The organism is Roseibacillus ishigakijimensis, from assembly GCF_016595415.1.
Taxonomy (GTDB): Bacteria; Verrucomicrobiota; Verrucomicrobiia; order Verrucomicrobiales; family Akkermansiaceae; genus Roseibacillus; species Roseibacillus ishigakijimensis.
The window spans coordinates 57,672-115,342 of record NZ_JAENIO010000007.1; the positions used below are offsets into that span (position 1 = coordinate 57,672).

A 57,671-nucleotide genomic window follows, 5' to 3' on the forward strand; every position below is an offset into this window, starting at 1 on the left:
TGTCGAGCACGTCATTTTGCCAGCCTTGGAAGCGGGAAAGGTGGTCCTGTTGGATCGGTATTATTTTTCGACCATGGCCTACCAAGGGGCACGGGGCTTTGATCCGCAGGAAATCCGGCGGCAGAATGAAGACTTCGCTCCGGTGCCGGATGCGGTTTTGCTGCTGGAGTTGCCCGTCGAGGCGGCTTTGCAGCGGATTGGAATCCGGGATGGAGAGGGCAATGCTTTTGAGAAGAGCGAAACCCTTTCGGCCTGCGCCCGTATTTTTTCGGATTTGCAGGAGGATTGGGTTCATCGCTTTGATGCCTCCCAATCTCCTTCCGAGCTCCATCAGTCCGTGCTGCAGGCGGTGCTGACCTTGCTTCCCGATTCTTGATCATGACCTCGCTCGATCGCTTTCTCACTGCTGTTCTGCGGCTGGCTGCCGGGCGCACTTTGCTGGCCCGCTACCGCTTGGGACTGGGTTTGCTCTATCGTAAATACACTCACATTCGTCGGCGTATCCGCAGTCGCCATCTGCCGACGACGGGATTTCGTGATGACCTTTGGAAAAACGGGCAGGAGGGTGAGATGTATCGCCATCTTTATTTCCACATGGGTTGCTATCTTCTCGGCCCTCCGGGCTGGCTGGTCTCCTGGTTCATTGGATTGACGGACATCAGGCAGGCGGCCTCCGGGCGCAAGGAGTCCGAGACCGAGGTGCGGGACAACATCGCTGGCCGGGAGTGCGGGCGAATTCTCGTGGCCTACATGGGCCGGCGCATTGAGGAAAAAACCGCGCGTGACCGGCTGCGGCGGGTGCTCAGCTGAAGTCGATTTTGCGCTTGGTGACGGTGAAGCGGTTGCCAGCCCCACGATGGAGAGTGAAGGTCTCGCGGGTGGCGAGCTTGCGCTTGCTGGAGCCATATTCGACCTTGGCGCTCACGCTCATGCCATTGTTGCGGAGCTCAAGAAGGCGGAAAACCGGTTCGCGCCGGAGGCGGAAAAAGCAGTGGAAGGGGACATCACGATGGTCGGCATTCCAGAGAAGGAGGGCGGGGGGAAAGTCGGGCAATTCGGCAAGGGCGACGAAGACCTCGCGGGCGAGCCCTTCGCCATGATCGCGCCGGACCTTGGCCGCTTCGCGCTTGATAAAGAGTTCCTCCAAGTAGGCGGCGAGGGGATTGCGGCGCATGTCTTCGATTTCGGCAATCATTTCGCGCTGATGGAGGGCACAGCTTTCCTGGAGCTCGGCGCGGGAGATTTCGCCCGCCTCGAATTGGCGGAAAAGGACCTGGGGAGGGGGCGGGACATTGACTTTCATCGCCGTCTACTCTGCCTCACCTGCCGGGGGGCTCCAGTAGTTTATGAAGATTTGTAGCAGAGGCAGGGCGCACTCGCTTCGGGCACTCGGATTGGAACGACCAAGAAAGTGAGTAGTTGAGCACTCTTCCAGCGGGCATCAGGAGGCCTTTGTGCTCTCCCCCTCATGCGCCATTACACGGGCACGAAACAATCCTGCAAGGTTGCGGGAGGCCACCAAACCGTCCTGCAGGGAATCGCGAAGCCCTCAGTATTCTCAAAAAACAAAAGCAATTCAGCCTGAGAGAAAGCCAACAGATTACCGACTAAGAAAGAACTGCGCGCCTTCATTTTTGCGGCTTCTGAGCCTCTTTGCGGCCGAAACGATCCTTCCTCCACGCCTGTCTTCAGGTTCTTTGCCTCTCACGTGCGATTCATCTCCCGGATGATGGCGAGGAATTGCTCGCCGTATTGCTGGGCTTTGCTCGGGCCGATGCCCGGGATTTGCAGGGCTTCTTCGATGGTCTGGGGCAGGACGCGGGCAAAGCCTTCGAGGGCCCGGTTGCTGAAGATCATGTAGGGCGGGCATCCCTCCTCCTTGCTCAAGCGGGTGCGGAGGTCGGCGAGGCGGGAGTAGATCCGGGAGTCGAAGGGGCCTTCCTCCCTTTCTGCCGCGGCCTTGCGTTCCGGCCAGACCAAGCGGGTTTTGCGCTTGCCCATCATCACTTGGTGGCCCCGATCAGTCAGAATGAGGAGGGGGTAGTCGCCTTTGCGGATGGTCTGCACCAGACCGGCGTCGGCGAGGGCGGGGAAAAGTTCATTGAGAAAGGCGGCTCCTTCTTCTTTGAGGAGGCCATAGGTGGAGAGCCGGTTGAGACCGGCATTCATGATTTCCTGGCTTTGGCTGCCGGTGAGCATGAGGATAATTTTTCCGCGCCCAAAGCGGGGTTGCCAGGTGCGGCCAAGGCGCTCACTCATCCGGGCGACGCCACTGAGGGCCTTGCGCACGATGAGCAGTTCGGCCTCGTTGAGGTCGCGCCTTTTCCCGCTTTGTCCACTGCGGCAGACATCGCAAGTGCCGCATTCCTGCCCTTCTTCCCCAAAGTAGTCGAGGATCCACTCTTGGCGGCAGCCTGCGGATTCGCAAAGTGTGATCATGGCCTCCAGCTTTTGCCGGTCGCGACGCTCCTTCTCGAGCATGGCGCCCTCGTCCAGCTCCAGCGGGCTTCCGGGTTTCAGCAGGCGGGTGCCGCGCAGGCGCTGCCCGGGCACCTCGAAGCGCTGCACGTAGCCGGCCTTGACCAATAGGGAGAGGGCGCTACCCACCGCCATGCCATTGGAGACCCCGATCTCGTCGCGCATCTCGTCGAGGCTGCGGTGGACTTCCTGGTTGCCATCCGCAGTGGAACAGAGCCATTGATAGAGGTCGCGCACCACCCCGGGGCCGGGGTTGACTCCTTCGAGGAAAAACTCCTGGGTGCGGGTGTCGGCAAAGTTCCACAGCAGCTCGCACCAGGCGGCTTCGCCATCGCGTCCGGCCCGGCCTGCCTCCTGGTAAAAAGCTTCCACACTGCCGGGAACCTCAAAGTGGGCCACGAAGCGGACATCGCTGCGGTCGATGCCCATGCCGAAGGCGTTTGTGGCAACCGCGATGTCTTTTTTGCGGGAGATGAAGCTGTTTTGCACCCGGTCCCGTTCCTGATCAGTCATCCCCCCGTGGTAAGCGGCCACTTTCACTCCCCAACTGGCCAAGGTTTCGCTCACTTCGTCCACCTTTTTGCGCGTTGCGCAGTAGACGATACCGGTTTTGTATTCCGCGATGATCTCTTGCAGGCGTTTGTATTTTTCCGCCTTCTTGGAAACTGGGGTGATGTTGAAGCTGAGGTTGGGGCGGGCAAATCCGGTGATGGTCTCGAAAGGCTCCTGGAGAGCGAGGACCTGCAGGATATCCTTGCGCACCACTGGCGTGGCGGTGGCAGTGAAGGCCACGCACTGGGGATTGCCCAGATCGCGGCGGGCCTGCCCCAAGCGGAGGTAGTCGGGGCGGAAATCGTGACCCCACTGGCTCAGGCAGTGCGCTTCGTCAATGGCGAGGAGGGCAATCCCGGTTTGCGAAATCGCGGAAGTGAAGCTGCCCGCGCGGAAGCGTTCGGGCGCGACGTAGAGAAGCTTGATTTCTCCGGCGCGCACCTGGTCCAAAATTTGCCGCTGCTCGTCCCAGCTTTGGGTGGAGTTGATGACCGCCGCCGCCACCCCCCGCGCTTGCAGGGCATCGACCTGATCTTTCATCAGGGCGATGAGGGGCGAGACCACCAGGGTGACGCCCTCTTTGACCAGCCCGGGCAGCTGGTAGCAGAGGCTCTTGCCGCCGCCCGTGGGCATGACGGCGAGGCCGTCGCGCCCGGAGAGGATGTGTTTCACGATAGCCTCTTGGCCGCTGAGGAATTCCTCAAAGCCAAAGACATCGCGGAGAACTTCGCGGGCGCGGGTGATCACGGCGCTATCTGAAGGGAGGATGGCGGCTAAGGCAATACTGAACTGTTCAGAAAGACGCTGCCAGTTCCTAGGAATTGGCCGCGAGTTGTTGCACCGCCAGCAAGCCTGCATCCTCTTCGGCGGCTCCTTCTTCAAATTCGAGCCGGAGGTGCAGTCCATTGTGGCTGGGGACCAGGCTGAGATGGCCTCCTGCGGAAGCGACTTGCAGGCAGGCACCGAGCAGGCTAGCGAGCACGGGAGTGCCTTCGGGATCGGAAGCGAGAAGAAGTTGACCATCCTTCAAGGGCACACCGGAGAAGCGGAAGTCAACAATATCCCCGTCCGGGATGACGTCGCAGGCTCCATCCGGAAGGCGGGCAATCAGTTGCGAGAAAGCGAGCATGAGAGGACGCAGGGTCTCGGCCAGCTGGGGCGCGGGGCCGGGCCAATTGCCCTTCCGGTCACCAGTTTCCACGCTCAGTCCCGTGCACCCTACCGCCGCCGCTTCGATCGCGGCCGTGGGGGGAGTGGGGCGGGACCAATCGAGTTCGCTGCGGCCGGCGAGATTCTCGCTGGTCTCCCGGTAGACGGCTTGGAAGAAGTCCTTCATGGCCAGATAACGGCCGGTCCAGTCGACGGGCTCGCCATCGCCGAGGCCTTGCCAGCCCAGCATGCCGAGGAAGACGGTCGTGCCACTGGAGTAGGCAGGCGGCACGCTCTCCGCATTCGCGGCCTGATTGAATGCCAATCCGGTGACCCGCTGGTTGAAGATCAGTTGATCGATGTCCAGAGTGCCGGAAGTCCGCTGCACGGCTTGTTCTTTGCGCAGCAGGAAGAGCTCCATGGCCCGACGGAGGGTGATTTCCAGCTCGGGGACGTCCCAGGGCTTGGTGACGTAGCGGTAAATGCCGCCTTCGTTCACTCCTGCCACGGCGGCATCCAGCTCCGCGTAAGCGGTCGAAAGAATGCGCACGACATCATTGTTCATTTCGGCCACTTTGGCCAGAAACTGCACCCCGGTCTGCCGGGGCATTTTCTGATCGGTGACGATCACTCCGATCTCATCCTGACGTTCCTTGAAGATTTCGAACCCTTCGGCTCCATCTCCGGCCAGAAGAATTTTGAACTCGCCACCGAAAAGGCGCGAGAAAGCTCGTTGGGTCTTCTCCTCGTCATCCACGAAAAGGACGTAGTAGTCTTTCAACGAAGAGGTGGCATTGGTTTCACTCATGATTTTTCCGAATCAATTTTTACTTTTTGGACTGTGTTTGCTGGCTGGTCGGCTTCGTCGTCTTCCGGAATGACTGGAAATTTTAACGTGAACCGGGTCCCCTTGTTCACTTCGCTCTCAATTTCGATAGTCACTCCGTGTTGTTCGAGAATGCGGTAACAGATGCTTAACCCAAGACCCATTCCTTGGCCAATATCTTTACTGCTATAAAAGGGATCAAAGATTTGCTTCTGATTCTCCGGAGAAATTCCACAGCCGTTGTCTTCAAAGTGAAGGGAGTGAGAATCAGCGAGTTCGGTGAATGAGACGCGGATGCGGCCGTCCTGATTTTCCCGATTTATTTCCCGGAGAGCATCGAGAGAATTTTGCAGGAAATTGATGAAAACCTGGCAAAGTTGGTTGGAGTTCCCGTTAACGTGGATGTGATCAGGCACTTGGGCGGAGAAGTCGATTTGGGTGAGCCGATTGCCGAGGAGCCGCGAGCTGGCCGCGACCACTTCGGCCAGATTGATGTCTGAGAATTGCATCTTATCCTTCACCGCGAAGCTTCTCAAGTCTTTCACAATCTGCACGACACGCTCGAGTCCCTCCTCGACGTCACTGGTAATTTCATTGAAATCCTCGCGCTCCTCCTCGGGGAGCATTTTGGCGAAACTGCGCAGAGCGTAGAGGTTCGTTTTGGCGTAGTTCAGGGGGTTGTTGATTTCGTGGATGATGCCCGCGCTCATCTGGCCGAGGGAAGAAAGCTTCTCCGCCTGCACCAACATGGATTCCGATTCCTTCAGTTCGGCGAGGGCTGCCCCCAATTCCTGTGACTTCTGCACCACTTCTCGCTCGTAGCGGCCCGCGTTTAGGAGGTGGCCGATGCGTAGTTTCAACTCGGTGGGGGCAAAGGGCTTGGTCAAGAAGTCGTTCGCTCCCGCTCCGAGAGCTTCAATCTTGGAGCGTTCATCAATGCGCGCGGTGAGCATGATGACGGGAACGCGTTCGAGCCCGGGGGTCTGCCGCACTTGCCGACAGACCTCGAGGCCATCCTTCTCCGGCATCATCCAATCGAGGAGGATCAGCTCGGGCTGATGGTGGGTGGCCATTTGAATGGCCTGCTCGCCGTCGGAAGCTACCAGAATCTGGTAGTCCGGGAGCTGGGAGATGATGAGCTGCCGCACATCAGGTTCGTCTTCCGCGATAAGGATAACGGGGGCGGACTCGCTGTCAGGCTTGGTCTCCGGGAGGGCGGGCAGGAGCCCCGGGACCATCCGCTCTTCGACATAATAGGTAGCGGCGAATTCGGCTTTCCGATCAATTTTTTCGAGGGGGCTTAAATCCTTGAGATTGCGGACGGGCTCCTCTTTCCCCAATGCGGGCCCGAGTGGGAGGCGGACACGAACGGTGGTGCCCTTACCCAAAGCACTTTCCACGACGATGCTGCCTCCCAGGAAATCCACGATACTTTTGACCAAAGCGAGGCCGAGTCCTGTTCCCCGGTGGCGCCGTTTTGAACTGGCGTCCGCTTGCCAAAAGCGGCGAAAAACATTCTCCTGTTCCTCATCCGACATCCCCACTCCCGTGTCGGATACGGTAAATTCCACTTCTTCCTCGCCGAGGGTGCGGGCCTTGAGAGCGACTTTTCCACCTGCCGGGGTGAATTTGAGGGCGTTGGTCGCGAGGTTCAGCACCACTTTTTCGAGCTTCATGCGATCGACGAGGTAGTTTCCCCGCGGCACGTCATCCAAGTCCAGGCTTAGCTTGAGGCCCATCTTTTCGGCGGTGGGCAAAATGGAGTAGTAGATCGACTCCATGACCTCGTCGATGGGCGTGTTTTCTGGATGAATACTGTGTTCGCCTCCGTCAAAGCGGATGATGTCCAAGAGTTCATTGACGAGGCGCAGGAGGCGTAAACCGTTTTCCTCCATGGAGTGGACCAAGACCTTGAGCTGGGGATTGTTATTGATGGGGCCATATCCGGTTAATTGTTCAATGGGCCCCAGAATGAGGGTGAGAGGGGTGTGCAGCTCATGGCTGACATTGGCAAAGAAATTGGTCTTGTTCTGGTCCAGGTCCTTGAGCTTGGCATGAGAGCGTTCAAGTCGCTTTCGTTCTTCTCGTAATTCCTCTCTTAGTCGGAATTCATTCATTCTTAGCTCGTAAAGGAAGTGGGTGCCAGCTCCGGCGATGATGCCGGTGGAGTAAAGAAAGTAGAGAGAGGTGGCGGCAAAACGGTCATGATTCTCGGGGTCGGAATCCGGGACCACATTGATAAGGAACGTGTAGCTGCCACAGGTAAGGAGGACGTTGGCGATGCCATGACGTAGCGACCAGCGTAAAAGGATGCTTACACCGACCATAACGAGACAAAGTCCTGCGTAGTAGGGGGAGGAGGCCCCGCCCGTAAAGGCAATCATAGCCAGAATGAAAGCGATGAGGAGCCATTCCATCAAATGACCAAGGGCGAGGTGGTGTTTCTCTCCCCAAGGCGTTCCCAAAATAGCGTAAATAGCCAGCAAAAGAAAGGATGAGACTGTGCGGAGCAAGACGAGAAATTCCCAAAGATCCGGGTAGGCGAAACGGTCCATGAGGGAACCGGCAGCCATCAAGATGGCCCCTAATCCGCTGGCTACCCGATAGTTGGGGATTCGAGTGGTGGCGTCTTCGGCCTCAAAGCGGGCGAGAAAGGCGGCGCGTTCAGCTCGGGTTTCCTGCGGGTCTCTCTTAGTCATCCCATTTTAGAATAAGCGTTGAAACTGGCCTGTGCTCGGAAGTTGCAGTCGCGCGGGGGAGTCGACAAAGTTGTCCGTCGCTGCTCCCTCGTGAATTTTCCCGTGGGGGTCCCTTTTTCTGGCAACAGGCAAAATGCACGCTTGAGATCAGCAAGTTTCCGGAAAGATGCCGAGATCTATTTTGTAGAATTTGTGGATGTGGTAGTGCAAAACGCCATTTGGAAGCCCAGTAAAGGTCTATCCATCCCTTTACAAGAAGCTCTAGACTTCCGGGGAGAAGTTTCCAGTAGTTCCAGAGGGAGATGGGGTTGTTGACGGAAATGATCCTTGTCAATGCAAATTGTGCATCGACAGATGGAGGGAAAGAGACTAACTTTCCCCTCGCATGGCTAGGAAATCGAAAAAGAAAGGACCGCTCAAGTTGGTCCGCAACAGTCACCAGCTGTTGACGGAAGATGGGCGGGACATCATGACTTTGGCGGAGCAGAATCAATTCAAGGTCGCTGGCGTGGCTGGTGCCTTGGACGTTCCGGTGCAGGAGTTGGAGAATGCGATCAAGAAGGCGACGGGGTCTGGTCCCAAGGAATACTTCCGCCGCCATCGCATTATTTTGGCTCAGCGTTACTTGCGCATGGGCTACAAGGCCGACCAGATTGTTACCTTGCTTGGCTTTTCCCACTATACCCATTTGGCTCGTGAGGTGAAGCTCTTCTACGGCATGACGATCACGGCCTGGACCAAGACCGAGCAGGCCCGCTGTCTCGATCCCGACTACGCTTTCGGTTAACTGGAGCCAAGTCGCACGCGAAAATCTGATGACCCCGCCGCCTTTGCCGAAGCCGATCCGGCATCGCATCTTCTACGGACGCTCGCAGGGCGGCCTTCGGCTCATTGGCGGCAAGGTGGTGACCGAGCGGATCCAAGATGCTCATCGGCAGGCCGAGGAGTGGCTCAATGAGCACCCCTCTCTGGAGCTGGTGTCGATTTCGAGCGCATTTGGGAATCAGAGTGATATCTCGGCTGCTTTCGTGACGGTTTGGTATCGCGGGGGTTGAGCATTCTCTCTTTTCTTTTTCCTCCTTCCCCGTCATCCTCTCCGCCTTATGTGGAAAGGCCGCTTCGCTCAACAAACCGCTGATCTTGTCCAACAATTCGGAGAATCCATCTCCTTCGATTGGCGCCTCTACAAGCATGATATCCGGGGCTCAATCGCCCATGCCCGGGCTCAGGTGAAGGCGGGCATCCTTACCGAAGAGGAATTCTCTGCCATAGAGAAAGGCCTGCTGGCCATTGGCGAGCGGATCGAGAAGGGAGATTTCGAGTTTTCGACCGCTCTGGAGGACATCCATCTCAACATCGAATCCGCGCTGACTGCTGACATCGGCCCGACCGGAGCCAAGCTCCACACGGCCCGGTCGCGCAATGACCAGGTAGCCACCGATACCCGTCTCTATTGCCGGGAGCAGATTGATGAAATCACCCGTCTAGTAGTGGAGCTGCAGCGGGCCCTTCTTTCGCAAGCCCATCAGCATGCGGTCGATCCCATCCCGGGCTACACCCATCTGCAGCGCGGCCAGCCCGTCACGATCGGTCATCACCTCCTCGCCTATGTGGAAATGCTGGCTCGCGACCTCAGTCGCCTTGCCGATACCCGGAAAAGGCTCAATGTCTGTCCTTTGGGCTCCGGTGCGCTGGCGGGCTCGACCATCAATCTTGATCGCGAGGCCATCGCTGCGGAACTTGGCTTCGATGCCGTGACCACCAACTCGATGGATGCCATTTCCGACCGCGATTATCTCGCCGAGTTGCTCTTTGACCTCGCTCTCATCGGGGCCCACCTTTCGCGCCTTTCCGAGGACCTCATCTTGTGGTCGTCCGCAGAATTTCATTTCGTGACCCTCTCCGACGCCCACACCACCGGGTCCTCGCTGATGCCGCAGAAGAAGAATCCCGATGTGTCCGAAATCACGCGGGGCAAGACTGGACGCCTCTTCGGCAATTTGGTGGCCCTCTTGACAGCGGTGAAGGGGCTTCCGTTGACCTATAACCGGGATTTGCAGGAGGACAAAGAGCCTCTTTTCGACTCCATTGATACCATTGTGCTGACTCTGAAGGTGAATGCCGAGATGGTGGCGGCGATGACCATGCATCCGGATTCCTGTGCCACTGCGGCGGCCGATCCCATGCTGCTGGCGACCGATTTGGCCGATTGGCTGGTGCGGGAAGGGGTGCCCTTCCGGCAGGCCCACGAGTTGGTGGGCAAGGCGGTGGCGGAGTCCATTGCCAGCCAAACTCCCCTCGATGAGCTGGATTTGACCCAAGTGGATTCAGCCTTCAAGCCCGAGGCCAACCAGGTTTTCGACTTGGCCAAGGCCTTGCGGGCACGCACCAATCCCGGGGCGCCCTCGCCAGAGAATGTGCGCGCCGAGATCGAACGCTGGCAGGCGGCGATTGGTTGAGTTGATCAACCGCCGGGTTACAACGGTCGCAGAGGGAGCGCGGAGACTATTTATTTCCAACTCCCTCTCAGCGCTTCCTTGCGCGGACTCCGCGCCAGTGCGGTTCAGTTTTCGTTAGCCTACTGACCCTGGCGGCGCTGGCGCACGGCTTGGGCGAGGGTGGCCAGTACTTCCCCGGTGGTTTCCCAACCGATGCAGGCGTCGGTTACCGATTGTCCATAGGTGAGTTTTTCCAAATCGCCCTCTCCCAAGCTTTGCTTGTCTTCCACCAGGTTGGATTCGATCATGACGGAGGAGATGGCGGTGGAGCCGCCCGCGATTTGTTCGGCCAGGCTGGCGACGACTTTGGGCTGGTTGCGATAGTCTTTGTTGCTGTTCCCGTGGGAGCAGTCGACCATCAGGTGGGGCGGGAGGCCTTCTTTTTGCAAGCAGGCCACCGTTTCGGCGATGCTGTCGGCATCATAGTTGGGGCCGTTGGAGCCGCCACGCAGGATGATGTGGCAGGCATCGTTGCCTGTGGTGCAGACGATGGCCGAGACACCTTGCTTGGTCACGGAGAGGAAGTGGTGGGATTTGGAGGAGGCGCCGATGGCATCGAGGGCCAGTTGCACCGAGCCTCCGGTGCCGTTTTTGAAGCCCACTGGCATGGAAAGTCCCGAAGCCAGTTCGCGGTGGATCTGGCTCTCGGTGGTGCGGGCACCAATGGCGCCCCAGGCGATGAGGTCGGCGATGTATTGCGGGGAAATGGTGTCGAGAAATTCCGTCCCTGCAGGGATGCCTTTTTCCGCCAGCTCCAAGAGCAGTCCACGGGCCACGCGTAGGCCGCGATTGATGTCGAAGGATCCGTCGAGATGGGGATCATTGATGAGGCCCTTCCAACCCACGGTGGTGCGGGGTTTCTCGAAGTAGACGCGCATCACGATCTGCAGATCGTCGGCATATTGGTCGATGAGGGGTTTGAGCTTTTCGCCATACTCCACTGCGGCTTTGGGGTCGTGGATGGAGCAGGGACCGATGACCACGAGAAGGCGGTCGTCTTTGCCATGCAGGATATTGGTGGCCTGCTGGCGCGCGTCTGCCACCAGGCGGGCAGCCGCCGGGGTGATGGGCAGGTAGTAGTTTAGGACGGCGGGCGAGACGAGGGGATTGATCGCCTGGATGCGCAGGTCGTCGGTTTGCGGGGTGCTCATGAGTCAAAGGGCCGGAGCTCCGCCAGGGGGCTTCCGGTCCGTTCAGTAGGTTTTTTGGGAAAGGCTTCGGTAGGCGGGACGATCAGAAGGGTGGTTCGTCCTCATTGCGATCGAGCGGGTCGGGCTCGTTGTCAAAGGCTGCTTCGAGCGAAGAGAGGGCTCGGTTGGTGGCTGGATCCGGGTCTCCACCATCGCCTTTCAGGATTTTCCAGGCATGCAAATTCACGTAGTGACGGCCCTTGTGTTCGGAGCCGCGAATGTTGAAGTGCACGATCACTTCGTCGCCTTTGGAGAGATTGTCGAGCATGCTGGCTTTGTCCTTGATGCAGTCGAATTTGATTTCCTGCGGATACTTGCCGTCCATTGCTTCGAGCACGAATTCGCGTTTGGAGAATCCGCTGGGGAAAGTCTGGGTGTCGCTGATGGAGATGATTTTGCCTTGGAGTTCGAAAGCGGCCATGGCGGGAAGAGTTAGGATGAACGCCGAAAGAGTCAAGATCGCTTGGCATCTATCAGTCGGGATTCAGCTTTTGAGCAAGCGCACATCTCCTTCCCGGCGGGTGAGCCCCTGGGCGTCGAAGTGTTCCAGCAGGGGCATGGCGATTCGTCGCGAGGTGTCGAGCACCTGGCGCAACTCGGAGGCGGTGGCGGGCTCTTTGTCCTGCAAATGGCTGCGCACGGTCTCGGCCGCCCGGGTCACCGCTTCGGCCGCGAGCACGGTTTTCTCATCCAGGGAAATGACCTTGCCCACGCGGATGAGAAAGGCCAGGGCACGTTCGGCGGCCGGGGTGGGGGCGAGTTCTTTCCGGTTGGGGGCCTGCAATTGCTCTTGGGCCAGAGTTTGCATGATGGCCTCGGCTTCGTCGGCGAGTTCGGGGGGGATGTCAGTGCGGTGGGAGAGGGCTTTGAGGCAGTCGCCCTCGTTGGTGATTTCCCGTTCTGCCAGTGACTCCAGCAAATGGGGAAAGAGGTCGAGGCGGGCGAACTCGCGGGCAAAGTGGCGGCGCACGGTTTGCAAGGGGAGCCCGGGGAGGTCGGGGTTTTCCTCGTGATAGGCGGTCACGAGGGATTGCGCTTGGGCAAGGAGGCTCTCCCACCACTGGCTGGCCACGTGGCCGTTCCCCAGCCGGGCGACTTCCTTGCTTTTCTGCAAGGCCCGCAGGGCGTCCTTGAAGGAGCGGTTGGAGTAGGGAAAGTCCTGGGGCGCGGGCTTGCCGGGCAGAAAGTGCCGTTTGTGGAGGAGATAGCGTAGGAAGGCAGCGGGGGAATTTTCTGCGGCCAGAGTTCTCAGTGCAGTCTGGTGCTCCTCTTTGCCGAGATGCCGTCGGGAGCCGTGGGCATCGAGCACCCGGGCCCCGGCCAAGGTGGCTTCGCCGGACCAGTCGCGGATCACGATGTGGTCATTGGAAAAGGTGAAGAGTGGTTCTTCGAGGCGCAGCTGGGCCAGCCCGCTCTGGCCCGGGGCCAGTTCGCCTTCCAGCAGGCTCACCCGGGCATTCACCCGCCCGGAGCCGTGGTGGAGACGCACTTTCTGATTGTTCTTCATGACCCGTTCGCTGCCGGGCTGGGCCGGAATGGGGCGGGCCAGGCGGGTGAGGGCGACGTCGAGGGTGTCACTGGGATGACCGGCCTCTGGCTGGGTCAGGATTTGTCCGCGCTTGACGCCGCGCTCTTTGCGTGAGTCCACCGCGACGTCGGGAATGTTCACTGCGGTGCGCATGCCGGGCCGCGCTTGCTCCAAGCTGGTGTTGTGATTCTGGATTCCCCGCACGTTGACTGGCAGGCCCTGGGGTTGCAGGAGGAGGCGGTCGCCAGTGCTCAGTGCTCCCCGGGAGAGGGTGCCGGTGATGATGGTGCCAATTCCTTTGACCGAAAAGGCGCGGTCCACGGGTAGCAGGGGCACTCCAAGATCTTCCGGTGTGGGACTGGTGGCCAGGGTGCGGGCAATGGTTTCGCGTAGCTGCGCGATCCCCTCCCCGGTGTGCGCCGAGACAGGCACGATGGGGCTTTCGGCAAAGGCGCTTCCTTGCAGGGCGTCGCGCACGAATTCTACGGCGAATTCAGCATCTTCCGCGAGGTCGACTTTGCTCAAGGCGATGACGGCCCGGGTCACTCCCAGATAAGAAAGGATGTGGAGGTGCTCCTCTGATTGGGGCATCCAGCCATCGTCGGCGGCCACCACGATGAGGGCCAAATCCAGTGCTCCCACTCCGGCGACCATGTTGTTGACGAAGTCGGCGTGGCCCGGGACATCGACGACCCCGACCTGCAGGTCCTCCCCATCAGGCCCCGTCAAGGCCAGGTGGGCAAAGCCGAGCTCGATGGTGACTCCGCGCTTTTGCTCCTCGGGCAAGCGGTCGGGATTGGTTCCCGTAAGGGCTTGCACCAGCGAGGATTTTCCATGGTCGATATGACCCGCTGTCCCGAGGATAAAGTTCATTCTCTCCGACGGTCTGCCAATCGCGATTCCATTGCAAGGGAAGACCTTTTCATGGCGGCGTGAGTGGTGAAATCGTCTTTGCTCTCAGCCCAGGGGAGCGAGCAATTGGCTGAGGGTTTCTTCGTCGGGGACTCCTTGGCTGGCGGCATCGAGAATGGAATTGGCAAGGACGGCCTTCTGCTGCTGAAGGCGGTGGATGCGGTCTTCCACGGTGTTGTTGCAGAGAAGTTTGTGGACGAAGACGGGCTTGGTTTGGCCGATGCGGTAGGCCCGGTCGGTGGCCTGGGCTTCTGCCGCCGGATTCCACCAGGGATCGTAGTGGATGACGGTATCGGCAGCGGTCAGATTGAGGCCCGTGCCCCCGGCCTTGAGCGAGATGAGGAAAATGGGGATGGAGCCGCTCTGAAATTTCTCCACCAGCTTCCCGCGCTCTGAGGAGGCACCGGTGAGCTTGAGGTAGGGCACTTTGCGCTTGGTCAGCTCCTCTTCGATGAGGCCCAACATGGTGGTGAATTGGGAGAAGAGTAGGATGCGGCGATTTTCCGCGAACAGGATGTCCAGCAGCTCGAAGAGATAGGTGAGTTTAGCGGAGCGGGCCGCTTTTTCTTTAGCGGCCTTCACTGTGGAAAGTTTTTCGCCAGCTGGTCCCGTCCATTCTCCGCTCACCAGGTCGGGGTGGCAGCAAATCTGGCGGAGCTTGAGCAGGGCATCGAGGATGGTGATTTGCGATTGGGAAAGGCCGCGCGCGGCAATGGCATCGCGCACTCGCTTGTCCATGGTCACGCGGACGGATTCGTAGAGGTCCTTTTGCGCGGTGGTTAGCTCGATGGGGTGGACGAGGATGGTCTTGGGAGGCAGATCGGTGGCCACTTCGTCCTTGGTGCGGCGGAGGATGAGGGGGGCCAGGCGGGTGCGCAGGGCCTCGCGGCGCTCGAGGTCGTCGTCCTTCTCGATGGGGGTTTGGTAGCGGCTGCGGAAGGCCTGTAGATCGCCGAGAAAGCCAGGGATGAGAAAGTGAAAGAGGGACCAGAGTTCACTGAGATTGTTCTCCACCGGGGTGCCGCTCAGGCAGAGCCGGTGTTCGGCTTTCAGCTGGCGGGCAGCCACCGAGACCTTGGCCTGTGGGTTCTTGATGTGCTGGGCTTCGTCGAGGATGGCGAAGCGAAAGGCGTGCTTTTTGAGTTTTTCGATATCGCGCTGGAGAAGAGCGAAGGAGGTCAGCACGAGATCGGCATGAGGGATGGCCGGGTAGGCTTTGGCCCGCTTGGGGCCGGAGAGGGTGAGCACGCGCAGGCTGGGAGCAAACTTTTTGGCCTCGGCGGCCCAATTGGGCACGACGGAGGTGGGTGCAATGACGAGACTGGGGCTGGGCTCGGGCCCCTTGCGAGAAAGAAGGAGGGCCAGGGTCTGCATGGTTTTCCCCAAGCCCATATCGTCGGCGAGGATGCCGTGTAAATCGTTGTCGGCGAGTGCGCTCATCCATTCGTAGCCCGTTTGCTGGTAGGCCCGGAGCTGTGCCTGCAGGCCCGGGGGAGGCTCTTGGGGAATGCGCTCTTTTTTCTCGGCAAGGTTTTGCCGTAGCTTTTGCAAGCTCGGGGCGGTGGTCTTGATGTCGAACTCCTCGGCCAGCGCAGCGGCATCAAGAGGATGGAGCGGGAAGTCGGGATCGAGAACGACGGAGAGATGGTTGAGGACCTGCTGGAGGCGGGCCACCGGAAGGTGCAGCGCGGATCCATTAGGAAGATAGACGAGGTGGCGATCGTCGGGAGCCTTGGTGGCCAGCTGATCGAGGGTATCGCCTTCCAAGAGCTTCAGCAGGATGGGCAGGAGATCGAAGGACTCGCCATCGACCTCGAAGCCGACGCTGAGGGTGAACCAGCCGCCGGGGGTTTCGTCGAGGCGAGCCTCTAGGTCGCTACTGGAAACTTCGTAGATGTGGTGGCCGAAGTCGGGCTCGACCGTGACCTCCCAGCCCGCCTGTTTCAGCTTGGGAATGGCGGTGGCGCGGAACCAGGGCCAATAGAGGTCGGGGGTGGTTTGGTAGGGTTCGGGAAAAAAGGCGGAGGCCTCCGGGGCCAGGGAGCCTTGTTTCTCTTTGGCTGCCAGCCCGAGGAGAAAGCGAAAGGAGGGCTGCCCCGCGATGGAGGTCAAGCCGATGGTGGCCAGCTGCTCCAGAGCCCGGCGCTCGCGGGCCGCATCGCGGGGAAAGGGCGACTCCTGGGGTAGAGAGGAGAGGGGGATACGGTGAGGGCCGTAGCTCACGGTGGGGCGGGCCACCAGCCACATCTCGCGGTCCTGCTGGCGCAGGGCTTGTAGTAAAAGGCGGGTGACCTTGGAAGCGACCGGCTCGGGGGTGAGGTGGAGGTGAAATTGCGGAACTTCCGGCTCGCCACTGGGCTCGGGCGGGAGGTTTTTCTCTGGCGCGGCCGGCGAGGCGGCGGGCGCTCCTCCGCCTCCCCGTTGCAAGCGGGAGAAGGTGTTTGCCTTGCTGGTGAGAAAGAGAACGGCCGCTGCGTGGGCACACTGGTAGGCGTGATCGCAGGAGCAAAAGGTGTCGAAATCCCACTCCCCGCCGTCTTCGGGCCAGAGATTGACTTCGACCTCGGCGCCTTCACAAGTGGCAGTCAGTTGCACTCCGCCATCCTCGCTCTCGACCAGCGCGAGGTCGGGCAGGAGGGGCTTTTTGGCGAGCTTTTTCCCCTGCACGAGGATGTGGTCGTCAAAGCGCGCCAACCAGCTTTGCGCAGCGAGATAGGGGTGAAGGGACGCGCTCACAGTCATAGTCTGCCTCGGAAAAGTGGTGGAGCCCAAGCTTCGATTGGGCCGGCAGTGTCAGAGTGCAGTAAAAAGGACCGCTCGCCCCCAAGGCCAGCCCCCCAATTTCCCGGTAGGGGGGGCCTGTTGTCGACTTTTCACCGCAGTGGGGAGGGTCTTGTTTGATAGGGTTCCGCGCTTTCGGGACTTTTTTGCGCACCTCATCGTGATAGTCTTCATCCGCTGAGCAGCTCTTTGGCTTCTCAGTTCTCCTCGACTCGACCGTGAAGCCGTTTCTCTTTGCCGCCCTCTCGCTCATCGCTTGCTGCCTATTGCTCAATTCTTGCGCTTCGCGGGGGCCGAGCTCCGCCCCATCGGCTGCGGGAGTCTCCCTCACTCGGGACGAGTGGGGCCATCGGGAAGGACCGCGAGGCTTCCGCACGGTGATCATCGATGCGGGGCACGGCGGTCATGACAGCGGAGCCGTCTCGCGAACCACTGGCCAAAAGGAAAAAGATCTCGCGCTGGATACCGCTCAGAGGCTCAAAAAGAAGCTGAGCCGTGACTTCGAGGTCATCATGCTGCGTGAGAGCGACCGCTTCATCGATCTCGACGAAAGAGTTCGGCTGGCAAGTCAACGCGATGGTGCCATTCTCCTGAGCCTACATTACAATTCTACCGGCAGTGGTGGGGGCTCAACTCGCGGACCGGAGACTTACTATTGGCGAGTGGACTCCCATGGCTTGGCCTCACGCATCCAAGAGGGTTTGGAAGCCGTTGTCCCGTCCGCGCAGGGGAATGCCGGTCTCAAACGCCGCCGACTTCGCCTCACTCGCAATCCCGATGTGCCCTGTGTTCTCCTGGAGTTCGGCTATCTCTCCAACTCCACCGAGGCCAGGCTCTGCGCCAACCCCTCCTACCGCGAGCGGCTCGCTGACTCCGTTGCCAGAGCGGTCAGCGTGCAGGCCCGTTTAGGCGACCAAGGAACTGGGGCGCGGCCACAGCCTCTTTGGCAGCCTCCTTCCCGTCCGACGGACCCACCCGGTTCTTGAACGGTCCGGAGCGGTATCGTTCTGACTTCTGGTTCCCATAGGATCCCTTAGCTTTACAGGGTCGTTGTTGACTCTGCGGTGAGGGAAAAAGAAAAAGATTTTTGTCACCGCCCGGGGAGTGGTTTGCTCTTGGTAGATGATGGCAAAGAGTGTGACTGGTGAGCAGGAGTTGGCTTTGGTGCGAAGGGCCCGGCGGGGAGATGAGCGCGCTTTTGTGGAGTTGGTGGGACTCTACCAAAATCTGGTGACTTCGGTGACCCTTTCTGTCCTTGGGGAGCGAACTTTGAGCGAAGATGCGGCGCAAGAGGCTTTTGTGCGAGCTTGGAAGGGCTTAGGGCAGTTGAAAGCCGAGGAGAAGTTTCGGTCGTGGTTGGTGTCCATTGCGAGACGCAGTGCGCTTCGGCTGCTGTCTGAGAAGAAGACGACGAAAGAGAGTCAGTTCGAGGGTGCCGACTCGCGTTTGAGGCCGGATGAATTTGTGGTGAAAAGCGATGACTTTGACTTGGTCATGAGCAGTTTGTCGGAGCTACCGGAGAAATATCGTCTGCCGATGATCTTGTTTTATCGCGAGGGGGAGTCGGTAGCGGCGGTTGCCGAGAAGTTGAGCATGCGTCCCGATGCGGTGAAGCAGCGCTTGAAGAGAGGGCGGGATATCCTGAGAGAGAAGGTCGAGCAGCGTTTGGCGCGGGCATTACGGATGTCTGCTCCGGGAGCGGCATTTACGGCGGGGGTAGCAGGGGTTGTTTCGCAGGCGGGAGGAGTCGGGACGGCGGCGGCGGCCGGTTTGGCAAAATTTTCTGTCACCTCGGGCTCGTCCTTGGGCTCTTCATCGATAGCCACTGGGGCAAGCGCAATGAATTCAAAAATGACAACCTTATTGGCGGTCGGGGTGACCCTGGCAGCAGTGCCGGTCGGGTATGGAGTCCGGGAGTTGACTGCCCGTGAAGAGCGAGGAGGGGCGGTCGCGCAAACCGCGATTGTGGGGAGAGAGACGAAGTTGGAGGATGAGCTGCGGCAGCGGCCTCTGCCTCCGAGTCAGGTGGTTGATGAGTGGCGTCGGCTCGTTGAAAAACACGGTCGGACGAGTGAGGGAATGGTGAAGATTTATGAAGAAGTGGACCAAAGAGAAAAAGGATTTGTGCGGGCGTCTTTGGAGACAGTCTTGATGGCGAATTGGGTGAGAGTGGATGCCTTGGGTGGATTTGAGAAGGTTTACCAGGGGCGGAGTTGGTCGAACCGGTATCTCTTTTTGGATGAGTGGATGAAGGCAAACCCGAGGGCAGCCATGGAGCGAACTCTCGCTTGGTTGGCAGAGGATGAAAAGAGGCAGTTTCCTGAATCCGCCGCTCTCATCTTGGCGGAGCAATCCCCGGATATGTTTCTCGAGTTTCTGGAAGAATTACCCTTTCGATTGGGGGTGTCGAGTGCGTTGACGGAGGGCTTGGCCTTGGTTGCCGAGAGTCGGCCCCTTGAGCTTCGGGATCGGGCTTTGATGATAGAGGGCGACAGCCAGCGGGTGATTTTGACGGCGGCGTTAAAAGCTTGGGGGAAACTCAATCCCAGGGCGGCTTTGGCTTGGATCAAGGAGCATCCGGGGGAGCTTGACCAAGTTCACACTGAGCGCTTCTTTGCCGTTGCCGAAGGGTGGGCGGAGGCGCAACCGGGTGAGATGCTCACCCAATTGGATGAGGTGTGTGGTGATTTGCCGAAGGGTTGGGATCGCCAGGTTCTGTATTCGCGTCTGGCGACTCTGGCATTGACTCAGGTGGTGGACGAGGATTTGGAAGGAGCGTTCCGGTGGTGGGGCAAGAATTTGAGGAAAATTCCGGCTCGGACGATGCACCATAAAATGGGTCAAGTGATTCGGCAGGAGTTGACTCGTAATCCCGCGCGAATGATTTCGATTCTAGCGCAGCATGGCTTGTTGGCGGAGATGGATAACCAGTTTCGGGATTCGGGCAACGGCTCGGATCTCACGGCCAAGTGGCGGGAGCTTGCCGAGGCCGTTAAGGAGATTCCTGCTAGTCCAGGAAGGGAAGAGTTGGTTCGGTCGGTGGCGTGGCAGCTGTTGCAGACTTCCGATTGGGATGCCGTGGAGTTTGTCGATCTCGCGGACGGAGAGCGGGCAGAGTCAGCTGCGCGTAAGAATGTGGTGAACGGGTTGCTGGGGCGGGAGGTGAATCTACCGAAGTTGCAGAAATTGGTGGCTGATTTTCCTCACTGGGCACGGGAATTTGAGGGGGAGGCTTTACAAAAGTTGCCTCATTCGGCTTCTGAGGAAGCGATCGATCACGAGGCTTGGATTCCGATTTTCGAGCGGTTGATGGATGCGGGCACCTATCAGAGCTTCAATGATTTTCAGCCCTTGATTTTGTCTTTGGGTGGGTCCTATCTCGCGGAGGACCCGGAGTCGGCGTATCAATGGATGAATGAGGTCATGAAGGGGCACGCGGATGAGAGTATTGTGGAAAATTTTGTGGGGCAGGGGGTTGGGGCTTGGATCCAGTCTGATGCGGAGGAGGCGATGGCTTGGGTTGCTCAAAAGGGATTTGGCAGTTTTTCCCAAGAGCAGTTGCAGGGCATGGTTTGGGGGACGTGCCGCATTCCAGATGGCTTGCCCTACTTTTGGCAGATTTTCGCGGCTCTTGGGCCAGACAGCCAACGAGCAGGAATGGTGCATTCCGCCATGGATTACCATGGCGTGGAGAAGGTGAGGCAGGGGCTGGAGGAGGCGGAGTTGACTGCGCAAGAACGAGCGTTGCTGGAGAGTTTTTTGAAATGAAGAAGAGATTGTTTTATCTGTTGGTTCCCATTTTTGCTCTCTCGATAGGATATTTTTCGAGCTGGTCCAGTCGGGAGTCAAAGGAAGAGCTTGTGGCTAATCGTGCTCCGACCAAATCGCAAACTAGGTGGAAAAACCAGCAGCGGGTAGCCGTCGTGCGAGGTCTCACGAACTGGCAGCGAAGGGAGGGAGGCGAGGAAGCTTGGTTGCGTTGGGTTGCGGAGCTGGAAAATGCGACGGTGGAGGAAATGCCTCGCTTTTTGGAGGCCTTGCCGAAGCGGAGCGGGGTGGCCATGGACCTGATTGTCGAACGCTGGTTAGACTTGGGGCCGGAGCATGCCTGGCAGCACTATCAGGAGCGCTTCGCGCGAGGGGTCATGAACTCCGGCTATTCTAGTCGCGAGGTGAGTTTGATGAGAGCGCTCGTGAGACGTTGGGCCGAGGAGGATCTGGAAGGAGTGCTCGCCGCCATGGAGGAAGGGAAAGCCTTGCCTTATCTGCAAGAGTTCCATCGCGAGTTGGCTCCGCGGTTGGCAAAAGTCGATCCTGAGCGGGGCTTGCGTTACGCGCTCAAGAACGGAATGCACCGGAGCGGGTATTCCTTTTTCCTCAGTGGGGAACCTCTTCAGCGGTTGATTGACGGCGATCCCCGGGTGGCGGCGGAACTCATTTTTGAGTGGGATGAAAGTAGGACCCGGGACGCCCGCAAGCAGTTGATTGAGAGGTGGGGATTGCAAAATCCCCAGAAGGCGATTCGCCTGGGATTGGACCGTGATGATGGCATGGGAGAGTTGTTTGCCGATGAGGCCTTCGTGGCCTGGGCGGAGGAGGACTATGCCGCGGCTTCTGCTTGGGTTGAAGGGGAGGCGAGTGTTCAGGAAGCGAGCTTGTTCATTGCTCCTTTGGTGGATGTGTGGTCACGGGAAGATCCGTTTGCGGCTTTGCAATGGGCGGAGGAGCAGTTGCCGGGGTCAGAGCTCACCGCGACCGTGAAGAGGTTGATTTTGGGGGCGATTGATAGGGAGGGAGTGGATGCCGGCGAGTTGTTGCGTCGGGTGCGTTCACCGGACGGGCAGCAGGAGGCGGCGGTTGCTTTGGCGGAAGCTCTCTGGGGAAGTGGAAGCAGCGGGGAGACTTCAAATGGGGGAGAGACGGACCGAGAGCGCTTGGCTTGGTTCGACCATATCACGGATGAAGAGACTATCAACCAGTTGCTTCTCAGCTTTACCCGCGTGAAGACGGAAGAGGGTCGGCAGTGGTTGCAGGAGTTTGCCCGCAGCGAAAGAATGGCGCTTTTGGAAAGGCATCGGGCAACTCTCTTGATTCAGCAGCTGCAGGACCCAAACAATGTGGGGGAGAGCTTCAAGCTGGTTGAGTTTGTGGATGAGAGATGGCGGGAGCAATGCCGGGCTGACCTTTTTGAGAGGTGGTATGTCCATGATCCTGATTCTTCGGCGTCTTGGCTGGAGGAAAACCCGGGAACACCACAGCTGCGAGCCCTCTTGTCGCAATCGATGGTGGAGCGCTTTTTTTCATCGATCGGAGAGCAGGATTGGCAGACGATGCGCCAGTTTAAGGCGAATACTCCCGCCCCCGTGGTCCGGCTCGTTCGGGAGGGACTCTTGCAAAATGTCGCCAGGGCACGGCTCGAGGGGCATTCCAACGAGGAGATCGAGCGGCATCTTGGAAAAATACTGCAAGTGTTAGATGAGTGAGGGAGTCACCTCCAAGAAGCGAGAGGCTCACTCGAGCGGGAAGCTTGGAATTATTCTGAGCCCAGCCAGAGGCTGGCTTTTCACCGTGGTGCTGGGCGAGTTAGACCAACTCAAGTCTTCATCTGGTGAAATGAAGGGACCTTTTTGCTAAGAAAATGCGCTGCGCGGTCGGACTCATCATTTCGGGTTCAGGATTCCAATTTGCGCGTTGTCAATCGGTTGTGATGCCCGCATCACGCTCTCTTTCCGCCTTGAACTTGAGCACCCGAACCTCGATCCTTTTCCTAGTTGAATCCTTTTCTTGGTATTAAGCTCTAGGAGCGAGCTGTTATTAATTCGGCGACCTTTTTCTCCAGAGCCTCAATGCGCTGTTCCATCTCTTGCCGCCAATCTTGGCTTTCGCGGTCATTGCTGGGGAATGAGCTGTCCGGGAGGGAATCTTCGGCCAGGAGATGGCGGAAGGTCTCTACCCGGCGACCGGCTCCGGAGGGAATGCGCTCCACGAGGGGACCGTGCGGGTAATCGATGAAACCGCTGAGAATTTCTTCCACTTCATCAAGGCTGGAGAAGTTATGCATCCGTTCGCTGCGTTGCTTCAGCTCGCCGGTGGTCTGGGTGCCGCGCAGGAGGAGGACGGTGAGGACGGCCCGCTCGCCGTCACTGAGGTCGAGGACATCGGGGAGGTTGTGCTCGTATTTGGGAGCCCGTCCGCCGAGAACCTTGGTGACAAGATAGTCTTCGGAGAGCTGCCGGAGACCTTCGCTCACTTCGTCCGCGCTGTAATTGCTGACCGGATGCCGGGAGGAACTCTGATTGCAGGCGGTGACGAGGCTGTTGAGAGTGAGAGGATAGAGGTCGGGGGTGGTGACCTCTTTTTCCAAGAGACAGCCCAGGATGCGGGCGGTGACGGCGGTGAGCTGGAGTTCGGGAAAGTGTTTCATGGGGCGGAGAGGCTACCAACGGCAGAGGGATTCGATATACTGGGCCGAGCCGTCGCGCAACCAGCCATCCAGCTGGGCAGGGTCCTTGAGCTGTTGCCCACGCAGGCGGGGCACGACGAAGTAGCCCACCTTGGCTTCGGGTAGGGTGGAGAGGTCGCCCCAGAGTTTTTCGAATTGAGCCACGGGAAAGACGTCTTCCTGACCATGGCCCCAGCGCTTTTTGACCTCCTTGAGAGTGATGTAGGTGGGTAGACGGCGGGCGAGTTGGCGCAGGGCGTTTTGAATTTTCCCCTTTTTGTCCTGTAAAATGTCCTCCCGGGTCAAGTCGATGAGCTGGAGGAGCTCGTCAAGTTCAATCCAGGTGGTGAGGGTGTTGTAGTAGGTGAGGTCGAATTCGGCCTCGTCATTGGGCATGGCTAGCCCCTCCACCAGGCGGGGGAGGCCATTGACGCGGGCCAGCCCTCCTCCCCGATCTTCGAGACGGCGGTTGATGACCTCGAAGGTGAAGCCTTGGCCCGATTGCCGGTGGCGGCCGAGGAGCTCTGGGTCGACCTGTGCTCCGAGGGTGTCGATGTTGTGCAGCATGAGGGTGCGCAACTGGGGGCGCTCTTGCAAGAGGCGGCGCAAGGTGCCGTTGAGAATGAGATTGGGGACCTCGAAGAAATGCCCCACCGGGTGGAGGCACTGGAGGGGTAGGTTGTCGGTGTAGTCACTGGCCTCTCCGGCGGTGCGGGCCCAGTTGATGAGGGCGCTGCGGGCGGATTCGCGCACTTTTTCCTGTTGCTCGTCGAGCCGCTGTTGGGCGGTTTCTTCCCAAGCGAAACGCAGATCGCGCTCGGTGGGGATCATGCGCAAGCCCACTGATTGGCCGCGCGACAGCAGAAGGGGGCCGGGGTAGCGGTAGTTGTCGACAGCTTTCAGAAAGGCGGCGGTCGGCTCGTGGGTGAGGTAGGAGGTGGTGAACAGGTGGGGCAGGGGGGTGCCCGCTTCCTCGCCCACCTTGCGCGATTTGGCGAGGTGCACTTCGAGGAAGGTGCGGAAGCTGCCTTTGAGGGGGGCAAAGGGATTGAGGGCCTTGCAAGTGCCGGCTCCCCCGGTCCAGCGCGAACCGGCTCCGGCGGCCAGGGTGACGACCGCGACTTCGCCCTGGCGGAGGGCTTCTTCGCCCAAACGGCGGGATTCCTCGGCGAGTCCGGCGGTGGTGTCGATGACGTCGTCGGCAGTGACATCCCTCAGGTCGGTGCTGGCCGGGAGGCGGTTTTGGGCCAAGCCGAGGCGACCGCGCTGGAGATCTTCGCGAATGGCTTCGTGCAGTTTACTGTCGAAGCCGTTTTCTTTCAAAAGGTGGTCCAAGCTGTCCGGGCCCTGGGCCGAGCCGCTGGCATTCTTGGGCAGAACGCTATCAAAGAGCTGGTGAATGGAGCCCTCGAAACGGGGATTTTGCAGGGAGGCATCGCGGTAGGCCAGCAGGTCCTGCCGCTGCAGGGGGGTGAGCTTGCTCTGCTCCCGGGCCAAGAGCTGGGGAACGTGAACCTGGTAGTAGTTGGGCGGAAAGAGGCGCTCGCCGGGGGCGCTTAATAGTTGCGCCACCGTGCCGTGGGGGTTGATGGCGAAATCGTAAACCACCGGGTCCATGGCGAAGGGGAGGGCTTTTTCCAGCCGCTGCTTCTCGGCGAGCATGATTTCGGCCATTTTTTCCTGAGCCTCCTTCTTGCGATGGGGGGCGAAGATGAAGCCCATGCCGCCGCCGGACATCCCGCCCAGCATCCAGAATCCCCAGAAGTCGTCGCCGAAGTGCTGGAAGGCCCGGGCGATGAGGGTGTCGGTGAAGAGGTTGGTGGCCCAGGGGATGATGGTTTGCAAAGGGCCGTAGAAATTGCGGGTGGTGGCCTTGCCGAGGGCCTGGATGTCCCCGGCTTTGAGGGCGTTGATGAGCTCGTCCAAGAGGGTGAGGGCCTCCTGGCGGGCCTGCCATTCCTTGCTCGAACGGAGGAGATACTTTTCGCTCACCATTTCCAGAATGGGGCCCACGTTCTGCGCCATCCCTCCATGCACGAGGACGAGGGAGTCCTGCAGAGCCTGTCGGGCACTGGCGGGGATTTCCTCTTCGTCAAAGACGTGGTGCTTGGGCATCAGGCGGCCGCGGGAGATGCCGTGTTCGGGGTCGGTGGGGCCGGCTTCTTCGCCCGAGATGAGCTTGATGCCGGGCCAGACCCCGCCAGAGTCCTGCCAGCCCCCGCCGGAACCGCCAATCCACTCGCCGAGAATGGCGCGGGCGAGGATGAGGCGGCGCTCGTTTTCCTGCAGGGGTCCGGTGAGGGACTCGGTTTGTCCGGTGGCTCGCATGAGGACCCCGATGAGGGCGGCAAGAAGGTTGGTGGAGACGGCGAGGCGGGAGCCTTTGGGGATGTTATTGACGGACGAAACCAGCTCCAGCCCCTTGCCGGGCCCGAGGAGTTTTTCCAAAAGGTGGGAGAGCTTTTGTCCCGAACCCTCGATGCCGGGAGGGACGATGCCGGCCGCGATGACTGCCGCCTTGAGGAGGCCGAGGTGGTCTTTGGCGAAATCGAAGATTTCTCCCAGGTTGTCGATGCGGGCGGTGGCCTTGAGGTCGATGGAGGTGAGGCGGATGACGGGCTCGTCGATGACGCGGAGATAGGCTTCCACCGGGGGCGCGGTCTCGGCATCGCGACCGTGGACCCCGAGGTCGATGGAGACGTTGATGACCTTGGCCCCTTCGGGAAAGTCCATACCGAGGAAGAAAATGTCGGACCAGGCGCTGTGGGTCAGGTCCATGCGCACCGGGGTGCGCTCCAGGAGGAGGGGGAAGCTGCCCGCAGAGTCGTCGAGGAGTTCGCGCTTGAGACGCAGGGGATGGTCGGCGGGATGCCCCATGCGGAACATCCACTGGTTGCCCCGCACGGTGCGGACGGATTTGCGGACTTGGTCGGCGAGGGTTTGGAAGGCGAGTTGATGGTAGGCGCTGGCCAAAGCCGAGGAGAGAGCGTCACCGGGCCCCGCGCGCTCCTGGGCGGCGAGAAAGGTGTCGATGGCTTCCTGAAAGCGGCGGTCGAGGAGGTGCTCGTGCCCGGCGAAGGGGATGCGTCCCACTGCCCGGCCCGTCATCTTGGGCGGGAGGTGAAAGCGGTGCAGGGCATAGAGAAAGAAGAGAGCCCGCACGCGCTGATAGAGATTGTCCTCGTGACGGCGAAAGTGGTCCAGCTCGCGGGCTTCGGCGAGCAGCTCTTCGAGGGAGAGCGCTTGGCAAGCCTCCGCGAGGGCCTGATCGCGGGTGGAGGCATCAGCACTGGTGATGAGGTCGGTAAGCATGGCAGGGAGCGTGGTGGGGCGGGTTTCAGACTCTTCCGGTGGATCAGGCCAGCAGTTCGATGATGGTGGCCATCACTTCGTCGCGATGGGGTCCGGCCAGGGAGAGGGCCAGTTGGGCGCGGAGGAGGCCGTAGCGTTCGCCGAGGTTGAAGCGTTGGCCATCAATGCGCAGGGCGAGGTATTCTCCGCTCTCAGCCAAGAGGTTGAGGGTGGCGGTGAGCCCCGTTTTTTCGCCCGCGGAGGCTTGTTGCACCTGCTCTTGGAGAAGGGTGAGCGCGCGGGCGGGCAGGATGTGCATGCCGAAGAAGCAGAGGTAATGGCCGGCCCGCTGCCCGGGCACGATCAGTTCCTGCTCCGCGAGGGTGGGAGTGGGCTTTTCGATGATGCGAGAAACTTCGTAAGTGTCCTGGGTGCCCGCGCGCAGGGAGGCGGCTACGGTGCCGTAGAGATGGAGTTGGGATTCGTGAGTAGGTTGCACACCGGAGATGGTGGCCTCTTCTTTGCTGGCCAAGGCGATGATCTGGGCCAGGCAGGACCGCTCGCCCAGAGAGCGGAAAAGGTGGTCGCCTACGAGGAGGAGAAAGCGCTCACCCGCCACAAAGTCGGCCGCCAGCGCGACCGCATGTCCGTAGCCCAAGGGCTCCTCTTGCACGAGGAAAGTGAGTCGCTCGGCATGGGGCCCGGCTGCGAGGCGGTAGGGCTCCTCTTCGCCGGGGGGAATGATGAGGGCCGCCGAATCGAGCCCGGCCTCGAAGACTTCCGCGAGCAGGATTTGCAGGGCGGTGCGGGTCTCGCCCTTGGAGTCGATGAGGGTTTGCAGGGGCAGGTGTTTGTCGGCGGGATTGGCCGAGGTGATGACGGCTTTGGTGAGATTCATGGATGGGAAAGGCTCCCCACCGGATTAGCCGCCCGAGCCTGCGATGGCGAGCTGTTATCTTTGCAAAGTCGGCTCCAGCCAGACTCCCCAGTCGGCCCGGGGGCCATCCCCGCCATCGGTGACAATCAGCTCCAGTTCCTTTCCTCCAGTGAGATCGATTTGGTAGTTCGCTTGCTTTCCTGCCTTGAGGACAGCGGATTGAAAGACCTCTTTGCCATCGAGCTTGATGATGAATTGGCAACTGCCATCCATCCCGTCGGCCAGACCGCAGCTGCCTTGCAGCGAGCTCCATTGGCTATCGAGCGGATAGCGATGTCGGGCGGGCGCGTGGGCGTAGAGCCCGTGGCGGAAGAGGCGGCCGGCGGAGGTGAGGAGCAGGCCTTCGGTGGGCAGATAGTCATAGGTGGGGCGATGATAGCCCACCTGGGCTTCCGCGGGGCGCAGGTCGCTTAAAGGCAGCTCGGTCCGGGCGGGTTCGATTTCTTCCGGATTCAGCCTTTTTTCGCCGCCGAGACCCTTAATGAGCCGCTCTGCGATGGCGAGCGCGTGTTCGCGATCGCTCTCGTCTTCAAGTCGGTCCGGCAGACTGGCCAGGGCGGATTCCAGCTTTGCCTGTTCACGGGATTGCAGGGCCGTGATGATCGGGTTGAGAGCGAGAGTGGTGGCCAAGGTGGAGAGGTCGGGGGTTCCGCTTTCATCGACCGAATAGGCGAAGGTCCGCCGGTTGGTGGCGCCATTGACGTGGCAAATTTGAATGCGCAGTTCGGCTTTTTTGCCCGCGACGAGATGTTTGCAATGGAGGCGGAAGCGGCCGTCTTTATCGGGCACGGCAGTCACCGTGTGGGCATCGTAGTCGCTGCCTCCCTCCGGATCGAGATAAGCGACCAGCCCGTAGACGGGGACGTTGCCTGTGACTCGACCGGAGAGAGTGAAGGACTGGGCGTCTTTCTTGATTGTCAAATCCTCCAGCTCAGCACGGGCGTGGAGGCGCAGTCCTTTTGCGGAGCGGGAGAAGAGCGGTTGAGAGGCCAGGCGGAGGGCCCCGGCGAATTGCAGGTGGCTCCCCTTGCCCTCGCCCCGCAGCTCGTCGCCGTAGGTCTGGTTGCCATTGCCCATCAGGGCACGGTAGCCCGCGCGGCGAAGGGCCGGGGCTTCGCGATTGTGGGGGAGAGAGAGGGCGTGACCCAGCTCGTGCGCGATGCCGCCGATGAAGATGGAGTTGTGTTTGCCCAGAGAAATGCGCCCGTATTGTCCGTCCTGGATGATGGGCTCGGTCAGGGCCAGATTGGGGATATCGAGTTCCGGGGAATCCAGTTGCCAGGCGTTGCCGCTGCGGTGATTTCCTCCCGCGTAGTAGGGGGAGTGGTGGGAAAAGGTCTTTTTCTCCTCGTCCCAGTGAGCGAGGTTGCAAAAGATGAGCAGAGTTTCCCGGTCCGGGTTCAGCCCTGCCGCGCGCAGGGTGGGGAGGCATTCTTTCCGGATCTCCCGGCCGGATTCGTTGCGGTAGGCGCTGGTCGGCTTTTGTCCGGCCACGACGTGGATCTTGAGCAGGTCGTCCTCTTCCCACTCCATGGGGAAGGTCAGGGGCCCGAAGCCCAGGCGCGCCATTTCGCTGCGGTAGAATTCTTGGATGTGCAGCATGATGCGGGTCAGCCGCTCGCGGTAGGCGGCGGCAGGCTCACGATCGGAGGGGCTCCAGTAGACGACGCGCAGTTTGCGATTGCTGGGCACGGGATCCTCGGCCTGCCAAGCGGTCAGAGTTTCTCTGATTTGCTTGGCTTGGGTTTGCTGACTGGCAGGGAGTTCGGGTTTTCCAATCGAAGAGGGCGAATCGTCCTTGGCGGCCCAGAGCCACGCGAAGACCGAAAGGAGAATGAGGAGAGAGAGAGATTTTGACATAGGCAGCTGGGGTTGGGTGGCCTTTTTTACTGGTCGGCTTCGGCTTCTTTGTCAAAATGGATAATAATTATCAAGAGCGATTCAGAGTGGGGGCCCAAGGAGTGAACTTTTCGCCTTGGCGCTTGGCAGGGCGGGCTCGTTTGGCTCAAGGTGAGGAGGTGAAATTAGCTCCTTTCTTCTTTACTTTGGCCGCGCTTTTACCTTTTTTATCTCCTCTTCAAGCTGCCGAGTGGATTGACCTTTGGCCCGGTGCGGCCCCCGGTGCTCCCCGTCCTCCGGCTGGTTCCGAGAAAATCAATGATGGTTGGCGTTACACTGACATTGAGGTGCCGCAGTATCAGCTTTTCAAACCTGCCGAGCCCAATGGCCAGGCTCTCGTTATTTTGCCCGGAGGAGGCTACAGCATTCTCGCCATGGCTCACGAGGGCACCGAGATTGGCCAGTGGTGTGCCGAGCGCGGCATCACTGCCATAGTGGTGAAGTATCGGGTTAGCGGGAACGACGAGTTCGGCTATCAATTTCCTGTTCCCCAGCTCGATGCCCGGCGGGCCATTCGCACCCTCCGCGCTCATGCCGCCGAATGGGGAGTCGACGCCGGGCGCATCGGAGTGATGGGGTCTTCGGCGGGAGGGCACCTTGCCTCTACCTGTGCCACCTTGTTTGATCAAAAACTGGAGAAGGGAGAAGGTGACGCCATCGACGCGCTGAGCTGTCGCCCGGATTTCGCGGTTCTTCTTTATCCGGTGATTGGCATGGATCAGGACTGGGGGCATGGGGGGTCCGCGCGCCGCCTCCTGGGAGCCGAGCCCTCCTCGGAGCTGCGCACCCTTTGCGCCACCTATCGTCAGGTCAGTGAGCAGACCCCACCGGTTTTTCTCGTTCATGCCGCCGATGATTCCGGCGTGCCTCTGCGAAATAGTGCGGAATTCATGAGTGCCTGCGCAGAGAAAAAAGTGCCCGTGCGCGCGGCTATCTTTCCCACTGGTGGACACGGCTTTGGCTGGAAGGGTCGCGGGGCCTCGGAGGGCTGGATGACTCACTTGGCGGCTTGGCTAAAAACGCAATAATTGTCTTTGTTGAACGATTGTGATGGAGTATGCCGTAACTGACTTTACGAATCATGAAAAAATGGACCGCTCTCGTATTGATGGGCCTCGCCGGGATGGCGTGGGGTGATTGGGTCAACCTCTCCGACGGGAAGGATTTGACCGGTTGGAAGGATGGCCAAGGTGCGACCGAGGTAGCGGGCTACACTCTGAGCGAGGGAGTCATCACCTCTCGTCCCGGTTGCAGCAACCTGATGACCGCCAAGGAATACTCCGATTACATCTTCGAGTTTGATTTCAAGCTAACCCCCGGGGCCAACAACGGCTTGGGGATTCACTATCCCGGCCAAGGGGATCCTGCCTATGCCGGCATGGAACTGCAAATCCTCGACAACACTGCCGAGAAGTATCAGGGCAAGCTCAAGGACTACCAGTGGCACGGCTCGCTTTACACCCTCTCTCCCGCCCTGCGTGGTCATCTGAAACCCGTGGGCGAGTGGAACTCCCAGCGGGTGACCGTGCGCGGGCCCCACGTCACCGTCGAGCTCAATGGCATCACCATCCTCAAGGCCAATCTCGATGAGTTGAACGAATCCCATCCCAAGCACAAGGGGGCTCAGCGTCGGCAAGGGCGTCTCACCTTTTGTGGGCACGGCGACGTCGTGAGCTGGCGCAACGTGCGCATTTGCGAGATTCCCCATGGGGAGGACCAGGAGTCGGCCCTTTTCCAACCTGCGGGCAAAAAAGACGACACTCCCGGTGGTTTGGGGTTTCAGAATCTTCTTGCGGAGGGCTCTCTTTCGCAATGGAAAATGAGCGAAGGCCAGGAGGGCCATTGGACCCTCGTCGATGGCTGGAAGGTGGCCTATGATGGCCAAAGTGAGGCCAAGGACAAGAATCTCTGGAGCCAGGCCGAGTTCGGTGACTTCGAGCTGATTTGCGACTGGCGGTTTGCCGGGGAAGGCCCTCGCATGGAGCGCCCCATTATTTTGCCCAATGGCCTTGAGATGCGTGGTCCGCAGCAGGAAGTGATCACGGAGGAAGTGGAAGAGCTCGACAGCGGTCTCTATCTCCGGGGCAGCGCAACCACCCAGATCAACATGTGGAACTGGCCCGTAGGTTCGGGCGAAGTCTATGGCGTGCGCACCTCAGCGGTGGGATTGCCCTACAAGGCTGCCGTCACTCCCCGGGTGAAGGCCGACAACCCCTCCGGCGAGTGGAACCGCTTTTTCGTTCGCATGGTGGGTAAGAAGCTCACCGTTTATCTCAACGGCAAGTGCGTGCTTTTCGAAGCCACCCTGCCTCCGGCCAAAGACCAGGGCCCCATCGCTCTGCAGCACCATGGCGCGGCCATGGAGTTCGGTAATCTTTGGGTCAAGGAACTCTAAGCTGGGGACGAGAGCGATAGGGAAGCCTCGCCGAGGCTTCCCCGAGAGGCGAGGGATCGGGCGAGCCAGGCTTCGGTGGGCGAGAGGGGGTCAGCCCCCGTCCAAACGCCCAGCCCGCTCTGTGACCAGAGCGGCTCCGTTGGGGGAGGAGGGGGAGGACGAGACGGAGGGAAGGGCGTGGCGCTGGGACCGGCGGGACGCCGGGTGGCACTTTCTGCAAGCTAGAAGCTCGCAGCCACGAGGGGGACGAGGAGGGGGATACAGTGGCCTACTGGGGGAGGCTGCCCTTCAGAGCAATGGCTTGGAGGAGTTTTTGTATGTGAAAGTCCCCTTTCACAAAGTCTTCATGCAGTTGGTCCATGGTGTCTGGACCGTAGGCGGCGACGGGCTGGTGATGAAGATGGTGAAAGAGGTGTTGGATGAAGGCACGGTGGGCCGTGGGGCTTTCGACGGCCATTTTCGCCAAATCCTGCGGGCCCGTCACCGGAATCACCTTGCCTTCGGGGGTGGGGTAATCGCTCTTGCTGTCAATGGGGCGGCCGTTGTCCAGCTGGCGATAGCGACCCACGGCGTCGAAGTGCTCCAGGCTGAAACCGACGGGATTGATGATTTCGTGGCAGGACATGCAGGAGGCTTCCTTAGTGAGCTCGGTCACTTTCTCCCGCATGGTGAGGGTGGGATCGAAGTCGGCATCCTTGAATTCTATCGCTTCGGGGGGCGGCTTGAGAAAGCGTCCCAAGACATTGCGACTGAGATACACGCCGCGATGGATGGGGGAGGTCTGGTGGCGGTAGGAAAAGGCGGCCAGGAGATAAGGGTGGGTGAAAATTCCCGCGCGTGAGCCGCCTGGGGCTGCCACGCGGGTGAATCCGCTGGCGCTGACCTCGCTGCCATAGTAGCCGGCCAGGCGTTGGTTGAGATAGAGATCGCTGGTGGTGAAGAGCTTGCGGTAGTCGGAGCTTTCGGACCAAATGACCTCATCGAGAAAGAGTTCCAGCGAGACCCGTAGGTCGGCGATGAGGGGTTCGTCGAAGCCCGGGAAGGTGGCTTCATCCTTGCCGAGGTCCTCGCGTTCGGAGAGAGCGAGCCAGTGATGGAAAAAACGGCTCACCTTTTGGCGGGCGCGGGGGTCGCGCAGCATTCGTTCTGCTTCGCGGGCCACTTGCTCAGGGCTGGTGAGGTGACCGGCATCGGCCTTTTTGCGGAGATGGTTGTCGGGCAGGGAGTCCCAGAGGGCGAGGGCGAGGCGGCGGGCCACTTGGTGGGAGTCCTCCTGGGCATTGAGCTCGGGATAAAGAAAGTAGGGCGAGGAAAGGGTGAGGAGCAGGGAACGACGGGCAGCCTCCTTGGGTCCGTGTTTGGCGAAAAACTGGTCCACGTAGCGCTGCTTTTGCTCCTCATCGAGGGGGCGGCAGAAAGCACGCTCCGCGAACTGATGGCAGAAGCCCTGCAGTTTTTCTCCTTCCTTGGGATCATTCTGCTCCACCTTGGCCAGGCGGGGCAGATCGTCTTCCAGCAGCCGGAAGGCCTCCATCGCGGTGCGGGCAGTGGCATTCTGCCAAGTTTGGGAAAGGGAGGAACCCCGCTCGTAGCCCATCGAGGCATCGTCGGCGGGAAAGGGCGTGGTCACGATGAGAACTTCTCCCGTGTGCTCGGGCCAAAGATGCCGCATCGGCAAGGGCTCCCAAGTGCCATGCGGGGGCTTCCACTCCACTGTGAGTGAGGATATTTTCTCTTGAAAGCTTAGAAAGTCGATGCGGAGGGAGACCGGATAGCCGCCGAGGAGGTAGGCCTCGCCGACGTGTTCTTGCATTTCGTTGTTGGAGGAAACCCAGCCATCGAGGAGGGCCGGGTGATCGCCGTGGATGTGATTGAGGAAGAGTCGCGCTCCATTGGGAGTGCGCAGGCGGAAGTGGTAGGTTCCCGTCTCCGGGGGCATGAGGCTGCCGCGCCATTCGATGGAGAACTCCTCTTCATTGAGCCCCTCAATGGGATCGCTGGTAGCCAGGTCGAAGCCGATGTGGGTGTCGATCCGCTCCAGGATTTTCTCTTTCTTGCGCACATCGGTGCCTTCGGAAAAGGAGAAGTAATCGGCTGCAAGCCCTCGCTTGCCCTCGTCATTGCGACGCCAGGTGAAGGAAGCGGCGAGGTCGGCGATGGCGTTGCGATGCTGGTGTTGGGTGAGGCGCAGCAGGGACTTACGCACGGGTTGGAGGCGCGCTTGGGCCTCGGGTGAGTAAAAGGCCCCATGGATGTAGGCAGCCACGGCCTCGGCATCTTCGTCCTCGACGAGGTCTTCCTCGAATTCCGGCATCCAGCGATGGATGTATTTCGCCAGCGAAGCCACCGACTTGGTGCCGATGAGAGCCTCGTCGTATTCATCGTCCACGCCCTCGCCCTGATCGCCATGGCACGAGGCGCAATGCTGCTGATAGATGGCCTTTCCGTCCGGTTGCGCTAGCAGAAGGCCCGGGCCGAGCAAGAGGAAGAAAAGGGCGGAAAAGGAGTTTGGGAGCACGGTCCTCTCATACGGACGGCGCTCTCGGACGCTTTCAAGAGGGGGACGGCGAGAACCCCGCACCTTTTTCACTCAAGAAGAGGGCGGACTGGGGGCAGCAATGGGGAGAGAGTTGATCCGACTGGAGATAGGGTTTCTTGATTTCGCCTTATCGTCGGAGGGCTCCGTAATCGGGATTGCGGGAGTTATGGCGGACGACGGTGACCTTGATTTCCAGGTCGGTTACCAAAAACAAAAAATGGTAGGGAAACCTTTTGAGATTACACCGCCGTCGACCACTGGGATCAAAATGGTGGAGGAAAGGAAATCTCCGGGCATAATCGAAGGCACTGGTCAGTTCATCCCAAAAGTCGTCGGCCAACTGCTCTGAAATATCTTCGTAATAATTCAGGATGCCTCGGATTTCTCGCTGTATTGCGGAATGATAGAGGAGCGTGCGGCTCATCTGCCAAGCTCTTTGCAGAGTTCTTGATGGGTCAGAAGTTCTGCTGTGCCGGTCTCGATTTCGGCCTCTCGGCGGAGGAGTTCGGCCTCGTTGGGACCGAGGGGAGCGCCTCTGAGCATTTTTAGCAAATGGGTTGCCAAATTGGCCTGCTCCTGAGTGGAAAGTTGATCCGCATCATGAATGACTTCTTTGAGTGTCTTCATGATAGGAGAATCCCTGCCGAAGGACTTGTTGTCAATTCTCCGGAGAAGCCAAGTGGAAATGGCCGGGAAAAGTCTCAATAAGTGACCTCGAGCAGCGTCAAGCCATCGGGAGGGGCACAGAGGGGAGGTCTGCCGGGGGGAGTGGCGGTGAGGAGTTCGTCGATTTCGTCCAGACGGAGGCGACCTTGGGCGGCTTGCACGGCCGCGCCGGTGAGGAGGCGGACCATTTTGTAGAGAAAGCCGTTGCCGGTGAAGGTGAGGAGATAGCCTTCGGGGGTGGTCTGCATCCCGCTGTGGGTCAGGGTGCGGTGGTAGTTGGTGTCCGCAGTTTCATTGCCGCGCTTGGCGGCGAAGTTGCGGAAATCATGCTCGCCGAGGTAGCGGGCGAGGGCGTCCTCCAGGGTGAGGGGATCGAGTTGGCGGGGCAGATGCCAGGCCAGGCCGGCATCGAGCGGAGGAAGAACGGGAGCCAGGGAGAGGCGGTATTGGTAGGTCTTCTCCTTGGCGGAAAAGCGGGCGTGAAAGTCGGCGGCGACCTCTTCGCAAGCCATCACCCGAATGGTGGGCGGGAGCTTGCTATTGAGGGCGGGCAGGTAGTTGAAGGGATTCATCGACGAGCCCTCGGGGGCGTCGAAGTGAACGATTTGCCCCACCGCATGCACGCCGGCATCCGTGCGGCCGGCATGGTGAACGCGCAGGGGTTGCTTGACTACTTCCGCCAAGGCCGCCTCCAGCCGGTCTTGCACGGTGTCGCCATTGGGTTGGGTGGCGTAGCCCGCGTAGGGGCGGCCATCGTAGGCGAGGGTCAGCTTGAGGCGCATGGGTGGAAGAAAAACCGAAAGTTCAAAAATTCAAAAACCAAAGAATAGGGAATGAAAAACCAAAAATGATATACCTAAAAACGAAAGGCTTTGGTCGTTGGTCTTCCGGGTTTGGTGTCGCTTCAAAGAAGCTCCAGAGCATTCGTCAGAAAGAATTCCGTTCATTCTGTCCAAATACTCCAGAGTATTCAGAGCGCCCTATTTGATGGCGAGGAGTTCGACCTCAAAGACCAGCATGCCGCCGGGGGCTCCATTGCCGGGGTTTTCGCCGTAGGCGAGATTGGCCGGGATCCAGAAGCGGCGTTTTTCGCCTTCGACCATCAGTTGCACCCCTTCGGTCCAGCCCTTGATCACGCGATCGAGGGGGAAGGCGATGGATTCGCCGCGCATCACGGAGCTGTCGAAGAGCTCGCCCTGGGTGGTCCAGCCGCTGTAGTGGACTTCCACCGTGGAGCTGGCTTTGGGATGCTCGCTGCCGGTGCCCTCTTGCAGCACTTTGGACTTGAGTCCGGAAGGGGTGGCTTCGGCGTCGGCTGGGGGGGCGGCCACATCTTCGGGGGTTTTGGGAGGCTCGGGGGCTTTTTGGAAGTCGAAGAGCTCGACGTCGAAGACGAGCATGCCGCCGGGGCGTCCGCCTCCGGGGTTTTCGCCGTAGGCCAGTTCGGCCGGGATCCAGAAGCGGCGCTTTTCGCCCGCGACCATGAGCTGTAGACCTTCGGTCCAGCCCTTGATGACGCCATTGAGGGGGAAGCTGATGGTCTGGCCGCGCATCACGGAGCTATCGAAGAGCTGACCGTCGGTGGTCCAGCCGGAGTAGTGGACGGTGACCTTGTCGGCGGGGCCGGGCTTTTCGCTGCCGGTGCCGGGAGTGAGGACTTTGGAGGCGAGGCCGGAGGCGGTTTTTTCGGCTTCGGCGGGCGGGGCCGCGACGTCGGAGGGTGTATCAATCTTGCTCATGGCGAGCGGCCACGCTTGGGCAAGGGGCCGCTTTGTGCAACAGGAAATCGCTGGCGTTTCTTCCAGGCGGCACCTTATCCCCTAATAATTCTGGAGATGGTATTCTTCCGACTCGTCCTTCATCTGATGGAGAAAAACGAATTTTCCTGCCCCGGAGAGCAAGATGATGAGGCCGATGCCGATGGGAAAGAGGATGAGCTGCTGGGTGCCGATGAGGCCGAGGGCGACGATGGTGAGGAGGATGGGGAAAATGAGGATGTCGCGCAGCTGAAAGGTTTTTTCCATCATCTTCTGGAGGGGACTGGCCGGGGGCAACTCCTCGTTCAGGGGCCATTGATAGAGGTGGAAGGACTGGCCGGAGAGGCGCATCGGGCGGGTCATGTCCACCGTTTGGCCGCATTTTTCCAGAAAGCGTTGCAGGGATTCGGTGGGGGTGATGTCGCTGGTGCGGGCACTTCCGGAGGCCCGCAGCACGGAGGAGGAGGGGAGTGCGCGCACTTCATAGCCCTCGTGCTCGCCGAGATCGGTGACTTTTTGTAGCACGAGGCCGACAAAGATGGTCTTGGCTGCATGATCCCACTCGCGCAGGACGACGGTGGAGCGCTGCTCCTTGGAGCGCACGAAGGCGTTGGCGTCCACCAGGAAAGAGCTCATTTCTTCGTCGGGAGTCCCTGCCGGAAAGGTGCGTCCTACGACTTGGCAGGGCTCGGTGCGGAAGGGGCGCACCCAATGATAGAATGAACCGCGGGCTTTGATGCCGAGGACCCAGGCTACCGAGGCGATCCCAACCAAGAGCACGAGCCAAAAGAAAACGATCATGTGCCCGCCTCATAGGACGGGGCCCCGAGAATGAAAAGAACTTTTGGCATTTACCGGGGTTTCTTTTCCTGCGAGGTCATGAGCAAGGGGAAGAAAGGGACGTGCGAATTCGAATCTGACGAATTTGGCACAGAAATTGTATTATCAGGAGCGAGGGAGTTCACTACGAGCAAAGCCCCCCCCTGAAACCAACTTTTCGTGTGGACAATGTGTTGTCAGTAGGTCAGGGAAGTCCCCAACTAAGCCCGTGAAAAAAAGTCGCTACCAAGGATTCAGCCTGATCGAGATCATAGTTGTGATGGGAATCATGGCGTTGCTCTTGGTGTTGGGGACGGCGCTATTTCGTGGAGTGGGACGCGGAGAGGGACGGGAAGCGGTGCGTTCTCTGGTCTTGGGGGGGCTGAATAATGCCCAGTCGCGGGCTCTTTCCACGGGTGAACCGGTGGCTTTGGTGATGACGCCCTACGACCAGGGCCGGGAAGATCAGCTGGGGCGCTCTTTCACTCTTTTTGAAGTGCGGCAGGATGAGGTGACCGGTCAGTTCGAGGCGGGTCAGCAATTGCGGCGTTGGGCCATGCTGCCGGAGCGTTTCATTTTTTCCAAAGGCAGCACCGCGACGGCGGGGGGGCAGAATGCTTACGATCAGAGCAACGTCGTTCGCATTGTGGTGCAGGATAGCAAAGAGGGTGGTCGTCGCACGGTAGAGATGCCCGCCATTATTTTCGGGTCTTCGGGCCGGGTGATCTGGCCGACGGGGGAGGGCGAGCTGGAGTTGCACATTGGCGAAGGAAAAGTGCAGAACGGGATCGCTCTGGCTACCGGAGCGGACAACAACGATTGGCGCAAGCGCGAGGTTTTTTTGATTGGTCGGCAGACGGGACGGGCCCGTTACTTGGAGACGAGATGAGGACGAGAGCAAACAGTGCCGCTGCGGCGGGTTACACCCTCACCGAGGTCATGCTGGCCCTGGCGGTGGTGGCGATTGCCGTGCCCTTGGCTCTCGGGCTGGTGGTCGCGGGGGGGGAAAGCAGTCGGCGCGCGGAGGTGGAGACGCGGGCGGTGATGACTGCTCGCTCGGTGTTTGAGGAGATTCGCCGGGGCTTGGAGGGCAATAGTGAGCATTTCGGTCCCGATGATTTGCCTTGGGGCACGGGAGCAGCCAATTCTTCCGCCGGCGGGAGTATCGGCTCGGGGGGAGACGATGATGAGGAGGAGGAAGATTGGCTTCTCCTGGAGCTGAACCGAGACGGTGAAATCGTCGGCTTGGCAGAAGGGATGACTTACGAAGAAGGCTGGGAAGGGCAGGACCCGGCGGTGGTCTCTTTGGCCGCGGTGCGGGGCTATTCCCAACAGGTTCCCGATGTGGAAATTGTCGACGGCCAGTCCCTTTACGTTTTCCGGATTGAAATTCGGATTGAAACCCCGGCCCGGGCGACGGTGGAGAACCGTGAGCGCGAGGTCTTTATCAAAAGCGATTCCCTGCGATGACTCTTTCTTCCAGCCCCCCTCATTCCTCCCCGCAGCGGGCAGGTTTTTCCCTGATCGAAGTCATTGTGGCGGCTGGCTTAGGCACGGCGGTCATCCTGATGATGGTGATGGCGATGTCGGCTGGTTCGAGCGGCTACAATCAATCGACCCGGCGCATTGACGCCCTCGTCGAAGCCCGGGCTGCTCTGGGCATTCTCTCCGACGATGTCGCGACCATGGTGGGCAATGGTGAGGAGGAATTCGGCTGGCGCAGTGCGGACGAGCGCTTTCACGAAATCTGGTTCCTCACTCTCAAGCCTGCTTCCGCCCAGCAGGAGGACAAGGCGGTGGGGGATGTGTGCTTTGTGCATTACTTCACTGCGGTGACCCCGGACGCACCTCTGGAGGGGGCGGCCTACTCGCGCAAGCTCTACCGTCGTTTTCTGAGTAGCGGCGATCTGTTGCAATGGCTCAGCAGCGGGGACTTGCCCACTCCGCAAGCTGACCCCGAGCGGGCGGAAGCCGTGGCCTTCAATGTCACCCGCTTTGTGGCTCAGCCGCTGGCCCGGGTGGGGGAAACGCCGCTCATCAACTGGACCGAGGGCAATGGCCTGCCCGAGGCTCTCAATATCGCCTTCCAGGTGGTGGACAACGACACCGCCGCTCTCCTGCGTGAAGAAGAGGACTGGAACCTGACGAGCGACAAGGCCAAAGCTCTTGTGCTGGACCGGGGGGAGGAATACCAATCCCGCACCGGTCGTGATTTTCATCTCAACTTAGAAATTGGACATGCGAACTAGAATTCTCCCCCAGCCGCAGGCTAACGGATTCGCCCTCCCCGCCGTCATCCTGCTCTCCGCCGCCCTCCTTTTGCTCCTGGTCACTCTCATGACCATCGTGGACTTGGAGCGCAATAGCTCGCGGGCCCGGGTGGGGGCCTACCGGGCCGAACTGGCCGCCGATTCTGCCTTTGAGGAGGCCAAATCCCTGCTGGCGGCGGCTGCTTCCAACGACAGCTTTGCGGTCGGGGTGGTGCCCTTTGCCGCCGAGTTTGATGACAATGGAGATGGCGTCATTTCGAGCGTGGAAGATGGCGATCTCTCCGCCGAGGATGGCGAGCGGGGCCGACCCTATCTCTATGCCATCCAGGGCGACATCAATGGGGGCGCTCTCGACTATCGGTTTCTGCCCTTGTTTGCCACTACTCACGGGCCCGGGCGCCAGCGGGTGCAGGCCGATGGCACCTTGGAAGTGCCCGATGATCCCGGTCTGCCGCAGGGGGGAGAGACGATGGGCAATCTGGATAGCCGGGTCGCGGTGACGGGGCCTCCCCACCTGCAACCCCCGGTGACCGCCTGGCGCATGATGTATGATCAGGAGGGCGAGCCAATGGCGCGTTATTCCTATTGGGTGGAAGATACCCAGGGCTATCTCGACGCTGATTACGCGCCGGGGAATAGCCTCAGTGGCGGGCATGTGCGCGCCAATGAGATCGCCTCCAACACGAGCTACTGGCAGGCCTCCCTTCGCAATGAGGCGGCGCAATACTACTCCGATGGAGGGCAGGTCCCGCTCTGGCCCGCTCCAGGGCTCAATCCCGGTTATCGGGAGGAAGCTCCCGGGTTCTTCACTCCCAGTCACCGCTTGCTCAACCAGATTGCGATTCACACCCTTGACCAGAATGGCGATGGTCTCAAGGACGTCACCCAGTTCGACGACCTTGTGCGCAGCCAAGCTTCCAAAGCTCCGACTCCGGGCAGTTTGCTGGCCCTCCTCGGAGCCCAGGCCCCCTTGCAGCGGGTGGCCAGTGGAGTGGATCGAGGACGCTTGGAGCTGACGGGGGCTGCCAATGGCGTCGAGAATCGGTGGGTGGAGGAAAACATCATCACCGGCAATCGGGGATGGGAGGAACAGGCCCTCATCCCCCATGTGCCCGGGCTGGATGCGGCGGTGATGGGCACCCCGCGCAAGAATCTCAATCTCCTCCTCCGCTCGGCGGCGACGGGAGCGGTCGGTGGCGTGCTGGCCCAAGGAGAAATGGCGGTGGGTGAAATGGCTGACTTCATCGAGCGGGCTCTGCCGGATTTCGCGGAAGAGCGCCAGGGCGGCTTCCCGGAGGACTATCTGCGCACGCTCGCCGCCAGTGCCTTTGATTACGCCGATAACGACGACATTCCCCATGTCAAGGAAGGGGTCTACCGTGGCGTGGACTCCCATCCCCTGATCTCGGAGTTTGTCACCACCACCACTTGGCAGTGGACCGACCACCCGGACGATGAGCCTGGCTCCGGACAGGAATTTTTGGGGAAAAGTTTCCTTCGCGTGAATGGGGACCTCTACATTCTGATGACGGTGGAGATTTTTGCCGAGCTCTGGAACATGAGCAATCACCGCATCGAGGGCACGGCCGAGTTCGCCTACGAGAACAACTACTCCTTTCCCGTCTTGGGCAACCCCGGGGTGACCTTCATGGGCAACGTCCTAGCCAATACCGGGGGCCCCAATGGCGACAGCTTCTCCTCCCATGAGCTCGTCGAGCATGCCGACGGCTATTTCTATTCCCCGCCCCGCAACATCATCCTGGAGCCCAACGAACATCGGTTGGTGCGGGCCGCCGTGGTGCGCTATGGCTTCTATGTGGGTGATGAGGATCAGTTCGTTCCCGAGCCCATCCCCACCATCGATGGCGATGAAGGAAATTCCCAATACCGCCTGCGTTGGAATGGGGTCCTCTGCGACCGGGCGGCCGGTGGACTCGAGCGGGTCGCAATGACCAAGCTCGATACCAAGGCACCTCAGAGCAAAGCTGTCATATGCGGCACCTGGGGGCCTTACGGTGCCTTTTACACCGGCATGCAGGATGTCCGGCAGTCTTGGTGGGCCGGGGTCAATGATTCCTTTCCTGAAGGAATTGTGTCGGAAAACAGTTACCCCCAGAACTACACCCCCGGGCGCCGGAATGTGCGCTACGGATCGATTGGAAATAGTCCCGACGCCCCTTATGGCCGGGTCTTGCCCTCGGAGTGGCCTGACGGCGGGCATGACGCTTCTTTCGATCTGGATTCCTTCAAGGCAAATGACTCGCAGGACCGATCCATTCGCCCCGATGCACCTAATTTCGTGCAAATGAAATTGCCCGCCGACCCGGACACCGCCCCCATGTTTGTTTCCAATCTGGGTCGCTTCATCAGTGAGACGGAGTTGGGCAACGTTTTTGATCCCATCATGTGGAAAGGCCGCGATAATCCCGGCCAAAGTATCGAGACCTGGTACTATCGCGAGAACAACGACGGGGGTGAGCCCGAGGTCTCCAACCGTGCGAGCGAAGCGAATCACGTGGGCGGGGGCAATACCCTTCGCATCGGTCGGCCCGAGCATGAAAAATTCGCTCGCGAGCCCGGCACCCGGGCTTCCCGCCTCCTCGATCTCTTTCACTGTGGTGTCCCGCTCTCCGATGACGAGAACAAACGCGTGGGCAACAAGCGGCAGATCGAAGGCCACATCAATATCAACACCGCTCCCCGCGATGTCCTGCGAGCTCTCGCTGCGGGAGTTCTCGCCGCCGATCCCCTGATCGGCCTGGAGGCTTCCTTTGATACTCGCAATTCCTTTGCCCCTCGGCTGGTGCGCATGGCGGGAGAAGTCTCGGCGGCGGAGGTTGGCAATCGCAGCGAGGGCTTCAGCGACGAAGCGGGCTACCTCGCCGATGCCATCATTGCCGGTCGTCCCTACGTGTCGCTTTCCCAGTTGGCGGACCTGGCTTACCCGCTCGATCACCCCAATACCACTCTGCGCGGGCAGCCGGTCTTTGGCAATAAGCTCAACCATCGCATCGGAGAACGGCTGCAGCGCACCGACCGGGCCGCCGAAGAAGTCTTTGCCCGCGTCTATAATTCCAGCACGGTGCGTAGTCGCAACTTTCGCATCCACGTCATTGGACAGGCCTTGCAAAAAACGCCTTCCGGCAACCTCCGGGTGCGGGGGACGCGCAAAAAAAGCTTCCGCGTCTTTGTCGATGCCGGTGCCCGCACCGCCTCCGGCTCGATCAATCCCTCCAACCTTAAGATCGAAACTCTTTATGAAACGAATTTGTAGTCTCCTCTTTCTCCTTTCCCTCCAGCTGTGTCTCGCTCAGGGAGAGGTGCCCGATGATGTCGGGTTTGTCCGTTTCATGAACCTGATCGATGCCGGTCAGGGTAAGGTGGATTTGAAAATTGACGGCAGCACCATTTGGAAACCGGGCTACACCTTGGGCCAGCGGACCGGGGCCCTTCCCTACCGGGGTGGCAAGCGGTCTTTCCTGGTTAGCCGGGAAGGCTGCCTGCCTGCCGAGCGCGAAATCACGGTGGAGGCCGGCAAAGCCCAGACCGTGGTCGCCTTCGCGGAAGAGGAATTCGATGAAAACGGCGAATCCCTCGGCTGGCAAATCAAGCTCGCCCGCCTCGCCCAGCACACCCCGGAATCCGGCCTGGTGGTGACCTTTATTTCTTTCTGCAAGGAAGACGTCATCGACCTCGAAATCACCGAGGCCATGTCGCAAAAGACCTTCAAGCAAGCGGTCAACAAGCGCCGCACCACCCGGCTGAAACTGGTGGAAAACGGCCGGGTGCGGGCCTCGGTGAAGTGCGGGGGCGATTACATCGGCACCATCAAGGTCGACGACGAGGGCAACTACGTGGCCTTCATCTTCGAAGGAGATGAGGGGCGCAAGAAGCTCATCACCTTCTACGATCCCGAGTTCATGATCTCAGGCAGTTGATACGATGAATACTCTGACGCGAAGAAAATTTCTGGGCGGGGCGACGGCGGCAATGGCTTTGGCCGCGCGGGCTCGGGCCGAGGAAAAAGGGAGCGCCGACTCCGGTCTGGCGATCTTTCACACCACCGATTTGCATGGTCACATCTTGTCCACCGAATCCTATGAGGGCGAGAAGGACCTCGGGGGCCTCGCCCGCTGTGCCAGCCAAATCCGGGCTTGGCGCAAGCAGTCGCCCCATCACCTCCTCCTCGATATCGGTGATGTCTACCAAGGCACCCTCGTGAGCTGGCAGACCCGGGGCAAGCTCATGATCGATCTCTTCAACAAGCTCGGCTACGATGCCTGGGTCCTGGGCAACCACGAGTTTGACTGGGGGCCGGAAGTGGTGGAAGAAGCCCTCAATCGGTCCAACATGCCGGTGTTGGCTGCCAACGTGAAGCTGGATGGCAAGCTCGTCGGGGCCGAGCGCACGGAAGGACTTTTTCAAAAGCTGCGCCCTTGGATCATGCGCGAGGTGGCGGGCGAGAAGGTGGCCGTCATCGGCCTCATCACCCCGGGACTTCCCGCCTGGCTCCGGCCAGAGCTGCTGGGACCGCTCGAAGCCGTGGACCCCGCCCCGGTCTTGCAGCGTTGCGTGGCCGAGGTGAAAAGTGAGGGGGCTACCAAGATCATCGTCGCCGGGCACATGGGCTACCGCGAGCGCGGCGACGACTACGCCAATCCTCTGGCCCACACCCTGCGCGACTCGGGCGTGCAGGCCTACCTGGGAGGTCATTCCCACCGCCGCAACGAGCGCTTTCTCGTGGAAGGCGTGCCCTGCACCCAGGCCAGTTATCATGGTCTGGATTGTGGCCGGGTGCGCTTCATGGCGGATCTCGCCCGCATGGAGCTGGCCCGCATGGACGCGGCAGTGGCCTCCGATGAGGTGGTGCTCCAAGCCGCTCGGCCCTTTTTGGAAAAAGCGGAAGCGGAGACGGCCCGCGTGGTGGGCCAGGTGCCCGTTGCTCTCTCCGGAACGGCCGCCATCCGCGACTTTTTGGCGGAAGCTTTCCTCGCCGCCGCTTCCCGCAGCGGTGAAGAGGCGGAGGGCGTTTTTCACGGCACCTTTGGCACCAAAGAAATCGCCCGGGGTGACTTCACGGTGGCCGATGCCTGGCAGCATTTGCCTTACGAAAACCGCCTGGTCCTTGCCGAACTGACCAGCGAGGAGCTGGTGGCCGTGCTGCAGGAAGCGGAAGGGGATCGTTACTCCGACCGCGCGCTCTTTGGCCTACAGGTCATTCGCGATGCTGCCGGGAAGGTGGTGGCCGTGCGCGGCACTCCCCAGCGCGAGCGCTACCGGGTCATTTTCAACAGCTATGATGCTCAGTCCGGGGGACGCCGACTCACCACCCTGCGCGACATCTTGGCCCGGCCCGCGGCCCGCTCGCGATTGATTCCGCTGGACACGAGGGAGGCTTTGCTGGATTACGTAGCGGACCTTTAGCCCTTCATCATGAAAAAGGAGACCGACTACTATCTGTGCCCGGACTGCGGGGCGGAAGTCGCGGTCGGTTCTTCCGGGTGCCGGGCCTGCGGTCCCCGCAAAGTGGCCCAGTGCATGGGGCGCAAGAAGAAGCAGGCCCGCAAGAAACGCTCCTGGGAGCAGGACTCGGCCTCCGATGGCCTCGATTTGCCCGGGGACGATGATTTTGATTACGAGGACTACGTGGCGCGCGAGTTCGGCGGCAAGCCCCATCGCCGCGTCGGCCTGGCCTGGTATTGGTGGCTCACGGCGGTGTTGCTGTTGGTCTCGTTTTTCCTCTTGGTGTTCTCCTGAAGAGGAGTGAACCGTTTCTAACTTTTATAAAAATTCACCGATTAAAATTATCGATTCGCGGAGATGATCTGATTTAGTGATTTTGCTTCTGCGAAGCAAAATTATGAAAATTAGCACCATCTTACTTGCGATTCTATCTTTCGGTGTGGCCTCCGGCGGCGCCCAGGAGAAGAAACCGAATATTCTCGTCATCTGGGGGGATGATGTCGGGATGTGGAACATCAGCGCCTACCACCGGGGCATGATGTCCGGAGAAACCCCTCACATCGACCGTCTGGCCAAGGAGGGGAAACTCTTCATGGACCACTACGCCCACGCTTCCTGCACGGCCGGGCGCGCGGCTTTCCTCACCGGTCAATCACCCCTCCGCGTCGGCTTGGCCACGGTCGGTCTTCCCGGGGCGGAGCAGGGCTTGCAAAAAGAAGACCCCACCTTGGCGGAGATGCTCAAGCCCCTCGGCTACGCGACCGGTCAGTTTGGGAAAAATCACTTGGGCGACCGCGATGAGCACCTGCCCACTGCCCATGGCTTCGACGAGTTCTACGGCATCCTCTATCACCTGAATGCCGGGGAGTATGTGGAGCAGGAAGATTATCCCACCGAGGCCATCACCAAGGCCGGCTTCGGACAACGGGGCATTATCCACTCCTGGGCTCAACCCGATGGCAGCCAAAAAATCGAGGACTTGGGGAACTTTGGACGCGAGAGACAGCGCACCTTGGACCAAGAGGTTCTCGGCGAGTCCACCCGCTTCATCCGTGAAGCGGTGGAAGAGGAGAAACCCTTCTTCGTGTGGCACAACATGACCCGCATGCACTACCGCACCAACCTCAGCGAGGAATACGAGGGTGCGACCGGATTCGGAATCTACGCCGACGGCATGAAGGAGCTTGATGACGATGTGGGCGAGTTGCTGGACCTGCTCGATGAGCTGGGCATCGCGGACAACACCGTGGTCGTCTTTTCCACCGACAACGGAGCTGCTTCCAACTCCTGGCCCGATGGGGGAAACCATCCCTTCCGTGGCGAAAAAGGAGTGGGCGGCTACGAGGGTGGCTTCAAGGTCCCCTGCGTGGTGAAATGGCCCGGCGTGGTCGAACCCGGAACCACCACCGGCGAGCTCATGGCGATGGAAGACTGGGCTCCCACCATCATGGCGCAACTCGGGCAACCGGACCTCAAGGAAAAGCTCCTCACCGGGCACAAGCTCGGCGAACGCGAATACAAGGTTCACCTCGATGGCTACGACCAGACCCCCATCCTGACGGGGGAGGGCCCCAGCAACCGCAAAGAGTTCTTCTTCTTCTCGGAAACCACCTTCCATGGCGTGCGTTTCGGGGAATGGAAATTCCTCTTCACCGAGCAGGACAAGTGGTTCAATGGCGTGCAGAATCGCTTGGCCACCCCCCTCATCACCCGCTTGGACCTCGATCCTTTCGAGCGCTTCCACGAGGCGCGCGGATTCGACGAATGGCAGGAGAACCGTTCCTGGGCTCTCGCCCCCGCGATGGGCATCGTGGCGAAGTTCTTTGAGTCCTTCGAAGAATACCCTCCTCGCCAGGCGAGTATGGGCTTCGACACCAGCGAAGTGATGAAAAAGATGTCGGATTCGCATTCTCGCTAAGCTGTTTTCTTCCTTCCCAGTCCTTTTGACTTTTCGACAAAAGTCAAAAGGCAACGAAAAGGTCTGGCGGAGTTCCCCTTGAGCCAGGTTCCGCATGTTCTCCTTCAGGGGCACCCGTCAGGCCTTTCCTCCTTCTGCTTTCTTCCTTCTGTAGACCTTTTTATCTCCTATGAAACTTTCCTTCTTGTCGCCCTCTTCCCTCGCGACCCTTTTTCTCGGCCTCGCGCCGCTCTCTCTTTCCGCTGATGAAGCGAATTTGGCGAAAGAGCTCGCCAATCCAGTGAGCTCTCTCATTAGTGTTCCTCTTCAAAACAACCTCGATTTCGGCATCGGCCCGGGTGAGGGGCACCGTTACACCCTCAATCTCCAGCCCGTGATGCCGTTTGAGATCAACGAGGATTGGAATCTCATCTCGCGCACGATCTTCCCCCTGGTGGAGACGGAGGGAACCCAGGCTGATGGCTCGGGTGATGCCTTTGGATTGGGGGATACCGTGCAATCCTTTTTCCTGTCGCCCGAAAACAGCTCGCTGATTTGGGGCGCGGGGGCAGCCTTTCTTCTCCCAACCGCAACCGATGAAATCTTGGGCGGCGACCGCTGGGGGGCTGGGCCCACTGCGGTCGTGTTGAAGCAGGAGGGGCCTTGGTCGGTGGGGATGCTTGCCAACCACCTATGGGATCTGGGGGGCGACCATTCCCGCGACGAGGTCAATGCGACCTTTGTGCAACCCTTTGTCAACTACATCACCGAAAACAAAACCACCTATGCCTTGAACGTGGAAGCGACCTACGATTGGCATGGGGAAGAATGGACGATGCCGGTCAACATGATGGTGAGCCAGCTCTTCACGATCGGTGACCAGCCGGTGCAAGTTTTCGGTGGCTTCCGTTATTATCTGGATGCTCCCCAAGGCGGTCCCGAGTGGGGCCTTCGCTTTGGAATCACCTTCCTTTTCCCCGCGAATTAAGCGCTGCAAAGGGAGGCCCGCATTTGTCTGCAGAAAGTTTTCCCTTCAGCCCTCTCCTTTCCCCACCCTCACCGCGCTGTATTTGTAGCTTGGCTGGCGGGAGTGGGGATCGAAGCTGGCGTGGGTCAGTTGATTGACCTCGGGGTAGTGCATGGGGAGAAAGACCTGGCCCCGCTGCACGGTGGGCGCGTAGTAGGCCTGGGCCCGGATGGTGGCCCGGCGACTGGCGATGGTGACGGTCTCGCGGTCCGCGATGCCGAGCGCGCGCGCGTCTTCGGGATGAATCTCGAGGTAGCAATTCTTGGGGTAGAGCTTTTGGAGAATCTTCGATTTACTGGTCCGGCTCTGGGTGTGCCACTGGCTGCTGGTGCCGCGCCCGGTGAGGAGGATGAAGGGGAAGTCGGCGTCGGTGGGTTCGGCCAATGGGCTGGGATGGTCGTAGTGAAAGCGGGCCTTTCCACTATCTGTATAGTAGACGCCGTCTTCGAAGAGGCGACGTTCGCGAACGAGCGGACGACTCGGCGAGTCGTCCCTACCGGGGGATTTTCTCTCGGGGTAAGGCCACTGGATGCCGCCGGCTTCTTCGAGATGATCGTAATCGCCGATGCCGGTGATCTCGCAAGGCTGGTCGCGGGAGAGTTCTTTGATCGCTGCGAAGGCGGCGGCGGGGGTGGGGAACTTTTTGAGAAAATCGCAGCCGCCCCAGCGATCGGCAAGGGCCTGCACGATGCGGAAGTCGCTCAGCGCTTGTCCGGGGGCCTTTTTGACCTGCCGGATGACGCCCAGGCGGCGCTCGGAGTTGATGAGGATGCCGTCTTTTTCCCCCCAGCCGGCGGCGGGCAGATAGAGGTCGGCCATTTGGGCGGTCTCGGTGTTGTGATACATGTCCTGCACGACGAGGAAATCGAGTTTCTCGCGAATGCGGGCGAAGTTCTTTTGCGCGATCCAGGAGTGATTGGGATTGGTGGCAATGATCCAGAGGCCTTTGATTTCGCCCCGGTCAATGGCTTCGATAATCTGGTCGTAGGCGTAGCCGGGTTCGTGCTGAATCTGCTCCTCCGCAATGCCCACGATGCCCGCGACCTTGGCGCGGTGGGCGGGGTTGGCGAAATCGTGCCCCCCTAACAGATTGGTGGTGTTAGAAAAAAGGCGTGAACCCATGGCGTTGCATTGGCCGGTGATGGAATTGGCACCGGTGCCGGGTTTGCCGATATTGCCGGTCATCAGGCAGAGATTGATGATGGCCTGAGCGGTGCGGACGCCCTCGTAGCTCTGGTTCACCCCCATGGTCCACCACCAGGATACGCGTTTGCCGGGCTCGGAGACGAGGCGGGCGAGGGAGTTCAGCTCGCGCACGCTCAGGCCACATTCGGGGGCCACTTTTTCCGGCGGATAGGCGGAGAGGAAGGCGCGGAAGTCTGCGAAGCCTTCCGTGCGGGCGAGCGATTCCTGGTCGAGGCGGTCCTCCTGCACAATGAGGTGGGCGAGGCCGTAGAGCAGGAGGAGGTCGCTTTTGGGCTTCAGGGCGACATGGTGGGTGGCCACTTGCGCGGTCTCGGTGCGGCGGGGGTCAATGACCACGATGTCGGGCTGGCGCTGATTCTTCATCACCCGTTGCCACATGATGGGGTGGGCGATGGCGGGATTGGCCCCGATGAAGACCAGGGTGTCGGATTCCTCGAAATCGGCGTAGGTGTAGGGCGGAGCATCGAAGCCGAAGCTCTGCTTGTAAGCCACCACCGAGGTCGCCATGCACTGGCGGGTGTTGCCATCGCCGTGCTTCAGCCCCATCCCGAACTTGGTGAAGGAGCCGAGGAGAAAGAATTCTTCCAACGTGATTTGGCCGGTGGAGAGAAAGGCGACCGACTCCTTGCCATGCTCGTTCTGGATGGCCTGAAAGCGGTCGCAGAAGGTGTCCAGCGCCGTGCTCCAATCTACGGGGCGACCCTCTAACAAGGGCGTGGTGCCCCGGTCGTCGGCCGCGAGCACGGAGAGCGCTTCCCAGCCTTTGGGGCAGGCCATGCCGAGATTGACGGGGTAGTTGGCGCTTGGAGTGAGGTTGACCGCTTGTCCTTCCTTCAGGTGGACGCGCAGGCGGCACCCCGTGGAGCAGTAGCCGCAGACCGAGGTGGTGGTGGCATCGGGGGCCACGGTCTTGGGCACTTGCCCGAGACCGAATTTCCCGGGCTCGCGGACGAGTTCGGAGGTGAAGGAGCCGGTGCGGGCGTGGAGGGAGACGTGCTCGCGCAGCTTGTCGAGGAGCTTGTCGTCTTTGCGGGGAATAGTCATCGCGAGGGTCGGTTAGGCGGGCAGGAAGCCCGGCATTTTCAAGGGGCGCACCGCTTTGAAGTAGAGGGCACGTTCGGCGAGTTCGCTGAGGAGGAGCAGGGGAAAGGCGAGGGACGGGGAGAGGAGGAGGGCGAGGGCTCCCAGCCCGGCGGTGGCCAGGCGAAAGAGGGCGAGGGGGCGGAGTGGACCCGTGATGAGGCGGCGTTCGCGGCTGAGCTTGTCTTGGCGCAGTTGCAGGCCATCGAGGGTGACTTTTCCCGCCAGGATGAGAAGGGTGAGCCCGGTTGCTACGGGAGAAAGCGAAGTTGCGCTCCAGGCGGCGAACAAGGCCACGGTGCCAAAGAAGCGGGGAAAAGTGAACTCGGCCTGCCAGAGCGTGCGGGGGGTGGTCTCGTAAATCTTGGCACTGGTGAAGACCGCTCCCAGGGCGGTGACCGCCGAGAGGGCGAAGAAGGCGGGGTGGTTGATGAGTCCGGGCAGAAAGGCGAGAAAGGCGGGGAGCGCGAAGGGAAGGTGATTGAGGAGGGGCGCGGTGAGGAAGCCGCCTAGAATGGTGAAGGCGAGGAGCTCGCGCGAGAGCCAGCTGGTGCGCAGACCGAGGAAGAAGCGCCAGGCCTTGAGCGGTTGCCCGAGGTGCAGGGTGGCAGCGATGAGCCCGGTGGAGAAGAGCCCGAGGGAAAGGACGGTGGAGAGGAGCGGGATGGACGCAGGGGGGACGCCTCCGCTCCTGGAGCCCAGGAAAAGGCCCACGGCGGCCTGGGTGAAAACGAGCATGAGCACGAGGGGCCAGTGGGCGTGCTCGGGAGTGAGGTTGTCCTCATCGGCGGCCACCGCGGTGGTGGGCACCTCGCGCCCGGTGTAGCGGGTGGTGGGCAGGGTGATTTGCGGGCTGGGTGCTCCCGGGAGAAAGCCCAAGCCGCGTTGGCCGAGCTTGTCCTTCTCCTTGCGCTCCACCTTGACGATGCGGATGGCCTCGGTGGGACAGGCTTGCACGCAAGCGGGCGCCTCCCCCTCCGCGAGACGGTCGTGGCACATGTCGCACTTGCGCACGATGCCGCGCTTCTTGGAGAACTTGGGCACGTCGAAGGGGCATTTGAAAATGCAGTAGGAGCAGCCGATGCACTGGTCGTCGAGGTGACGGACAATGCCGTTTTCAGGTGATTTCTCGTAGGCCTGCACGGGACAGCCGTTGAGGCATTCGGGGTCGCCGCAATGGTGGCAGGCGCTGGTGATGGTCTGCTGCCAGCCCGGCTTCTCTTCCCCGCCGAGAAGGAGGCCGACATCGCGCCAGCTTTCCTCTTCATCGAGGCCGTTCTGACTGTGGCAGGCGGCCACGCAGGCCTTGCAGGAGGTGCACTTGTCCAGGGCAACCTCGAAGGCGTATTGCTCGCCCGCGTCCGGCTTGCTCAGGGGGATGAGGCGCCGATAGTGCCCCGCGAGGTCGGGCTCGCGATCGTGGCGATCGGCGAACTCGGCCACCGGGGTGACGAGGCGCTGCTGATCGGCGAGGAGGTCGTCGATGAGGGTGCGTTCGGGAGCAAGGGCGGACACGGCAAGAGGGGGCGAAGGTTTCTCAGGCGGGGCAAAGAGCGCTGGTGACCGCTTCCTGCCACTGGGCGAAGGGCTCGTCGTAGTCGACATCACTCTCGATGCAGGGGCACAGGCGGGTGGCCCCGAGCTTGGCCAGAAATTGGTCGAGGTCCTTGGCGCATTGGTTGAAGTCGGGATACTCCGAGTCCCCGAGGCCGAGGACGGCGTAGTTCACCCCGGCCAGCTTGGGAGCGGCCTCGCTCTGGAGCAGCTCATGCAATTCGGCGGCATTGTCCGGGGGTTCGCCATCGCCGTAGGTGGAGGTGATGATGAGGAGGTTTTCGCAGGCGGCGAGTTGTTCGCCATCGGCCTCCGCCATGTCGGTGACGGTGACCTGGTGGCCTTGGGCTGTCAGGTTCTTGGCGGCTTTCTTGGCCAAGCCTTCGCTGTTACCGGTCTGCGAACCCCACAAAATAGTGAGAGGCACGCCGGTGGCCGCTGCGGATTCGCTGGCGGGGGGGCTGGTCTCGGCGCCGCCAGTGGCGAGAAAGCGGGCAGCGAGATAGCCATTGAGCCAACCGATTTGTTCGGGGCTGAAGGGAGCGTTCGAGGGGAGCATGAGGTGAAGAAGGTTTCGAGTTAATTGTTTATTAAGAAAAGATAGTGAACCGTTTATCGGCGTTTTCCTCGATCAGGCGGCGAGCTTGCTCTGCCCTTCCTCCATCAGGGCCTTGATTTCTTCAATCTCAAGGCGTCGTGTGAATTGGGCGAAGGTCTCGCGATCCACCCGGTGGGCGAGGTAGGTCTTCAGGAGATTTTCCAGGAGAGCGGGAATCTCGGCGTAAGGGACGGCCTTGAAGGCCTCGCGGGCCACGAACTGGTCGTCGTCCACGCCCCCGCCGAGGACGATGTTGTAACCCTCCACCTTTTCGCCGGAGGGGAGCTTGACCTTCACCCCCATCATCCCGATGTCGCCGATGTAGTGCTGCGCGCAGGAGTGATTGCAGCCGGTGAGGTGGATGTTGATGGGCTGGTCGAGGTCGACTTTGCTTTCGAGAATCTGGGCCAGCTCGACGGCGTTGCCCTTGGTGTTGGCGGCGGCGTATTTGCAGCCGGTGTTGCCGGTGCAGGCCACCAGACCGCCGGAGATGGAGGTCGAGCGATAGTGGCACCCGGCGGCCACCACGGCGGCCTTCGCGGCCTCGAGGTCTTCGTCCGCGATGTCGGGGATGATGAGATTTTGCCAGACCGTCAGGCGGATGTCGCCACTGCCGTATTGATCGGCGATGTCGCAAATCTTATCGACCAAATCGACGGGGGTGCGGCCGACCGGGATGACGATGCCGAGGTAATTTTTGCCGTCCTTCTGGCGGTAGGCTCCAAGGTGACCGTGCTTCACCTTGGGGCGGGGGACCTCGCAGGTTTCCAAGGGCAGGTGGCGCATGGGGAAGGTGAGCTTTTTGCTGGTTTCTTCGAGCAGCTTGGGAATGCCCCACTGGTCGACGAGGTATTTGAGACGCGCTTTCTTGCGATTGGTGCGGTCGCCATTTTCAATGAAGACGCGCAGAATGGCGGCTGCGACCGGGATGGTCTCCTCGGCGGTGAGGAGGATGCCGGAATCGGTGGCAAATTGCTTGTGGCCGGTGATGCCGCAGAGCTGCATGCGGAAGTAGACGCCCGGGGCGAGGCCGTCGGTTTCTTCCTTCAAAGTGACGGCGTAGAAGGCGATGTCGTTGGTGTCGGCACAGACCGAGACCGCGCCGCCGGAGTCGAAGGAGATGTTGAACTTGCGAGGCAAGCCGTAGAGGTCGCGGTTGTTGAGAATGTAGTGGTGCATGGCCCGGGCGAGCGGCAGCACGTCGATGAGCTCGTCTTTGTCAAAACCGGTGGTGGGACTAGCGGTCACGTTGCGCACATTGTCCGCGCCCGAGCCCTTGGAGGTCAGGCCGAGGTCGACGAGCTTGTCCAGGGTGGCGGGCAAGTCCTTGGGCATGAGCTGGCGCACCTGAATGTTGCCCCGCGTGGTGATGTCGCAGTAGCCGCCGCCCCAATCGCGCGCGATTTCGGCCAGGCCGCGGAATTGGTAGCTCTTCAATTGGCAGCCCGGCACGCGCGCCCGCAACATGTAGGCCTCCTGCGCGGGGGTGACGTAGAACATGCCGTAGTATTTGAAGCGGAAGAGATCGTCGCCTTCCACGAACTTGTTCTCGCGGGCGAGATGGCGGATGGTGCCGTAGCAATCGAGGCCGTTCTTTTCATACTTGATGCGCTCTTCCTTGCTCAGCTCGTCGATGGGCGTGCCGTAAACGGTCTCCTCGGCCTGGGGAACGGCTTGGGAGGGATCGTGGGTGAATTGACCGGCCGCGTTTTGCCCGAGGAAGGGCAGGCCGGCGGCTTGCAGTTGCTTGAGCCCTTCCATGAATCCGGAAAGGTAGCCAGTTTGTTCGGGAGTGAATGCGCTCATGGTTGGAGAGATTGAAATGGTTCAACCTTTCATCAGCCATTCCCGCGCCAAGCCCCTCATTTTGTGTTCGATTTGCCATGAATCAGCCTCATGTCGCTCATTGAGCCCATCATCAGGTGTTCAGGGAGCCCCGGCGTCCCACCGGGCTTGAGTGTTATTGAACCGGCGGGACGCCAGTGCTCCCTGACTAATGGAGGAGAGCCAGCAGAAGAGCCCCTGCCAGGAGGGCGGAAGTGAGCTTCCAGAAAAGAAGGGGATTGCGTTCGATGAAGGGTAAGTCTTCGCGCGCGAGGAGGGTGTAGTCGGGTTGGCGCAGATTGGCGAGGAACTCGGACATCGACTCCTGCCGGGCCTCGGCCGTGGGCGAGAGGGCTTTCCGCAGGGCGGCATCGAACCAGAGGGGGACCATGGGATTGTGCCGGGTCGCGCTCTGGTAGGGCAGCTTGATGAAGTCGCGGAGAGCCTGGGCGTTTTCCCAGTTTTTCCCAAAAGGGTGCTGGCCGCGGGTGACGAGAAAGTAGGTGATGGCGGCGATGGAAAAGAGGTCCGAGCGGGTGCCGGGGCGGGCTCCGTAGCGGTATTCCGGCGCCGAAAAGTCGACCGTTCCCAGCGCGGAGTGGCGCTCGAAGGGGCTCGCGATCTCGCTGATGCCGGCGATGCGGCAGGAGCCGTAGTCGATGATTTTGACCACCGGGCCGGGCAGGACAATGACGTTGTCGGGTTTGAGGTCCTGGTGCAGGGTGTCGCGGCGGTGGAGGGCGCGGGTGCCGCTGATCAGTTGGCTGACGATGGGGACGATATCGGCCAGCTGGGCCTTGGGATTGGCCTCGATCCAACGGGTCAGGGTCATGCCGGGAAGGTGCTCCAGCAGATAGTAGCAGCGGGTGCGGACTTGGCTGGGCGGGATGACGCGCACGAGGTTTTCGTGCCGGGTGCGCAGGCCAATCCATTCTTCGAGGGCAAAGCGCTCGAGATAGGAGGGGTCGTCGCGGAAGGTGATGGAGGGGGTCTTCATCACCAGCTCGCGCCCGCTTGCGATTTCCTTCACCAGATAGAGCTGGGTGTTTTTGCTGGCCACCAGCAGGCGTTGGACGCGGTAGCCATCGAGTTCCTCGCCGGGCTCGAGGTCGGGGGGAAAGGGGAGCTGGGAGAGGCGGCGAAAGACCTCGTCTTTGTCGCGATCGGGAAGCTGGTCGATGGCGACGACGAGACAGGACCGGTTGTCTGGACTGTCCTGGGCCGCGGCCACCAGGGCCTCGCAGGCGGCCTGGGGATCGGCGTTCTTGTCTAACAGTTCGCGGATCTCTCCCGGGGCAAGCTCTTCATGAATGCCGTCGGTGCTCAGGAGGAAGCGGTCGCCTTCTTCTAGCGAAAAGGAGCGGTAGTCGATCTGGGGGTTCTCGTCCAGGCCCAGCGCGCGGGTGAGGTGAAACCCGCCGGTGCCATTGGCGGTGGCATGGTCGCGGGTCAGTTGTTCGAGTTGGCCCTTGCGCAGGCGATAGAGGCGGGAGTCGCCGAGATGGAAAAAGTGGCCGGTGTGGCTCTTGAGAATGAGGGCGGTGAAGGTGCAGAGGCAGCCCTTCTCCGCGCTGGCGTGGGCGAGGCCTTGCGAGAAAAGCCAGCGGTTGAGGGCCCCCAGCACGCGCTGCCCGGCGGTCTTGACCTCCCAGGGCTCGGGGGTCTCGTAGTAGTCATTGAGGAAGCCCAGCACGGCCGCTTCGCTGGCCTCCTTGGCGGCATGGGCGGCGCTGACGCCATCGGCGATGACGGCCGCAATGCCCTTGGTGGCGAGGCGGGCATCCTTGGGGTGACGCAGGCCGAGGCAGTCCTCGTTGCGATCTTTGGGCCCGGTTTCGCTCGCTTGGCCATGGCGGATAGAAATGTCCCCGCGCAGGTGCACGGGGACATTCTGACTCAACTCAGGCACGAAACAAAGGGTTGCTTTGGAGAACCGCAGATGGACGCGGATGAGCGCGGATTGAGGAAGGCTTTGTTCACTTTAGATTTGGAGAGGATTTTTTGTCGCAGAGCCGCAGAGCCGCGGAGATTCACAGAGGAAGCTTTGGTGAACCGCAGATGGACGCGGATGAACGCGGATTGACGAAGACTTTGTTTGATTTTGGACCAGGGTGGATAGGATTTTGCTTTTCTAAAAAGCTCTCTTCTTCGCGTCTTTGAGTCTTAGCGGTTCAAAATTGGCAAAAGCATTGGTCTCTGCGATATCTCCTTTCCTCGGCGGCTCTGCGGTTGCGCGAACCACCTTAGGCCACTTCAATCAGCTCCACGGTGCCGTCTTCGTTCACTTCCGAGACATGGCCTTTGGGTTCGGCCAGGAAGTAAGAAGCGAAGAAGCCCATCACGGAGGAGGCGGCGATGATGTTGAAGAAGGTGGAGGCGTCGACGAAGGAGTAGATGGTGAGAAAGGTCACCGCGCCCACGTTGCCGTAAGCCCCCGCCATGCCCGCGATTTGCCCGGTCATGCGACGCTGGATGAGCGGCACCATGGCGAAGACCGAGCCCTCGCCAGCTTGCACGAAGAAGGAGCAGCACATGGTGGCCAGCACGGCGAGGGCGATGGGCCAGCCGCTATTGACTTGTCCCAGGGTGAGGTAACCGACCGCGAGTCCACCCAGCAAAATGAGCATGGTGCGGCGACGGCCGAACTTGTCACTGAGCCAGCCTCCCCCCGGACGAGCCACGAGGTTCATGAAGGCAAAGCCGGAGGCCAGGAGGGCGGCTTGCGTCATGGGCAGGCCAAAGGTGTCGGCAAAAAAGCCCGGGAGCATGGAAACCACTGCCAGCTCGGAGCCGAAGGTGATGAAGTAGTTCACGTCCAGGATGGCCACTTGCTTGAAAGAGTAGCGCTGGTATTCGGGCACGCTGCCGGTCTTGAGCATCTCCTTGTTGACCTTCACAATCTGCGAAGTTTGGAAGGCGAAGAGGGCGACCAGCACGAGGTAGATGACGATGACCGCGCTCTGCGGCAGAAGGTTGACTCCCGAGGGGGAGAGTTTCCAGGCCAGGAGGGCGAGGGCCGCATACATGGGCACGTTCATGGCGAGGAGGAAGTAGAAATCGCGCTTGTTGGAGACCTCCAGCCCGCCGGACTTCTTGGGCTTGAAGTAGGTTGAGCCCTTGGGGGTATTCCGCACCGAGCGGTAGAAGAGAATGCCGTAGAGGAAGGCCACTGCTGAGATACTAAACAAGGCGTAGCGCCAGCCGTTCTCGCCCCCGAAGGTCAAGGCCAGGGTGGGGAGGAGCATGGCGGCGGCGGCGGAGCCAAAGTTACCCCATCCGCCGTAGATCCCTTCCGCAAGGCCTACTTGCTTGGCCGGGAACCATTCGCCCACCATGCGGATGCCGATCACGAAGCCCGCGCCCACAAAGCCCATCAGGAAGCGGGTCAGGGTGA

The 57,671-nt window shown here is 60.5% G+C and carries 44 protein-coding genes and 1 pseudogene (2 of these 45 cut by a window edge); 20 read left to right on the forward strand and 25 right to left on the reverse strand.

Translation table 11 applies throughout. The features are described from left to right. Positions 1-376 carry the 3' portion of a dTMP kinase gene (gene tmk / locus JIN78_RS04390; RefSeq protein ID WP_200390724.1) on the forward strand. It extends 212 nt beyond the left edge of the window, so 376 of the gene's 588 nt are visible here — the last part of the coding sequence; its start codon lies beyond the left edge, outside the window; it ends in the stop codon at positions 374-376. A gap of 2 nt (positions 377-378) precedes the next feature. Further along, positions 379-810: a hypothetical protein gene (locus JIN78_RS04395; protein ID WP_200390725.1), complete on the forward strand. Its 432-nt coding sequence runs from the start codon at positions 379-381 to the stop codon at positions 808-810. Here JIN78_RS04395 and JIN78_RS04400 read toward each other — a convergent pair. From JIN78_RS04400 to JIN78_RS04415, 4 genes are all read right to left on the reverse strand, one after another. Next, the gene (locus JIN78_RS04400; protein WP_200390726.1) at positions 803-1,303 is read right to left on the reverse strand and encodes a hypothetical protein; all 501 of its coding nucleotides are present in this window, start codon (positions 1,301-1,303) and stop codon (positions 803-805) included. The two genes, JIN78_RS04395 and JIN78_RS04400, sit on opposite strands and share 8 nt — an antisense overlap. A 401-nt stretch (positions 1,304-1,704) precedes the next feature. Continuing rightward, entirely contained in the window at positions 1,705-3,777 is a 2,073-nt protein-coding gene (locus JIN78_RS04405; protein WP_307832976.1) for a RecQ family ATP-dependent DNA helicase, read from the reverse strand. 67 nt (positions 3,778-3,844) lie between these two features. Further along, a complete protein-coding gene (locus tag JIN78_RS04410) occupies positions 3,845-4,987 on the reverse strand; it encodes a response regulator (RefSeq protein WP_200390727.1) in 1,143 nt (380 codons plus the stop codon). Continuing rightward, positions 4,984-7,704, reverse strand: a complete 2,721-nt coding sequence (locus JIN78_RS04415) for an ATP-binding protein (protein ID WP_200390728.1) — start codon at positions 7,702-7,704, stop codon at positions 4,984-4,986. The genes JIN78_RS04410 and JIN78_RS04415 overlap by 4 nt, the downstream gene beginning before the upstream one ends. Before the next feature lie 385 nt (positions 7,705-8,089). Between JIN78_RS04415 and JIN78_RS04420 the strand changes: the two genes are divergently transcribed. The 3 genes from JIN78_RS04420 to argH are packed head-to-tail and all read left to right on the forward strand — an operon-like array spanning position 8,090 to position 10,163. Continuing rightward, entirely contained in the window at positions 8,090-8,491 is a 402-nt protein-coding gene (locus JIN78_RS04420) for a helix-turn-helix domain-containing protein (protein WP_200390729.1), read from the forward strand. A gap of 43 nt (positions 8,492-8,534) precedes the next feature. After that, on the forward strand, positions 8,535-8,759 hold the full coding sequence (locus tag JIN78_RS04425; protein WP_200390730.1) for a hypothetical protein: 225 nt from the start codon (positions 8,535-8,537) through the stop codon (positions 8,757-8,759). A gap of 48 nt (positions 8,760-8,807) precedes the next feature. Beyond that, positions 8,808-10,163, forward strand: coding sequence for an argininosuccinate lyase (gene argH, locus JIN78_RS04430; protein ID WP_200390731.1), 1,356 nt, complete (start codon positions 8,808-8,810; stop codon positions 10,161-10,163). Positions 10,164-10,282: 119 nt separating this feature from the next. Here argH and JIN78_RS04435 read toward each other — a convergent pair whose 3' ends face one another. From JIN78_RS04435 to JIN78_RS04450, 4 genes are all read right to left on the reverse strand, one after another. After that, positions 10,283-11,353, reverse strand: coding sequence for a 3-deoxy-7-phosphoheptulonate synthase (locus JIN78_RS04435; RefSeq protein ID WP_200390732.1), 1,071 nt, complete (start codon positions 11,351-11,353; stop codon positions 10,283-10,285). Positions 11,354-11,435: 82 nt separating this feature from the next. Beyond that, entirely contained in the window at positions 11,436-11,813 is a 378-nt protein-coding gene (locus JIN78_RS04440; RefSeq protein WP_200390733.1) for a DUF3127 domain-containing protein, read from the reverse strand. Positions 11,814-11,876: 63 nt separating this feature from the next. Continuing rightward, positions 11,877-13,793 (reverse strand): selenocysteine-specific translation elongation factor, encoded by a 1,917-nt coding sequence (gene selB, locus JIN78_RS04445; protein ID WP_200390734.1) that lies wholly within the window; start codon positions 13,791-13,793, stop codon positions 11,877-11,879. Positions 13,794-13,877: 84 nt separating this feature from the next. Next, the gene (locus JIN78_RS04450; protein ID WP_200390735.1) at positions 13,878-16,568 is read right to left on the reverse strand and encodes a DEAD/DEAH box helicase; all 2,691 of its coding nucleotides are present in this window, start codon (positions 16,566-16,568) and stop codon (positions 13,878-13,880) included. A 263-nt stretch (positions 16,569-16,831) separates the two neighbouring features. On the opposite strand from JIN78_RS04450, the gene JIN78_RS04455 reads away from it, so the two are divergent. Beyond that, a complete protein-coding gene (locus JIN78_RS04455) occupies positions 16,832-17,599 on the forward strand; it encodes an N-acetylmuramoyl-L-alanine amidase family protein (RefSeq protein WP_200390736.1) in 768 nt (255 codons plus the stop codon). A 139-nt stretch (positions 17,600-17,738) separates the two neighbouring features. Further along, positions 17,739-18,206: pseudogene (locus JIN78_RS17935) on the forward strand (RNA polymerase sigma factor); the annotation flags it as partial. Here the strand turns inward: JIN78_RS17935 and JIN78_RS17225 are convergent. Further along, positions 18,161-18,439, reverse strand: a complete 279-nt coding sequence (locus JIN78_RS17225; protein ID WP_234037790.1) for a hypothetical protein — start codon at positions 18,437-18,439, stop codon at positions 18,161-18,163. The pseudogene JIN78_RS17935 and the gene JIN78_RS17225 overlap by 46 nt on opposite strands. A gap of 25 nt (positions 18,440-18,464) precedes the next feature. On the opposite strand from JIN78_RS17225, the gene JIN78_RS04460 reads away from it, so the two are divergent. Next, positions 18,465-20,381: a hypothetical protein gene (locus JIN78_RS04460; RefSeq protein ID WP_234037791.1), complete on the forward strand. Its 1,917-nt coding sequence runs from the start codon at positions 18,465-18,467 to the stop codon at positions 20,379-20,381. Between the two features lie 155 nt (positions 20,382-20,536). Continuing rightward, positions 20,537-22,096, forward strand: a complete 1,560-nt coding sequence (locus tag JIN78_RS04465; RefSeq protein WP_200390738.1) for a hypothetical protein — start codon at positions 20,537-20,539, stop codon at positions 22,094-22,096. Positions 22,097-22,410: 314 nt separating this feature from the next. Here JIN78_RS04465 and JIN78_RS04470 read toward each other — a convergent pair whose 3' ends face one another. From JIN78_RS04470 to JIN78_RS04485, 4 genes are read right to left on the reverse strand one after another with little or no spacing between them, the layout of a single operon-like run. Next, entirely contained in the window at positions 22,411-23,037 is a 627-nt protein-coding gene (locus JIN78_RS04470; protein WP_200390739.1) for a YceH family protein, read from the reverse strand. A gap of 12 nt (positions 23,038-23,049) precedes the next feature. Continuing rightward, entirely contained in the window at positions 23,050-26,367 is a 3,318-nt protein-coding gene (locus JIN78_RS04475; RefSeq protein ID WP_200390740.1) for a UTP--glucose-1-phosphate uridylyltransferase, read from the reverse strand. A 43-nt stretch (positions 26,368-26,410) separates the two neighbouring features. After that, positions 26,411-27,244 carry a sugar phosphate nucleotidyltransferase gene (locus JIN78_RS04480; protein WP_200390741.1) on the reverse strand — a complete coding sequence of 278 codons (834 nt, stop codon included), beginning with the start codon at positions 27,242-27,244 and terminating at the stop codon, positions 26,411-26,413. 54 nt (positions 27,245-27,298) lie between these two features. Beyond that, positions 27,299-29,143: an NPCBM/NEW2 domain-containing protein gene (locus tag JIN78_RS04485; protein ID WP_200390742.1), complete on the reverse strand. Its 1,845-nt coding sequence runs from the start codon at positions 29,141-29,143 to the stop codon at positions 27,299-27,301. 158 nt (positions 29,144-29,301) lie between these two features. On the opposite strand from JIN78_RS04485, the gene JIN78_RS17500 reads away from it, so the two are divergent. Together JIN78_RS17500 and JIN78_RS04495 are read left to right on the forward strand one after the other, a co-directional pair. Next, positions 29,302-30,210, forward strand: a complete 909-nt coding sequence (locus tag JIN78_RS17500; RefSeq protein ID WP_200390743.1) for an alpha/beta hydrolase — start codon at positions 29,302-29,304, stop codon at positions 30,208-30,210. A 53-nt stretch (positions 30,211-30,263) separates the two neighbouring features. Then, positions 30,264-31,577 carry a 3-keto-disaccharide hydrolase gene (locus tag JIN78_RS04495; protein ID WP_200390744.1) on the forward strand — a complete coding sequence of 438 codons (1,314 nt, stop codon included), beginning with the start codon at positions 30,264-30,266 and terminating at the stop codon, positions 31,575-31,577. 268 nt (positions 31,578-31,845) lie between these two features. Here the strand turns inward: JIN78_RS04495 and JIN78_RS04500 are convergent, their stop codons facing one another. From JIN78_RS04500 to JIN78_RS04525, 6 genes are all read right to left on the reverse strand, one after another. Further along, on the reverse strand, positions 31,846-34,095 hold the full coding sequence (locus tag JIN78_RS04500; RefSeq protein WP_200390745.1) for a DUF1592 domain-containing protein: 2,250 nt from the start codon (positions 34,093-34,095) through the stop codon (positions 31,846-31,848). A gap of 148 nt (positions 34,096-34,243) precedes the next feature. Further along, positions 34,244-34,540, reverse strand: coding sequence for a hypothetical protein (locus JIN78_RS04505; protein ID WP_200390746.1), 297 nt, complete (start codon positions 34,538-34,540; stop codon positions 34,244-34,246). Then, positions 34,537-34,743: a hypothetical protein gene (locus JIN78_RS04510; RefSeq protein ID WP_200390747.1), complete on the reverse strand. Its 207-nt coding sequence runs from the start codon at positions 34,741-34,743 to the stop codon at positions 34,537-34,539. Before JIN78_RS04510 ends, JIN78_RS04505 begins: the two co-directional genes overlap by 4 nt. Positions 34,744-34,817: 74 nt before the next feature. Beyond that, positions 34,818-35,564 (reverse strand): tRNA pseudouridine(38-40) synthase TruA, encoded by a 747-nt coding sequence (truA, locus tag JIN78_RS04515; protein ID WP_200390748.1) that lies wholly within the window; start codon positions 35,562-35,564, stop codon positions 34,818-34,820. 198 nt (positions 35,565-35,762) lie between these two features. Further along, the gene (locus JIN78_RS04520; protein WP_200390749.1) at positions 35,763-36,521 is read right to left on the reverse strand and encodes an FKBP-type peptidyl-prolyl cis-trans isomerase; all 759 of its coding nucleotides are present in this window, start codon (positions 36,519-36,521) and stop codon (positions 35,763-35,765) included. An 81-nt stretch (positions 36,522-36,602) separates the two neighbouring features. After that, a complete protein-coding gene (locus JIN78_RS04525; RefSeq protein WP_200390750.1) occupies positions 36,603-37,340 on the reverse strand; it encodes a hypothetical protein in 738 nt (245 codons plus the stop codon). 247 nt (positions 37,341-37,587) lie between these two features. On the opposite strand from JIN78_RS04525, the gene JIN78_RS04530 reads away from it, so the two are divergent. From JIN78_RS04530 to JIN78_RS04570, 9 genes are all read left to right on the forward strand, one after another. After that, positions 37,588-38,247, forward strand: a complete 660-nt coding sequence (locus tag JIN78_RS04530) for a pilus assembly FimT family protein (RefSeq protein WP_200390751.1) — start codon at positions 37,588-37,590, stop codon at positions 38,245-38,247. Next, on the forward strand, positions 38,244-38,828 hold the full coding sequence (locus JIN78_RS04535; RefSeq protein ID WP_200390752.1) for a type IV pilus modification PilV family protein: 585 nt from the start codon (positions 38,244-38,246) through the stop codon (positions 38,826-38,828). Before JIN78_RS04530 ends, JIN78_RS04535 begins: the two co-directional genes overlap by 4 nt. Then, positions 38,825-39,607, forward strand: a complete 783-nt coding sequence (locus tag JIN78_RS04540; protein ID WP_200390753.1) for a PilW family protein — start codon at positions 38,825-38,827, stop codon at positions 39,605-39,607. The genes JIN78_RS04535 and JIN78_RS04540 overlap by 4 nt, the downstream gene beginning before the upstream one ends. Next, positions 39,597-42,902, forward strand: a complete 3,306-nt coding sequence (locus JIN78_RS04545) for a hypothetical protein (RefSeq protein WP_200390754.1) — start codon at positions 39,597-39,599, stop codon at positions 42,900-42,902. The genes JIN78_RS04540 and JIN78_RS04545 overlap by 11 nt, the downstream gene beginning before the upstream one ends. Continuing rightward, a complete protein-coding gene (locus tag JIN78_RS04550; RefSeq protein ID WP_200390755.1) occupies positions 42,886-43,566 on the forward strand; it encodes a hypothetical protein in 681 nt (226 codons plus the stop codon). Before JIN78_RS04545 ends, JIN78_RS04550 begins: the two co-directional genes overlap by 17 nt. 4 nt (positions 43,567-43,570) lie before the next feature. Continuing rightward, the gene (locus tag JIN78_RS04555; RefSeq protein ID WP_200390756.1) at positions 43,571-45,052 is read left to right on the forward strand and encodes a bifunctional metallophosphatase/5'-nucleotidase; all 1,482 of its coding nucleotides are present in this window, start codon (positions 43,571-43,573) and stop codon (positions 45,050-45,052) included. A 9-nt stretch (positions 45,053-45,061) separates the two neighbouring features. After that, positions 45,062-45,385 carry a hypothetical protein gene (locus tag JIN78_RS04560; RefSeq protein WP_200390757.1) on the forward strand — a complete coding sequence of 108 codons (324 nt, stop codon included), beginning with the start codon at positions 45,062-45,064 and terminating at the stop codon, positions 45,383-45,385. A gap of 103 nt (positions 45,386-45,488) precedes the next feature. Then, a complete protein-coding gene (locus JIN78_RS04565; protein ID WP_200390758.1) occupies positions 45,489-47,009 on the forward strand; it encodes a sulfatase-like hydrolase/transferase in 1,521 nt (506 codons plus the stop codon). 169 nt (positions 47,010-47,178) lie between these two features. Further along, positions 47,179-47,976 (forward strand): transporter family protein, encoded by a 798-nt coding sequence (locus JIN78_RS04570; RefSeq protein WP_200390759.1) that lies wholly within the window; start codon positions 47,179-47,181, stop codon positions 47,974-47,976. Positions 47,977-48,021: 45 nt separating this feature from the next. On the opposite strand, the gene JIN78_RS04575 is transcribed toward JIN78_RS04570, so the two are convergent. From JIN78_RS04575 to JIN78_RS04600, 6 genes are all read right to left on the reverse strand, one after another. Then, complete coding sequence (locus JIN78_RS04575; RefSeq protein WP_200390760.1) at positions 48,022-50,265, reverse strand: molybdopterin oxidoreductase family protein; 2,244 nt, start codon at positions 50,263-50,265, stop codon at positions 48,022-48,024. Positions 50,266-50,277: 12 nt separating this feature from the next. After that, on the reverse strand, positions 50,278-51,816 hold the full coding sequence (locus JIN78_RS04580; protein WP_200390761.1) for a DmsC/YnfH family molybdoenzyme membrane anchor subunit: 1,539 nt from the start codon (positions 51,814-51,816) through the stop codon (positions 50,278-50,280). Between the two features lie 22 nt (positions 51,817-51,838). Further along, positions 51,839-52,414: a flavodoxin domain-containing protein gene (locus JIN78_RS04585; RefSeq protein ID WP_200390762.1), complete on the reverse strand. Its 576-nt coding sequence runs from the start codon at positions 52,412-52,414 to the stop codon at positions 51,839-51,841. 72 nt (positions 52,415-52,486) lie between these two features. Next, positions 52,487-54,259 (reverse strand): NirA family protein, encoded by a 1,773-nt coding sequence (locus tag JIN78_RS04590; protein ID WP_200390763.1) that lies wholly within the window; start codon positions 54,257-54,259, stop codon positions 52,487-52,489. 187 nt (positions 54,260-54,446) lie between these two features. Next, on the reverse strand, positions 54,447-56,186 hold the full coding sequence (locus JIN78_RS04595) for a bifunctional protein-serine/threonine kinase/phosphatase (RefSeq protein WP_200390764.1): 1,740 nt from the start codon (positions 56,184-56,186) through the stop codon (positions 54,447-54,449). 334 nt (positions 56,187-56,520) lie between these two features. Then, positions 56,521-57,671, reverse strand: the 3' portion of a protein-coding gene (locus tag JIN78_RS04600; RefSeq protein ID WP_200390765.1) for a NarK family nitrate/nitrite MFS transporter. It continues 334 nt past the right edge of the window; 1,151 of the gene's 1,485 nt are visible here — the last part of the coding sequence; its start codon lies beyond the right edge, outside the window; it ends in the stop codon at positions 56,521-56,523.

Excerpts from the sequence above, each read along its gene's own strand:
- JIN78_RS04395 (WP_200390725.1), top strand. The coding sequence starts at position 379 with ATGACCTCGCTCGATCGCTTTCTCACTGCTGTTCTGCGGCTGGCTGCC.
- JIN78_RS04400 (WP_200390726.1), bottom strand. The coding sequence starts at position 1,303 with ATGAAAGTCAATGTCCCGCCCCCTCCCCAGGTCCTTTTCCGCCAATTC.
- JIN78_RS04410 (WP_200390727.1), bottom strand. The coding sequence starts at position 4,987 with ATGAGTGAAACCAATGCCACCTCTTCGTTGAAAGACTACTACGTCCTT.
- JIN78_RS04415 (WP_200390728.1), bottom strand. The coding sequence starts at position 7,704 with ATGACTAAGAGAGACCCGCAGGAAACCCGAGCTGAACGCGCCGCCTTT.
- JIN78_RS04420 (WP_200390729.1), top strand. The coding sequence starts at position 8,090 with ATGGCTAGGAAATCGAAAAAGAAAGGACCGCTCAAGTTGGTCCGCAAC.
- argH (WP_200390731.1), top strand. The coding sequence starts at position 8,808 with ATGTGGAAAGGCCGCTTCGCTCAACAAACCGCTGATCTTGTCCAACAA.
- JIN78_RS04435 (WP_200390732.1), bottom strand. The coding sequence starts at position 11,353 with ATGAGCACCCCGCAAACCGACGACCTGCGCATCCAGGCGATCAATCCC.
- JIN78_RS04440 (WP_200390733.1), bottom strand. The coding sequence starts at position 11,813 with ATGGCCGCTTTCGAACTCCAAGGCAAAATCATCTCCATCAGCGACACC.
- selB (WP_200390734.1), bottom strand. The coding sequence starts at position 13,793 with ATGAACTTTATCCTCGGGACAGCGGGTCATATCGACCATGGAAAATCC.
- JIN78_RS04460 (WP_234037791.1), top strand. The coding sequence starts at position 18,465 with ATGACAACCTTATTGGCGGTCGGGGTGACCCTGGCAGCAGTGCCGGTC.
- JIN78_RS04470 (WP_200390739.1), bottom strand. The coding sequence starts at position 23,037 with ATGAAACACTTTCCCGAACTCCAGCTCACCGCCGTCACCGCCCGCATC.
- JIN78_RS04475 (WP_200390740.1), bottom strand. The coding sequence starts at position 26,367 with ATGCTTACCGACCTCATCACCAGTGCTGATGCCTCCACCCGCGATCAG.
- JIN78_RS04480 (WP_200390741.1), bottom strand. The coding sequence starts at position 27,244 with ATGAATCTCACCAAAGCCGTCATCACCTCGGCCAATCCCGCCGACAAA.
- JIN78_RS04485 (WP_200390742.1), bottom strand. The coding sequence starts at position 29,143 with ATGTCAAAATCTCTCTCTCTCCTCATTCTCCTTTCGGTCTTCGCGTGG.
- JIN78_RS04495 (WP_200390744.1), top strand. The coding sequence starts at position 30,264 with ATGAAAAAATGGACCGCTCTCGTATTGATGGGCCTCGCCGGGATGGCG.
- JIN78_RS04505 (WP_200390746.1), bottom strand. The coding sequence starts at position 34,540 with ATGAGCCGCACGCTCCTCTATCATTCCGCAATACAGCGAGAAATCCGA.
- JIN78_RS04510 (WP_200390747.1), bottom strand. The coding sequence starts at position 34,743 with ATGAAGACACTCAAAGAAGTCATTCATGATGCGGATCAACTTTCCACT.
- truA (WP_200390748.1), bottom strand. The coding sequence starts at position 35,564 with ATGCGCCTCAAGCTGACCCTCGCCTACGATGGCCGCCCCTACGCGGGC.
- JIN78_RS04520 (WP_200390749.1), bottom strand. The coding sequence starts at position 36,521 with ATGAGCAAGATTGATACACCCTCCGACGTCGCGGCCCCGCCCGCCGAA.
- JIN78_RS04525 (WP_200390750.1), bottom strand. The coding sequence starts at position 37,340 with ATGATCGTTTTCTTTTGGCTCGTGCTCTTGGTTGGGATCGCCTCGGTA.
- JIN78_RS04535 (WP_200390752.1), top strand. The coding sequence starts at position 38,244 with ATGAGGACGAGAGCAAACAGTGCCGCTGCGGCGGGTTACACCCTCACC.
- JIN78_RS04540 (WP_200390753.1), top strand. The coding sequence starts at position 38,825 with ATGACTCTTTCTTCCAGCCCCCCTCATTCCTCCCCGCAGCGGGCAGGT.
- JIN78_RS04545 (WP_200390754.1), top strand. The coding sequence starts at position 39,597 with ATGCGAACTAGAATTCTCCCCCAGCCGCAGGCTAACGGATTCGCCCTC.
- JIN78_RS04550 (WP_200390755.1), top strand. The coding sequence starts at position 42,886 with ATGAAACGAATTTGTAGTCTCCTCTTTCTCCTTTCCCTCCAGCTGTGT.
- JIN78_RS04555 (WP_200390756.1), top strand. The coding sequence starts at position 43,571 with ATGAATACTCTGACGCGAAGAAAATTTCTGGGCGGGGCGACGGCGGCA.
- JIN78_RS04560 (WP_200390757.1), top strand. The coding sequence starts at position 45,062 with ATGAAAAAGGAGACCGACTACTATCTGTGCCCGGACTGCGGGGCGGAA.
- JIN78_RS04565 (WP_200390758.1), top strand. The coding sequence starts at position 45,489 with ATGAAAATTAGCACCATCTTACTTGCGATTCTATCTTTCGGTGTGGCC.
- JIN78_RS04570 (WP_200390759.1), top strand. The coding sequence starts at position 47,179 with ATGAAACTTTCCTTCTTGTCGCCCTCTTCCCTCGCGACCCTTTTTCTC.
- JIN78_RS04575 (WP_200390760.1), bottom strand. The coding sequence starts at position 50,265 with ATGACTATTCCCCGCAAAGACGACAAGCTCCTCGACAAGCTGCGCGAG.
- JIN78_RS04585 (WP_200390762.1), bottom strand. The coding sequence starts at position 52,414 with ATGCTCCCCTCGAACGCTCCCTTCAGCCCCGAACAAATCGGTTGGCTC.
- JIN78_RS04590 (WP_200390763.1), bottom strand. The coding sequence starts at position 54,259 with ATGAGCGCATTCACTCCCGAACAAACTGGCTACCTTTCCGGATTCATG.